This is a genomic window from Staphylococcus sp. GW821-FHT11H10 (assembly GCF_058807855.1).
The window spans coordinates 1-57,671 of the sequence record NZ_JBXARC010000012.1 but is presented as its reverse complement, the minus strand read 5'-3'; the positions used below and the strand labels follow the sequence as shown (position 1 = coordinate 57,671).

General features: G+C 33.3%; 52 protein-coding genes, 1 tRNA gene, 1 other RNA gene, 2 pseudogenes and 1 riboswitch (1 of these 57 running past the window's edge). Of the genes and pseudogenes, 35 read left to right on the top strand and 21 right to left on the bottom strand.

Annotated features, from left to right (window positions below; genetic code table 11):
- The 3 genes from ahpF to AC1RRU_RS08085 all read right to left on the bottom strand — a co-directional run.
- Positions 1-42: the beginning of an alkyl hydroperoxide reductase subunit F gene (ahpF, locus tag AC1RRU_RS08095; RefSeq protein ID WP_016931188.1), read on the bottom strand. It extends 1,482 nt beyond the left edge of the window; the window shows 42 of its 1,524 coding nt (coding positions 1-42); its start codon is at positions 40-42; its stop codon lies beyond the left edge, outside the window.
- A 14-nt stretch (positions 43-56) separates the two neighbouring features.
- Positions 57-626, bottom strand: coding sequence for an alkyl hydroperoxide reductase subunit C (gene ahpC / locus AC1RRU_RS08090; RefSeq protein ID WP_011276838.1), 570 nt, complete (start codon positions 624-626; stop codon positions 57-59).
- Between the two features lie 420 nt (positions 627-1,046).
- The gene (locus AC1RRU_RS08085; RefSeq protein WP_016931189.1) at positions 1,047-1,826 is read right to left on the bottom strand and encodes a 2-keto-4-pentenoate hydratase; all 780 of its coding nucleotides are present in this window, start codon (positions 1,824-1,826) and stop codon (positions 1,047-1,049) included.
- Between the two features lie 157 nt (positions 1,827-1,983).
- On the opposite strand from AC1RRU_RS08085, the gene nfsA reads away from it, so the two are divergent.
- Entirely contained in the window at positions 1,984-2,739 is a 756-nt protein-coding gene (nfsA, locus tag AC1RRU_RS08080; RefSeq protein ID WP_016931190.1) for an oxygen-insensitive NADPH nitroreductase, read from the top strand.
- Between the two features lie 83 nt (positions 2,740-2,822).
- On the opposite strand, the gene AC1RRU_RS08075 is transcribed toward nfsA, so the two are convergent.
- From AC1RRU_RS08075 to AC1RRU_RS08060, 4 genes and pseudogenes are all read right to left on the bottom strand, one after another.
- Positions 2,823-4,211 (bottom strand): L-cystine transporter, encoded by a 1,389-nt coding sequence (locus AC1RRU_RS08075; RefSeq protein ID WP_011276835.1) that lies wholly within the window; start codon positions 4,209-4,211, stop codon positions 2,823-2,825.
- A 439-nt stretch (positions 4,212-4,650) separates the two neighbouring features.
- A pseudogene (locus tag AC1RRU_RS08070) lies at positions 4,651-5,149 on the bottom strand (DNA-binding protein); the annotation flags it as partial.
- A 118-nt stretch (positions 5,150-5,267) separates the two neighbouring features.
- Entirely contained in the window at positions 5,268-5,936 is a 669-nt protein-coding gene (locus AC1RRU_RS08065) for a hypothetical protein (protein ID WP_011276833.1), read from the bottom strand.
- 147 nt (positions 5,937-6,083) lie between these two features.
- Positions 6,084-6,491 carry a general stress protein gene (locus AC1RRU_RS08060; RefSeq protein ID WP_011276832.1) on the bottom strand — a complete coding sequence of 136 codons (408 nt, stop codon included), beginning with the start codon at positions 6,489-6,491 and terminating at the stop codon, positions 6,084-6,086.
- A 218-nt stretch (positions 6,492-6,709) separates the two neighbouring features.
- A riboswitch (purine riboswitch) is annotated at positions 6,710-6,812 on the top strand.
- A gap of 257 nt (positions 6,813-7,069) precedes the next feature.
- Between AC1RRU_RS08060 and xpt the strand changes: the two genes are divergently transcribed.
- The 4 genes from xpt (at position 7,070) to guaA (ending at position 12,136) form a co-directional block, all read left to right on the top strand.
- Positions 7,070-7,651, top strand: a complete 582-nt coding sequence (gene xpt, locus AC1RRU_RS08055; protein WP_011276831.1) for a xanthine phosphoribosyltransferase — start codon at positions 7,070-7,072, stop codon at positions 7,649-7,651.
- Entirely contained in the window at positions 7,648-8,916 is a 1,269-nt protein-coding gene (pbuX, locus tag AC1RRU_RS08050) for a xanthine permease PbuX (RefSeq protein WP_016931192.1), read from the top strand. The genes xpt and pbuX overlap by 4 nt, the downstream gene beginning before the upstream one ends.
- A 38-nt stretch (positions 8,917-8,954) precedes the next feature.
- Positions 8,955-10,421, top strand: a complete 1,467-nt coding sequence (gene guaB, locus AC1RRU_RS08045) for an IMP dehydrogenase (RefSeq protein ID WP_011276829.1) — start codon at positions 8,955-8,957, stop codon at positions 10,419-10,421.
- 173 nt (positions 10,422-10,594) lie between these two features.
- Positions 10,595-12,136: a glutamine-hydrolyzing GMP synthase gene (gene guaA / locus AC1RRU_RS08040; protein ID WP_011276828.1), complete on the top strand. Its 1,542-nt coding sequence runs from the start codon at positions 10,595-10,597 to the stop codon at positions 12,134-12,136.
- 165 nt (positions 12,137-12,301) lie between these two features.
- Here the strand turns inward: guaA and AC1RRU_RS08035 are convergent.
- From AC1RRU_RS08035 to AC1RRU_RS08025, 3 genes and pseudogenes are all read right to left on the bottom strand, one after another.
- Positions 12,302-13,517, bottom strand: a pseudogene (locus tag AC1RRU_RS08035) (tyrosine-type recombinase/integrase).
- An 834-nt stretch (positions 13,518-14,351) separates the two neighbouring features.
- Positions 14,352-14,519 carry a hypothetical protein gene (locus AC1RRU_RS08030; protein WP_016931195.1) on the bottom strand — a complete coding sequence of 56 codons (168 nt, stop codon included), beginning with the start codon at positions 14,517-14,519 and terminating at the stop codon, positions 14,352-14,354.
- 195 nt (positions 14,520-14,714) lie between these two features.
- A complete protein-coding gene (locus AC1RRU_RS08025) occupies positions 14,715-15,935 on the bottom strand; it encodes an SAP domain-containing protein (protein WP_256323091.1) in 1,221 nt (406 codons plus the stop codon).
- Positions 15,936-15,957: 22 nt separating this feature from the next.
- Between AC1RRU_RS08025 and AC1RRU_RS08020 the strand changes: the two genes are divergently transcribed.
- From AC1RRU_RS08020 to AC1RRU_RS08005, 4 genes are read left to right on the top strand one after another with little or no spacing between them, the layout of a single operon-like run.
- Positions 15,958-16,110 (top strand): hypothetical protein, encoded by a 153-nt coding sequence (locus tag AC1RRU_RS08020; protein ID WP_016931197.1) that lies wholly within the window; start codon positions 15,958-15,960, stop codon positions 16,108-16,110.
- 54 nt (positions 16,111-16,164) lie between these two features.
- Entirely contained in the window at positions 16,165-16,614 is a 450-nt protein-coding gene (locus AC1RRU_RS08015; RefSeq protein WP_011276820.1) for a PH domain-containing protein, read from the top strand.
- On the top strand, positions 16,611-16,949 hold the full coding sequence (locus AC1RRU_RS08010; protein WP_011276819.1) for a helix-turn-helix transcriptional regulator: 339 nt from the start codon (positions 16,611-16,613) through the stop codon (positions 16,947-16,949). The genes AC1RRU_RS08015 and AC1RRU_RS08010 overlap by 4 nt, the downstream gene beginning before the upstream one ends.
- Position 16,950: 1 nt before the next feature.
- A complete protein-coding gene (locus AC1RRU_RS08005) occupies positions 16,951-17,523 on the top strand; it encodes a terminase small subunit (protein WP_011276818.1) in 573 nt (190 codons plus the stop codon).
- Positions 17,524-17,988: 465 nt separating this feature from the next.
- Here AC1RRU_RS08005 and AC1RRU_RS08000 read toward each other — a convergent pair whose 3' ends face one another.
- A complete protein-coding gene (locus AC1RRU_RS08000) occupies positions 17,989-19,296 on the bottom strand; it encodes a TrkH family potassium uptake protein (protein ID WP_016931198.1) in 1,308 nt (435 codons plus the stop codon).
- Positions 19,297-20,806: 1,510 nt separating this feature from the next.
- On the opposite strand from AC1RRU_RS08000, the gene AC1RRU_RS07995 reads away from it, so the two are divergent.
- Entirely contained in the window at positions 20,807-21,322 is a 516-nt protein-coding gene (locus AC1RRU_RS07995) for a GNAT family N-acetyltransferase (RefSeq protein WP_011276813.1), read from the top strand.
- On the opposite strand, the gene AC1RRU_RS07990 is transcribed toward AC1RRU_RS07995, so the two are convergent.
- From AC1RRU_RS07990 to AC1RRU_RS07980, 3 genes are all read right to left on the bottom strand, one after another.
- Positions 21,238-21,666, bottom strand: coding sequence for a GNAT family N-acetyltransferase (locus AC1RRU_RS07990; protein ID WP_016931199.1), 429 nt, complete (start codon positions 21,664-21,666; stop codon positions 21,238-21,240). The genes AC1RRU_RS07995 and AC1RRU_RS07990 overlap by 85 nt on opposite strands.
- A gap of 33 nt (positions 21,667-21,699) precedes the next feature.
- On the bottom strand, positions 21,700-22,059 hold the full coding sequence (locus AC1RRU_RS07985; RefSeq protein ID WP_029376669.1) for a DUF1304 domain-containing protein: 360 nt from the start codon (positions 22,057-22,059) through the stop codon (positions 21,700-21,702).
- A 372-nt stretch (positions 22,060-22,431) separates the two neighbouring features.
- Complete coding sequence (locus AC1RRU_RS07980; protein WP_089046351.1) at positions 22,432-22,494, bottom strand: alpha family phenol-soluble modulin; 63 nt, start codon at positions 22,492-22,494, stop codon at positions 22,432-22,434.
- Between the two features lie 519 nt (positions 22,495-23,013).
- On the opposite strand from AC1RRU_RS07980, the gene AC1RRU_RS07975 reads away from it, so the two are divergent.
- The 8 genes from AC1RRU_RS07975 to AC1RRU_RS07940 all read left to right on the top strand — a co-directional run bounded on the left by AC1RRU_RS07975 (position 23,014) and on the right by AC1RRU_RS07940 (position 31,120).
- A complete protein-coding gene (locus AC1RRU_RS07975) occupies positions 23,014-24,513 on the top strand; it encodes an NADH dehydrogenase subunit 5 (RefSeq protein WP_033080073.1) in 1,500 nt (499 codons plus the stop codon).
- A 15-nt stretch (positions 24,514-24,528) separates the two neighbouring features.
- Entirely contained in the window at positions 24,529-27,099 is a 2,571-nt protein-coding gene (locus AC1RRU_RS07970) for a DUF2309 domain-containing protein (RefSeq protein ID WP_016931201.1), read from the top strand.
- Between the two features lie 69 nt (positions 27,100-27,168).
- Complete coding sequence (locus AC1RRU_RS07965) at positions 27,169-27,531, top strand: Na-translocating system protein MpsC family protein (protein ID WP_011276808.1); 363 nt, start codon at positions 27,169-27,171, stop codon at positions 27,529-27,531.
- A gap of 199 nt (positions 27,532-27,730) precedes the next feature.
- Positions 27,731-28,423, top strand: coding sequence for a GNAT family N-acetyltransferase (locus AC1RRU_RS07960; RefSeq protein WP_011276807.1), 693 nt, complete (start codon positions 27,731-27,733; stop codon positions 28,421-28,423).
- A gap of 59 nt (positions 28,424-28,482) precedes the next feature.
- Complete coding sequence (locus tag AC1RRU_RS07955) at positions 28,483-29,169, top strand: phosphatase PAP2 family protein (protein WP_011276806.1); 687 nt, start codon at positions 28,483-28,485, stop codon at positions 29,167-29,169.
- Positions 29,170-29,201: 32 nt separating this feature from the next.
- Positions 29,202-30,059, top strand: a complete 858-nt coding sequence (locus AC1RRU_RS07950; RefSeq protein ID WP_016931202.1) for a patatin-like phospholipase family protein — start codon at positions 29,202-29,204, stop codon at positions 30,057-30,059.
- A gap of 66 nt (positions 30,060-30,125) precedes the next feature.
- Positions 30,126-30,857, top strand: a complete 732-nt coding sequence (locus AC1RRU_RS07945; protein ID WP_011276804.1) for an alpha/beta hydrolase — start codon at positions 30,126-30,128, stop codon at positions 30,855-30,857.
- A 14-nt stretch (positions 30,858-30,871) separates the two neighbouring features.
- Positions 30,872-31,120 carry a hypothetical protein gene (locus AC1RRU_RS07940; RefSeq protein WP_011276803.1) on the top strand — a complete coding sequence of 83 codons (249 nt, stop codon included), beginning with the start codon at positions 30,872-30,874 and terminating at the stop codon, positions 31,118-31,120.
- Positions 31,121-31,428: 308 nt separating this feature from the next.
- On the opposite strand, the gene AC1RRU_RS07935 is transcribed toward AC1RRU_RS07940, so the two are convergent.
- On the bottom strand, positions 31,429-31,716 hold the full coding sequence (locus AC1RRU_RS07935; protein ID WP_070855448.1) for a hypothetical protein: 288 nt from the start codon (positions 31,714-31,716) through the stop codon (positions 31,429-31,431).
- A 150-nt stretch (positions 31,717-31,866) separates the two neighbouring features.
- Between AC1RRU_RS07935 and AC1RRU_RS07930 the strand changes: the two genes are divergently transcribed.
- The gene (locus tag AC1RRU_RS07930; RefSeq protein ID WP_016931203.1) at positions 31,867-33,195 is read left to right on the top strand and encodes a sodium-dependent transporter; all 1,329 of its coding nucleotides are present in this window, start codon (positions 31,867-31,869) and stop codon (positions 33,193-33,195) included.
- 52 nt (positions 33,196-33,247) lie between these two features.
- On the opposite strand, the gene AC1RRU_RS07925 is transcribed toward AC1RRU_RS07930, so the two are convergent.
- Both AC1RRU_RS07925 and AC1RRU_RS07920 read right to left on the bottom strand, forming a co-directional pair.
- Positions 33,248-33,787: a hypothetical protein gene (locus tag AC1RRU_RS07925; RefSeq protein WP_016931204.1), complete on the bottom strand. Its 540-nt coding sequence runs from the start codon at positions 33,785-33,787 to the stop codon at positions 33,248-33,250.
- A 121-nt stretch (positions 33,788-33,908) separates the two neighbouring features.
- The gene (locus tag AC1RRU_RS07920; protein ID WP_016931205.1) at positions 33,909-34,439 is read right to left on the bottom strand and encodes a pentapeptide repeat-containing protein; all 531 of its coding nucleotides are present in this window, start codon (positions 34,437-34,439) and stop codon (positions 33,909-33,911) included.
- A gap of 273 nt (positions 34,440-34,712) precedes the next feature.
- Between AC1RRU_RS07920 and AC1RRU_RS07915 the strand changes: the two genes are divergently transcribed.
- From AC1RRU_RS07915 to AC1RRU_RS07905, 3 genes are all read left to right on the top strand, one after another.
- The gene (locus AC1RRU_RS07915; protein ID WP_016931206.1) at positions 34,713-35,609 is read left to right on the top strand and encodes a PLP-dependent cysteine synthase family protein; all 897 of its coding nucleotides are present in this window, start codon (positions 34,713-34,715) and stop codon (positions 35,607-35,609) included.
- A gap of 2 nt (positions 35,610-35,611) precedes the next feature.
- Positions 35,612-36,757: a bifunctional cystathionine gamma-lyase/homocysteine desulfhydrase gene (locus AC1RRU_RS07910; RefSeq protein WP_016931207.1), complete on the top strand. Its 1,146-nt coding sequence runs from the start codon at positions 35,612-35,614 to the stop codon at positions 36,755-36,757.
- A gap of 439 nt (positions 36,758-37,196) precedes the next feature.
- On the top strand, positions 37,197-38,186 hold the full coding sequence (locus AC1RRU_RS07905) for a LysM peptidoglycan-binding domain-containing protein (protein WP_011276796.1): 990 nt from the start codon (positions 37,197-37,199) through the stop codon (positions 38,184-38,186).
- Positions 38,187-38,248: 62 nt separating this feature from the next.
- Here AC1RRU_RS07905 and AC1RRU_RS07900 read toward each other — a convergent pair whose 3' ends face one another.
- Complete coding sequence (locus tag AC1RRU_RS07900) at positions 38,249-38,527, bottom strand: hypothetical protein (protein WP_011276795.1); 279 nt, start codon at positions 38,525-38,527, stop codon at positions 38,249-38,251.
- Positions 38,528-38,655: 128 nt separating this feature from the next.
- On the opposite strand from AC1RRU_RS07900, the gene AC1RRU_RS07895 reads away from it, so the two are divergent.
- Both AC1RRU_RS07895 and AC1RRU_RS07890 read left to right on the top strand, forming a co-directional pair.
- A complete protein-coding gene (locus AC1RRU_RS07895; protein WP_011276794.1) occupies positions 38,656-39,045 on the top strand; it encodes an NUDIX hydrolase in 390 nt (129 codons plus the stop codon).
- 7 nt (positions 39,046-39,052) lie between these two features.
- Positions 39,053-39,517 (top strand): GNAT family N-acetyltransferase, encoded by a 465-nt coding sequence (locus AC1RRU_RS07890; protein WP_011276793.1) that lies wholly within the window; start codon positions 39,053-39,055, stop codon positions 39,515-39,517.
- Positions 39,518-39,629: 112 nt separating this feature from the next.
- On the opposite strand, the gene AC1RRU_RS07885 is transcribed toward AC1RRU_RS07890, so the two are convergent.
- The 3 genes from AC1RRU_RS07885 to gltC all read right to left on the bottom strand — a co-directional run bounded on the left by AC1RRU_RS07885 (position 39,630) and on the right by gltC (position 42,549).
- Positions 39,630-40,424, bottom strand: coding sequence for a YibE/F family protein (locus tag AC1RRU_RS07885; protein WP_011276792.1), 795 nt, complete (start codon positions 40,422-40,424; stop codon positions 39,630-39,632).
- Positions 40,421-41,503, bottom strand: coding sequence for a YibE/F family protein (locus AC1RRU_RS07880; protein ID WP_172458794.1), 1,083 nt, complete (start codon positions 41,501-41,503; stop codon positions 40,421-40,423). Before AC1RRU_RS07880 ends, AC1RRU_RS07885 begins: the two co-directional genes overlap by 4 nt.
- Positions 41,504-41,661: 158 nt before the next feature.
- Positions 41,662-42,549, bottom strand: coding sequence for a glutamate biosynthesis transcriptional regulator GltC (gene gltC / locus AC1RRU_RS07875; protein ID WP_029376673.1), 888 nt, complete (start codon positions 42,547-42,549; stop codon positions 41,662-41,664).
- 163 nt (positions 42,550-42,712) lie between these two features.
- On the opposite strand from gltC, the gene gltB reads away from it, so the two are divergent.
- The 11 genes from gltB to recR all read left to right on the top strand — a co-directional run bounded on the left by gltB (position 42,713) and on the right by recR (position 57,121).
- Positions 42,713-47,233 (top strand): glutamate synthase large subunit, encoded by a 4,521-nt coding sequence (gene gltB, locus AC1RRU_RS07870; protein WP_070861864.1) that lies wholly within the window; start codon positions 42,713-42,715, stop codon positions 47,231-47,233.
- An 18-nt stretch (positions 47,234-47,251) separates the two neighbouring features.
- Positions 47,252-48,715: a glutamate synthase subunit beta gene (locus AC1RRU_RS07865; protein ID WP_037570145.1), complete on the top strand. Its 1,464-nt coding sequence runs from the start codon at positions 47,252-47,254 to the stop codon at positions 48,713-48,715.
- Between the two features lie 112 nt (positions 48,716-48,827).
- Positions 48,828-48,920, top strand: a tRNA-Ser gene (locus tag AC1RRU_RS07860).
- Between the two features lie 215 nt (positions 48,921-49,135).
- Positions 49,136-50,584, top strand: a complete 1,449-nt coding sequence (treP, locus tag AC1RRU_RS07855) for a PTS system trehalose-specific EIIBC component (protein WP_011276787.1) — start codon at positions 49,136-49,138, stop codon at positions 50,582-50,584.
- Positions 50,585-50,677: 93 nt separating this feature from the next.
- Positions 50,678-52,312 carry an alpha,alpha-phosphotrehalase gene (gene treC, locus AC1RRU_RS07850; protein ID WP_037552570.1) on the top strand — a complete coding sequence of 545 codons (1,635 nt, stop codon included), beginning with the start codon at positions 50,678-50,680 and terminating at the stop codon, positions 52,310-52,312.
- Between the two features lie 32 nt (positions 52,313-52,344).
- On the top strand, positions 52,345-53,070 hold the full coding sequence (gene treR, locus AC1RRU_RS07845; protein ID WP_037552567.1) for a trehalose operon repressor: 726 nt from the start codon (positions 52,345-52,347) through the stop codon (positions 53,068-53,070).
- Between the two features lie 90 nt (positions 53,071-53,160).
- Positions 53,161-53,430: signal recognition particle sRNA large type (gene ffs, locus AC1RRU_RS07840), an RNA gene on the top strand.
- A 306-nt stretch (positions 53,431-53,736) separates the two neighbouring features.
- Positions 53,737-54,264, top strand: coding sequence for a GNAT family N-acetyltransferase (locus AC1RRU_RS07835; RefSeq protein WP_037552564.1), 528 nt, complete (start codon positions 53,737-53,739; stop codon positions 54,262-54,264).
- A gap of 68 nt (positions 54,265-54,332) precedes the next feature.
- Positions 54,333-56,048 carry a DNA polymerase III subunit gamma/tau gene (gene dnaX / locus AC1RRU_RS07830; protein ID WP_053026389.1) on the top strand — a complete coding sequence of 572 codons (1,716 nt, stop codon included), beginning with the start codon at positions 54,333-54,335 and terminating at the stop codon, positions 56,046-56,048.
- Between the two features lie 152 nt (positions 56,049-56,200).
- Positions 56,201-56,518, top strand: coding sequence for a YbaB/EbfC family nucleoid-associated protein (locus AC1RRU_RS07825; protein WP_001213992.1), 318 nt, complete (start codon positions 56,201-56,203; stop codon positions 56,516-56,518).
- A gap of 6 nt (positions 56,519-56,524) precedes the next feature.
- A complete protein-coding gene (gene recR, locus AC1RRU_RS07820) occupies positions 56,525-57,121 on the top strand; it encodes a recombination mediator RecR (RefSeq protein WP_011276782.1) in 597 nt (198 codons plus the stop codon).
- The last annotated feature ends 550 nt before the right edge of the window (positions 57,122-57,671 follow it).

Sequence of the window (57,671 nt, the reverse complement as noted above, 5' to 3'; positions counted from 1 at the left end):
TAAAAGTTGTTGTAATTGTTGTTTTAAATCAGCATTAAGCATTCTTTAATGCCTCCTTAAATTTTACCTACTAAGTCTAATCCTGGTTGTAATGATTCAGAACCTTCTTCCCATTTAGCTGGGCATACTTCACCTGGATGTTGACGTACATATTGAGCGGCTTTGATTTTATTTACTAATGTGCTTGCGTCACGGCCAATACCATCTGCATTTATTTCAGCTGCTTGAACAACGCCGTCTGGATCAATGATGAAAGTACCACGTTGAGCTAGACCAGCTTCTTCATCTAATACATCAAAATTACGAGTGATTGTTTGAGAAGGGTCACCGATCATTTGATATTGGATTTTACTGATTGCATCTGAATGATCATGCCAAGCTTTGTGTACGAAATGAGTATCAGTTGATACTGAGAATACATTTACACCTAAGTCTTGTAACTTATCATATTGGTTTTGTAAATCTTCTAATTCAGTTGGGCATACGAATGAGAAGTCAGCTGGGTAGAAACATACTACGCTCCAAGAACCTTTTAAATCATCTTGGCTTACTTCTTTGAATTCGTCTTTTTTAGGATCATAAGCTTGCGCTATGAATGGTAGAATTTCTTTATTGATTAATGACATAACTTAAATTCCTCCTGATTATCATGAATATTAATTAGAACTACATAATAATTATTGCTTGTTTATAATAATTCTAATTTCTTAAGTATTATTATCACATGCTATTTCTTATTCGTCAACTTAATGCACTTATAACCATTAAAATGTTGATTTAACATTGTTCAAATAGGTTTTTTGAATCATATATTGAGAAAGTAAATATGTGTTAAAGTTTTAGTGTTTATTTTGAAAATGTTATTTTAAAAGTGCTTCTGAATATCAATTAACCTTTTCCATTCTCAACTAAACTTATTTTTTTGATAATAAATAATATGAATAATTAAAAAAACGGAATAGAAATCAACATTAATTATGAAGATTTCATATCCCGTTCAATAATGGCTAATGTATGGGTTGGTTCTTTATAACTTAAATAGTCAGTTAATCAATAACTTTAACTGTGACAGATCCTACTCTATCATAGTCAGCAGTATAAGTACCTTCTTCTAAATTTAAAGGAGAAATGAAGGTTCCAGAAGAAATAAATTGTCCTCTTTTTAATGATTTACCATGAGAATGTAATTTTTTGTTTAACCATTTTACTGATTCAATTGGATTGCCAAGCACTTCACTAGAGTGACCCGTTTCAATTTGGTTATCATCCTTGAATAACTTTAAATTAATATCAGCAAATGCCTCGTAATCAAGAGGTGTGATACGTTCACCAACCACAATAAGTCCAGTAGCTGTATTATCAGAAATTAAATCACCTAAAGTGAAATTTGGGAACCAATCTTTATAACGTGCATCTGGAATTTCGATGCCTGGTGCGATTTTTACGCTTTCTAATATCGTTTGTGTATCAGCATCTTCAGGTAAATCTGCAGTTAATTCGAAAATAATTTCAGGCTCCAATAATGGTGCAAATAACGTTGTAAGAGACACACCATGACCGTTTTCTACGACTTGATGAGATAAAATAGTACCGTATGCTGGTTCATTAGTATTAGCAATTGCTTGAGTTGCAGCACTCGTCATACTAACTTTATAACCTTTGACAGGTACATTCTTCTCGGCTTGAATTTGATGGATAAGATCATCTTGTGTTTTATAAGCTTCTGGTTCAGTTAGATTGTATGTTTTGCTTACAAATTCGATAGGTTCTTTTGAAATGTATGCTTGAAATAAAGCGTTTGATACTTCTTTGTTTGCTTGACTCATGATATCTCTCCTTAAATATCTGAAAATTGTTACTATTATGATAACTATAAAATTATTATCATGCAAATGTTTTACGGAAGATAGTTAAACCTTTATAAAAGCAAAATGAAATATAAATTGTTACGATGTAATAAATAGACTTGAAGGAGTAGATATCATGTCAGACTATGTTTACGATTTGATGAAAAAACACCACTCAGTGAGACAATTTAAAGATAAAGCACTAAGTGATGAAACAGTTCAAAAGTTAGTAGAAGCAGGGCAGAGCGCATCAACGTCTAGTTACTTACAAACATATTCAATTATAGGTGTAGATGATCCTGAAATTAAAAAACAATTGAAAGAAGTTTCAGGACAGCCATATGTTGTCGATAATGGATATTTATTTGTATTTGTTTTAGATTACTATCGTCATAATTTAATAAATGAAAATGTAGACTTTGATATGCAAACTTCTTTTGAATCGGCAGAAGGATTATTAGTAGGGGCTATAGATGTGGCATTAGTTTCTGAAAATGTTGCTTTAGCTGCTGAGGATATGGGTTATGGTATTGTTTACTTAGGTTCACTACGAAATGATGTTGCGCGTGTTAAAGAAATTTTAGATTTACCTGAATATGCTTTTCCATTATTTGGAATGGCTGTTGGCGAGCCAGCAGATGATGAAAATGGTGCACCTAAGCCACGTTTACCGTTTGAACATGTATTCCATAAAAACGCTTACAATAGCAATGCTAAAGAACAAAGAGAAGCTATTCAGAAATATGATGAGGAAATCAGTGAGTATTATAAAGAACGTACGAATGGAAAACGTCAAGAAACATGGTCACAACAAGTTGCTGGGTTCTTAAGTGGTAAAACACGTTTAGATATGTTGGAAGAGCTAAATAAATCTGGATTAATGAAAAAATAAGCTATTTATAAATAAAGCGTAGCTAATGATTACAATTGTTCGAAATAAACATTGTAATGTTTTAGCTACGCTTTTTTTAAATATTAATTTGTTGATAAATCTCCATATTCATTTGAATTGAATTTATCTTTATCCATATTACCTGTAAGTTTTGCAGTTCCAGTACCTGCTAATATTGAATCATTAACATTAAGGGCAGTACGTCCCATATCAATAATTGGTTCTATTGAAATAAGTACCCCTGCAAGTGCAACTGGTAGATTTAAAGTTGATAATACTAGGATAGATGCGAAAGTTGCACCACCGCCGACACCAGCTACACCAAATGAACTGATTATAACAACGCCAATTAATGTAAGAACAAATGGTAAATCAATATCTACATTTGCAACTGGTGCTACCATAATGGCTAACATAGCAGGATAAATACCCGCACAACCATTTTGACCTATTGATAAGCCGAATGATGCTGAGAAATTAGCGATACCATCTGGTACACCTAATCGTTGTGTTTGAGTTTGAATGTTTAAAGGTAATGCACCAGCACTTGAGCGAGAAGTAAATGCAAATATAAGCACTTCTAAAGTTTTCTTAACGTAACGCACTGGATTGATTCCCATTACTGCTAATAATATTAAATGGATAATGTACATTGTGATTAATGCTGCATAAGATGCAATCATAAATTTACCTAATGTCCATATCGCTTGAAAATCACTCGTAGCGATTGTAGATGCCATAATCGCGATGATACCATATGGTGTTAGTCTTAAAACGAATGTAACGATAGACATTACTAATGCGTATATAGCATCGATACCGCGTTTTAACAAACTACCACTTTCTGGTTGTTTGCGAGCAACACGTAAATATGCAAATCCTACAAAGATTGCAAAAATAACCACTGCAATTGTAGAAGTTGTTCTCTGACCAGTGAAATCTAAGAACGGATTGCTAGGTAATAATTCAAGAATTTGCTGTGGTAACGTATTAGCAGTCAGATCTTTGGCTTGGCTACTAATTTCGCTTCCTCTTGAGTTTTCTGCACTACCTAAATCAATGCTTGAGGCATCAAGTCCAAAGACAATGGCATAAAAAATTCCTACTATAGCGGCTATAGCTACAGTACCAATTAAAAACATAAAAATATAAGTACCAATTTTAGCGAATTTATCACCAATTTGTATTTTACTGAATGCTGACACAATTGAAATGAATATTAGTGGCATTACAATCATTTGTAACAAAGCCACATAGCCGTCTCCCACAATACTAAACCAGTCAGTAGTTGTTTCAAGTACTTTGGAGTTTGCTCCATAAATAAGATGTAACGCTATACCAAACACAATTCCCAATCCTAATGCGGTAAATACTCTTTTAGGGAATGAGACGTGCTTTTTAGCCATTATGAATAACCCAATTAAAAACAATATCATAACGACAATATTAATAACTGTAAAAAAAGTCCCCATAATTAGTCTCCTTTGAATATTCTAATTCCGACATACTTAATAAGGATAATACTATTTATTTTATATTTCAATAGGTTGAAATAAAAAGTATAAATTATAAGTTTTTGAAAACACACAATAGTTAATTGAATTAAAATAATTTAAAGATTTAAATCGTTAATCATATTAATATAGAAATGAAAAAAGGTGAGACAATGAATTCAAAATGAATTCTGTCTCACCTTTGTATAAAGAGTTAGTATTGCGACAAATAGGTCCTGTTATCAATCATTAAATAATTGAAGTCTTTATAAATTAAATAATCTCGCAAAGAAACCTTTCTTCTCATCATTAGGTCTATTAAGAGAAGATTGCGTTTTAATATCTTCTTTTAAAGTATCAATAGATTGTTGATTATTATCATTAATTTCTTTAACTAAATTATTTTTAGTGTATTCAGATTGCTCTTTTTGAGCTGTTTGGATGGCTTCTTGTGAATTTTGAATAGCTAATAATGATTGATTGTGAGTATCTAATTTTTCAGTGATTTGATTTTGAAGTTCTTTTAATTCCGTTTGTTGTTGGTGAACTTGGCTGATCATTTGACCGAGCATTTGACGTTCTTCACGCATTTTTTGAATTTCTGTGCGCAATTCTTCTACCAATTGTGTAGCACCTTGATCAGCAGGTAGTTGTTCATTATCTTCTTTGACAATCACTTGTAAGAAGTCTTTTTCTTTTTCAAGCTCTTCAAAAGCTAAATCATAGCTATTCGTTTGTTTTACTTTTTCAGCGATATCTTGGAAAAGTTCGATATCTTCTTCTTTAAAGTCAGTAGCTTCACGGCCACGATATTCTGTCTTACTAAGTTGATAGCCACGTTCTTCTAAGTGTTGGACTATCTTACGGACTTGTTTTTCACTTAGTTCGACACGCTGAGCGAATTCTTTGGTTAACATAGCTGAAAGTCCTTTCGTTCTTTGATTTATGTACACTGACGTTTGTCTTCTGTCAGTGAAACGTCAGTCTAACCTCAAATATTAGTTTAACCCTTTATATCGCTCATTTCAAGTGTTCCTAATGGGGTAGGCGTAAATTCATTTTGACTAATAAAGGATAAATAATATCTCGAGAAATGCCGTTAGCAAACACATATTTTAAAATGTAATTTGATTTAACACTTGCTGGGTAGATATCTTTTGTTAATTCTATATTTGATTTAATGAATAAGTCTACTTTAAAAGGCGAGTCGATTTTTGAATAGTTAGGATGTATATAATCAATTTCACTTTGTCGTTCAAAGCCGTTTGATAATAGTAATTGTTGACGTTGAGTTAAAACTTGTTGATTGATGTCTTTTAATGGATGATCCGTCTTAGGAACTTCCACCATTACAAAATTAATATCACGAGAATGAACTTTATTAGAAAGTTGATTTAATTGATGTTCTATTTCTTGAAGGGTATTAATTAGGACATCTTCATAATCTGGTGTATCATTGGCGATTAAATGTATTAAAAATGCCGAATTTGTTGTTGCTTCATAATGTGCCGTTGCTAAACTAATAATCTCATCATCTTGTATGCCCACAAGAAATGCGTAATCATTTTCGGTCTTATTATTTTTTAAGGATCTTTCAATAATATAGCTATCTTCATAGAAATTCACATCTGATTGTTGATTATAAAAAGTGATTGCCTTGTCATAATATTCATCTTTTATGGATTGAATTACGTGAAAATTCATTATGTCACCCCCACGATAGTTTGTTTAAGTATAGCATATTTAAACATTTTGACGTCATTGTTAAAAAGATATTGAGATTGAAAAAACCGTAAAATGAACTTAAAACTACGTTCATTTCACGGTCTCAAAGTTTAAAAAGAATATTGACTATGATTTAGGACCTTTAGATTCATTTGCATAATGTGTAATATCAATTTCTTCATAAGCTGAGTTGTTTTCCTCAACTTCGTCGTGTGAAGAGTTATCTTTGTTGGCAATTACTAAAAATTTACCATCTAAAATATCTTTTTTGTATTTTTCTGTTTGCTCTTCAGATAATTCATAACGAGCTAAAACGGCTTCTTCGCCATCCTCACCAGTTAATAATTTAGACATACGGTCACTAAAAGAACCACTTGTAGCAATTAAAGTAACTTGAGAATCATGTAAATTATCTAAATGTAATTTACTTTTACTTACAACGACTAATTCATTTTCTGAGTATCCTTCAGCTTTTTTCTTATCAATAACGTTATAAATCTCATCTTGCTTGTCTAATACGGTAAAGTCTGCCATATTAATCGCCCTCCATCTTTTCGTCCTACTTTTAGTAAAAATATACCCTTAAGAATATTTATAAAACTCAACTATAGTTATTATATAATTAATTAAGAACTGTTTACAAATAGTGATGAACAATATTTAGTTAAACGCTTACACTTGAAAAATATTATTATGAAAGGGCTTGTAACAATTTCTATCATATTGAAAATAAAGCAAAAGTTTGCTATTATCGTTAAATAATTTATATCACTCATATAATCTAAAGAATATGGCTTTAGAAGTTTCTACCATGTTGCCACAAACGACATGACTATGAGTTCAGACTCAATACATAAAAGAGCAAGTTTTATTTAAATAGCTATCTAGAATACTATATAAAAGTTGTTTAGCTTTGGAGGTTGTATATTTACCCACTTCATCCTATGAGGTAAAACAAATTTAAAATTATAAAGTGTTTGAAGAAGAATACATTTAAATATACGGCTTCTTGAAATTTCAAAATACTATGTATTGCCTGTACGCTCATGGATCCTGAAACTTTTTCGCAAAGTTTGAGGCTTTTTTTGTATACAAATTTAGGAGGTTTTGACGTGGAATCGCTTAGACAGAAAGTCAAAGAAGATGGCGTAGTAATTGACGAAAAAATATTGAAAGTGGATGGTTTTTTAAATCATCAAATCGATGCAAAATTGATGCATGAAGTAGGTAAAACATTTTATGAGCAATTTAAAGATAAAGGTGTCACAAAGATCTTGACAATCGAGGCTTCAGGCATTGCTCCAGCTATTATGGCATCTTTACATTTTGATGTTCCTTGTTTATTTGCTAAAAAGGCTAAACCAAGTACGTTGAAAGATGGCTTTTATAGTACCGATATTCATTCTTTTACAAAGAATAAAACAAGTACGGTTATTGTTTCGGAAGAATTTCTAAATGAGAATGATACGGTTTTAATTATTGATGATTTCTTAGCCAATGGTGATGCTTCACTTGGGTTATATGATATTGCGCAACAAGCTAAAGCTAAAACGGTTGGTATTGGTATTGTTGTTGAAAAGAGTTTCCAAGATGGTAGACAAAGATTAGAAGAGGCAGGTTTAAACGTTTCTTCATTATGTAAAGTGGCTTCATTAAAAGGAAACCAAGTTACACTACTAGGTGAAAATGAATGAAGACGTTCATTTTAAGTTTACAACACTTATTAGCAATGTATGCCGGAGCGATATTAGTACCAATTATTGTTGGTACCAGTCTTAAATTTACTCCGGAACAAATTGCGTATTTAGTCACAGTGGATGTTTTTATGTGTGGTGTAGCAACATTTTTACAAGCTAACAAAGTGACGGGTACAGGATTACCCATTGTGCTAGGATGTACATTTACTGCGGTAGCACCTATGATTTTAATCGGTCAAACGAAGGGCTTGGATGTGCTATATGGTTCATTATTTGTATCAGGTATTTTGGTTGTCATTATTGCACCATTCTTCTCTTATTTAGTTAAATTCTTTCCACCTGTCGTAACTGGAAGTGTGGTTACAATTATAGGAATTAACTTAATGCCAGTAGCAATGAATTATTTAGCTGGTGGAGAAGGTGCTAAAGACTATGGAAATCCTAAAAATTTAATTTTAGGAGGCGCTACTTTAGTCATTATTCTTATTTTACAAAGATTTACGAAGGGATTCTTAAAATCCATTGCGATTTTAATCGGACTAGTTGCAGGTACAATATTGGCAAATGTGCTTGGCTTAGTAGATGTTAAGCAAGTGGGAGAAGCCCATTGGTTAGGAATACCTCAACCATTTCGTTTTTCTGGTTTCGGTTTTGATTTAGGTGCGATACTTGTATTTACAATTGTAGCCATCGTAAGTTTAATAGAATCGACAGGTGTATATCATGCACTAAGTGAAATTACTGGTAAAAAGTTGGAAAGAAAAGATTTTCGTAAAGGTTACACTGCGGAAGGTCTTGCTATTGTATTAGGATCAATTTTTAACTCATTTCCTTATACGGCATACTCTCAAAATGTTGGACTAGTATCTTTATCAGGTGCTAAGAAAAACAATGTCATTTACGGCATGGTTATTCTACTTTTAATATGTGGTTGTATTCCTAAATTAGGTGCATTAGCTAATATCATCCCATTACCTGTATTAGGCGGTGCAATGATTGCAATGTTTGGTATGGTTATGGCTTATGGTGTTAGCATTTTAGGACATATTGATTTTAAAAATCAAAATAATTTACTAATTATTGCAGTATCCGTAGGTTTAGGTACAGGTATTAGTGCAGTACCTCAAGCATTTAAAGCGTTAGGTGAGCAATTTGCTTGGCTAACTCAAAATGGCATTGTACTAGGTGCTATTTCAGCAATTATTCTTAATTTCTTTTTTAATGGTCTAAAGTATAAACAAAGCGAAGAAAATGTGAAATAATAGAAATAACTATATAAAAAATGGAGGCTGTATTATCAATGTGGGAAAATAAGTTTGCTAAAGAATCTTTAACGTTTGACGATGTTTTATTAATTCCAGCTGCATCAGATGTGTTACCTAATGATGCGGATCTTAGTGTTGAATTATCAGAACGAATTAAATTAAATATTCCAGTTATATCAGCTGGTATGGATACAGTAACCGAGTCTAAAATGGCAATCGCAATGGCACGTCAAGGTGGTCTAGGTGTCATTCATAAGAATATGGGCATCGAAGAGCAAGCTGAAGAAGTTCAAAAAGTTAAACGCTCAGAAAACGGTGTAATTACAAATCCATTCTACTTAACCCCAGACGAAAGTGTGTATGAAGCAGAAGCTTTAATGGGTAAATATCGTATTTCAGGTGTACCAATTGTTAGTGATAAAGAATCAAGAGAGCTAGTGGGTATTCTAACTAATCGTGATTTACGTTTTATTGAAGACTTTTCAATCAAAATTTCTGACGTTATGACTAAAGAAAACTTAATTACAGCTCCTGTAGGCACTACATTAGATGAAGCCGAAACAATTCTTCAAGAACACAAAATTGAAAAACTACCTTTAGTTGAAAATGGTCGTTTAGAAGGTTTAATTACAATTAAAGATATTGAAAAAGTGCTTGAATTCCCTCATGCAGCGAAAGATGCGCATGGACGTTTACTAGCTGCTGCAGCTATCGGTACATCTAAAGATACAGAAATTCGTGCTCAAAAATTAGTCGAAGCTGGCGTAGATGCATTAATTATCGATACAGCACATGGTCACTCTAGTGGTGTTATTCAAGAAGTTAAAAAAATGAAAGAAAAATATCCTGAGATTACAATCGTAGCTGGTAACGTAGCAACTGCTGAAGCTACACGTGCATTGTTTGAAGCTGGTGCTGACGTCGTTAAAGTTGGTATTGGACCAGGATCAATTTGTACAACACGTGTCGTAGCTGGTGTAGGTGTGCCTCAAATTACTGCGATTTATGATTGTGCTACTGAAGCTCGTAAATTTGGTAAAGCAATCATAGCGGATGGTGGTATTAAATTCTCTGGTGATATTATTAAAGCATTAGCTGCCGGTGGACATGCAGTAATGTTAGGAAGCTTATTAGCTGGTACTGAAGAAAGCCCAGGCGCAACTGAAGTATTCCAAGGCAGACAATATAAAGTTTATCGTGGTATGGGTTCTTTAGGCGCTATGGAAAAAGGGTCAAACGACCGTTACTTCCAAGAAGACAAAACGCCTAGAAAATTTGTCCCTGAAGGTATTGAAGGACGTACTGCATATAAAGGTCCTTTACAAGATACAATTTATCAACTTATGGGTGGCGTAAGAGCTGGTATGGGTTATACAGGTTCACCTGATTTAAAAACACTACGTGATGAAGCACAATTCACACGTATGGGCCCTGCTGGTTTAGCAGAAAGCCATCCACATAACGTACAAATTACAAAAGAATCACCAAACTATTCATTTTAATTTAAATCAAGTGTGATGAAGTCAATTTGTTAGAAAGAATGGGGAGCATTTTTCATTTTAAATGTGATTGTCATAGAGGTTGTTCACTTTTAAGAAGAATCTAAAAGCAATGCATTATGGGAAGTGTCTCTCTATTATTTACATAAAATTCAATTAAAAGGAGATTCACAATTATGGAAATGGCTCAAGAGCAAGAGTTGATTCTTGTCTTAGACTTTGGTAGTCAGTACAATCAATTGATTACGCGTCGTATTCGTGAAATGGGCGTATACAGTGAATTACATGATCACGAAATTTCGGTTGATGAAATTAAACGTATGAATCCTAAAGGTATTATTCTTTCAGGTGGTCCGAATTCAGTATATGAGGAAGGTTCATTCACTATCGACCCTGAAATTTATAATTTAGGCATTCCTGTACTAGGTATTTGTTATGGTATGCAGTTGACGACTAAACTTTTAGGCGGAAAAGTTGAGCGCGCTAATGAACGTGAGTATGGTAAAGCAATTATTAATGCAAAATCAGATGAGTTATTCTTTGGATTACCAGCTGAACAAACTGTATGGATGAGTCATTCTGATAAAGTAATTGAAATTCCAGACGGATTTGAAGTGATTGCAGATAGTCCAAGTACAAATTATGCGGCAATTGAAGATAAGAAACGTCGTATTTACGGTGTCCAATTCCATCCTGAAGTACGTCATACAGAATATGGTAATGATTTATTAAGAAACTTCGTACGCCGTGTGTGTGAATGCACAGGCGAATGGACAATGGAAAACTTTATCGATATAGAAGTTGAAAAAATCCGTAAACGCGTTGGAGATCGCAAAGTATTATGTGCGATGAGCGGGGGCGTAGACTCATCAGTTGTAGCTGTCTTATTACATAAAGCGATTGGCGATCAATTGACATGTATCTTTGTTGACCATGGTTTGCTTCGTAAAGGCGAAGGTGACATGGTTATGGAACAATTCGGTGAAGGTTTCGACATGAATATTATCCGTGTGAATGCACAGGAACGTTTCATGGATAAATTAAAAGGTGTATCTGATCCAGAACAAAAACGTAAAATTATTGGTAATGAATTTGTATATGTGTTTGATGATGAAGCGGCAAAATTAACTGACGTTGATTTCTTAGCACAAGGTACACTTTATACTGACGTCATCGAATCAGGTACTAAAACTGCACAAACTATCAAATCTCACCATAACGTAGGTGGATTACCTGAAGATATGGAATTTGAACTTATTGAGCCGATTAACACGTTATTTAAAGATGAAGTGCGTGCATTAGGTATAGAATTAGGCATTCCTGAACATTTAGTATGGAGACAGCCTTTCCCAGGTCCAGGTTTAGGAATCCGTGTATTAGGTGAAATTACTGAAGATAAATTAGAAATCGTACGAGAATCAGATGCGATTTTACGTGAAGTTGTGCGTGAGGAAGGTCTTGAAAGAGACATTTGGCAATACTTCACAGTACTTCCTGGCATTCAATCTGTAGGTGTTATGGGAGACTATCGTACGTATGATCATACTGTAGGTATTCGTGCAGTTACATCTATTGACGGTATGACAAGTGACTTCGCCCGCATTGATTGGGAAGTCCTACAAAAAATCTCAAGCCGTATCGTAAATGAAGTAGATCACGTTAACCGCGTAGTCTATGACATCACTTCTAAGCCACCAAGCACTATAGAGTGGGAATAGAATATATAAATTATAAAACCCTTTAACCACAATGGTTAGAGGGTTGTTTTTGTAATTCGTAAATTCAAAAAAGGGCATATAAAGGGCATAATGTGGAAGTTTTTGAATTTGTGTATAAAAGAAGAGATAATCATCAGTGGTTTTAGGATTTTTTATACATAGTTTTTAACTCCTTATCTTCTCCAATTTATTCATCATATCTTTATCCATTTGCTCAGTAACATGACTATATATCTGTAATGTGGTTTTATGGTCTGTATGACCTACACGTTCCATAATCGCACGCAGTGAAACACCTAATTGCGATAGTAATGAGATATGGCTATGACGCATGGTGTGACTTGTCACATGCTTTTCTATTCCTATATTTTGAGCAGCTATTTGTATGTTCCTATTAATTGATGTAAGAGGTAAAGGGTTGCCTCTATGACTTGTGAATATAAAGCCCCTATCCACATACATAATTTCCCATTGAACAGCTTTCTTATTTTCTAACATAACCCTACGTAAAATGTCACAACTTCTAGTAGTTAAAGATATAGTACGATAAGATGACGCTGTTTTTGTGGTATCTTTGAAACCTACTTTGTTACCATCTTTGCGCCAGTGTATAGTGCCGTCAATAACAAGCTTCTTATTTTCAAAATCAATATTATCGGGTTGAATTGCTAGGAGTTCGCCAATACGCATACCATTTAATACTTGAAATTCAACTATGTAAGCAGTAAACAAGTATGACCTTTTCATATAGCTAGCACGCTTTTTTATTCGCTATACGATTTAATTCTTCAACGATAGCCAGAACTTCAGCCATTTCTAAATAATTTTCACGTTTAGCTTTAACTTCTTCTCTTGTAGTCGCTTTTTTAGGCATAACAACATCATCTATGTATGATATATCAGTGATGTTATATTTCTTTTGAGCATAACGGAGTATATTTTTGATGATACTTAAATCATCTTTAACTAATTTATGACTTAGTCCATCTTTTAACGAGGAGTTAATTAAATCTTGTATAACATCAGCATTCATATTTTCAACAAGAATATCCTTGTCTATGTTTCTTTTGATGTGAGCCACTTTATAGCTTTTAGTGGTAATGGTGGACTGTTTAGATCCAGATGTTAGCTTATAACGCTCAAACCACTCATCACATGCAGCATGAAAAGTTAGCGTTTTTAGGTTAGTAGGTGTCTTATCATTTAACTTAGCCTCTATACGCTCGTTTAAGCGTTTCTGAGCCTCTTTCTGTGATTGCTTACCATTCTTATTAAGCACAACGCTAGTACGTCGCCATTTATTTGTGAGTGGGTCTTTATACTTCTCATAATAGCGATATTTAGTTTCACCATGTTTATTAGTAAATTTCTCATGCCACATGTAATCACCTCCAAAAATTTTAAAAAAGTACGTGAAGATACCCTAGTATTAAGTATTTGTTCTATAACATTGAGTTCTAATCGATTAGGAAGATGTTTATTTAAGTACTATACTCCATCTAATTCGTCAGAGATATTTCTAAGTATTTTTCCTACTTGATAAGTATTTATATCTTTCGGTAAAGAATGTTTAAAATAGTTATTGTTATTAGTTTCAACTTCATAAGTAATTTTCTTTAGTTTTATTTTGCAATTTAAAATTCTCAAATATATTCTCCTTAATAAAATTTTTGTCTTCTATTTAAAGTTATATAGCATTATTAAGATGATTATTATACATATACCATACAATATACTCCAGATAGAATAAGTTTTTGTAGTGATGCTACCATCTGTTTTTATAAACATATAAACGTTATATAAGAACAATATTAAGCATATGCACCATAAAATCATAAGACAGTTTATAACGATAATCACTTTTTATGCCTCCCGTATATTTAGAGCCATTAAGATGATGCTAATTAAAATGGTCCAATTCATAAACGCTTAATGGTTCAAGTATAGTTATTCAAATATTGTAATGCTGTATTACACTCCTAAATAGTTTGAAGATATATAATTTATAAGATATCCCATCAAACATAGCACCCCGATGGCTAATATAAGCGCCGAGATAGTCCTACAATTATTCTTATAATACAAACCCTCGTTTTGTGCTAAAAAGAAACTTAGTACATATAATATGATGCTGATCAAAAATAAAACTATGATAAATATTAGCATAGCAACCTCCTTTTAAATGATTACAGTTGATAAGAAATTACTTTTAGAACTATGTATCTAATTGTTTAGCAATTTCTTCTAATGTGTATCTAATTTCTTTTAAAGTACGATTTTCTGAAAATGTATAAGTAAAAGTTTTCCCATTATTTGTTTTTGCAGTAACAGTATATAAATCACTACCATATTCATAGCTTATTTTATAGTTTAAAATTTCCATAATAAAATCCCCTTTTTTATTTAAAGATTTTTATACAGATATATAACCCCCAAAATTTATTACCTTTTATATTCATTTTTCTATGGTGTATTAGACATTGTTCGATAGAACCACCACCTTAATTATTTTTGTTGTGCCATATGTGTAAGAGCCTTCTAAAAATTATATTTTGTTATTCTTAGTTCCTTATCCTTTTTAATTTTTTTTTAAAATATAGTTTATAGTTGGAAGATTATTTAAAGTAATATTTTTATTATTATAAATTTGAGCAAATAGTAATTCACAGATATCATCACAAAAGTTTTTATCTGTATCTTCGAAAGAATTAACATCTTCATAGAATAAGTTTTTAAATAAACTTCTGCTAACATTGTCAATAAATAGCATGTTTTCATAGTATTCAAGATGATAATTAAAATATATAAATAATCTATCTATAATGTTCTCTTTACCAGAGTATAAGAACGCTGCTGAATGAATACCTTGTGCTACTGATAAATAAGTAGAATAATTAGTATACTTTCTTATAACGTTTTTATTTTTATTAGTCTTTTTATAGTAAAACACTAAATTATTTATGATGTTTGCTGTTCTGTGATCCGAATTTTTTGATTTTTGATTTTGTTTTAATAAATACAAATAAATATACTCTATTTTATCATCTACATTTAATACTTCTTTTGCAATTTTATGTGCTGAACCTAATGAAATAATTGGGCTGTTATAAAAGTGTAAAATATATTCCGTTTCGCCAATTATTTCATCCCCCTTTGAAGTTGGAACATATACTTGTGGCAATTCAATTGCATTTTCATCTATATTAGTTTTGACTCTTTCTATCAATTCTGGCTTATTTCCACCTAATTTGAGTTTATATTCTTTTAATATATCTTTTAACTCAGGAACTTTAAGATAAGGTAAAGAAACATCAAAATTCGATTTTATATCTAGAAAACCTAAGTTGATCAATTTATTTAGAATTTTATCTACATTAATTTGATTTTCTAACAAATAAAAATGATTTTTAACTTCTTTGCCAACTTTTCTGTTTTTATTTAAATGTAATATTAAAATATCGTTAGCATTTAAATCAGAATTATGAATGTTGTTGTTATTATCATCTTTAACTTCTGAAACTAAGACTTTATTATGTTTTTGAATATTTTCATTCAAATTTATTTTGTTTTTATTTGATGTATTAGTTTTACTGTTTGTTATTGGATTTGTCTGTTTTACTTTTTTACTATTATTGATTTCAGTATCATGTGGGACATTATCCTTCTTAATATGACTATTCGATTGAACGTTATTTAATCGAGTTGTTTCAGAATTAGATATATTTTTGTGATTATTATTGGATTTATTACTTTTATAATCTAAGTTCTTATGATTAAACAATTTAGATAAGGTTAGCAATTATCTTTTAACAGAAACAACATTGTCGGCAGAAGAAACTCAAAAAGTATTAGATTTAGTAGAAGAACAATTTTCTCAAAACATTCAACAGCAACGAAAAGATGAACTAACTCAACAGTCACAAAGAGAGAGAAAACTTATGAAAATGTTTGAAGAAAATCGCATAGTTAAATAATAAATATCTTGCCTATCCTTAGTGGTAGGCTCATTTTATTTGTGAGGTGCATACATGAACCTTAAAAGAGTGAAATATCCACTAATCTATCATGAAAATAAAATATCTGAGTACACATTGCTAACGGAATATAATCCTAAGTTTATCAATACTAAAATTAAGGCTATCACTATGCAAATAGAGATGATGTATCACTTAAACATCTCCCGCATGACTACTAGTGAAGTTCATGGCGTTGTATCAATATCCTATCCACTAGAAAAGTTAGCGATTGATATTATTGATGAAAAAGAAAAATTGAATTGTTTCAAAACAAAATCGAATAGAAACATGCAGCAATTAAAACAAGTTATTAAGCGATATACACCAGGTGAACAAAAAGAAATCATGTATTATATGCAGTCCAATGGTTCGACAATAGATTATGACCTCATAGAACGCCTGCAACGTGATTTATACAAGCTAAGACATGCAAATAAACAGAAAGTAAGTGTAAGGGCATGAGTTACGACAGAGAGGCTATTAAGCAGTTTATATGTGACTACTCAAAAGAGAACCATGATACTACATATAATGATAAAAATACCAATATAGATGATTTCTTTTCACTGAGTGATGAAGTCGAACCCTTTGAACTAAGTGAGAATACTAGTAATCAAGTGTTCTTCAATGAACTAGATCAGTTAATTTATACAGTAGGGACTAGAAGGGAATACTACATATTTTTCTTACTATGTGAAGGGAAATCTATAAATGAAATTGCAAAGATATTTGAGTTAAGTAGAGAAAGAATACGTCAACTATTGAATAGTTTATTAGACAAATTAGAGGAGGGATAACATGAGTGATTTAAACCCTAGACAAGAAAAGTTTATATCTGAATACCTAAAGACGTTGAATGTAACACAAAGTGCAATTAAGGCTGGTTATAGTCCTCATACTGCAAGTGTACAAGGTAGTAGATTGCTAAAGAATGAAAAAGTGGCTAAGTACATTGAAGAGCAACGTAAGAAAGTGATTGATGAGGGCGTACTATCAGCTAACGAACTACTTCATATCCTAAGCAATGCAGCAGTAGGTGATGAAAGTGAAGTGAGAGAGGTCGTTGTTAAGCGTGGTGAGTTTCAACGCAATCCCGATACTGACAGAATGAACCTAGTTTATAACGAACATGTAGAAATGGTAGAAGTACCTATTAAGCCTAGTGACCGTTTACGTGCTAGGGATATGTTAGGTAAGTATCATAAGCTATTTATTGACAAGAAAGAGTTATCTACGGACACACCAATTTTCATTAATATAGGTGAGTGGCCGGAAGATGAGGAAGAAGAAAAACGGAAAGCATTAGATGAACTACATGAGCAACACCCTAACAGAACAATGATTATTGATGATGTACCATTAGAGGACTGAGAACCATGTGTGATACTGCTGATAAATTAAATATGATTAGCATTGAAGATATGTATAACAGAGCGATGGCGATAAAGAAATGTTCCGTCATCTATTACGATGATCTTATGAATGATAAAGAGTGTGCAGTGTGGCATACGTTGAGTAAAACACAAAAAGGTTTAGGAGTAATACTACCGTTTAACTTAATGATTGCAAGAAACGGTGTAGATAGGCGCATAGTACCATCTATAAAATTAAATGATGATAGGATATTTATTTATCCGAATAGATAGCGTTGGGCTTATTTACGATAGGGTTGATGTGAACAAAGTTGTACCTACGTTTATTGATGATATAGGGAGATTTGAGGAATAATAGAAGAAAATGGAGTTACACTCCATGCTTTTAATATTACTAAGAAATCATTCTGCTTTTTGATATAAATAAAGGCCTTCTCTATTTTTCATAGAGGAGGCTTTGTTATTAAATATGAATATGTCCTTTTGAGTAATGATATTTTCTAGGGCTTCTTGTAGGAATAAAAGCTCTTGCCATAGTCAATAAGCCCACTTTACCAAATAGCATAACAATCACGATAATTAGTTCTGTTAAGCCGTTATATTCAGATGTTAGATCCATAGTCAAACCAACAGTCCCAAAAGCGGATATAACTTCAAACAATATTTTAACTAATGGTATGCTTGGATTAATAATTGTTAATAAAAAAGTAATAGCGAATATGAAAATAATAGAAATGGTAATTGTCACGATAGATAGTTTAATATATTTGTCAGATATTTCTCTATTAAATAAAGAGACAGTATTTTCTTTACATATAGCATTTAAAACAAAAATAAAAACTATTGCAAATGTCGTTACTTTAATACCTCCAGCAGCACTAAGAGGCGCTCCTCCAATAAACATAAGTGCCATTAATAATAAAGCGGTAGGAGTTTTAATATTTCCCATATCAATACTATTGAAACCGGCTGTTCTTGTCGTTACCGATTGAAATAAGGCATTACCTATTTTTTCAATCAATCCCATATTATTTAAAGTATTGGATTGTTCTAATAAAAAGAATAATATAGCGCCAAAAATAATTAAAATAAAAGTAGTTGAAAGTACCACTTTTGAATGAAATGAAAGCTTATTAAGTTTTTTGCAGTTAATCAAATCAACAAGTACGAAATGTCCTAATCCACCTAGAACTATTAAAAAGGGGACAGTAATAATAACTACTGGATCGTTAGAAAAGTCTATTAGATTATTTTTAAATAAGGCAAAACCAGCATTATTAAAAGCTGATACAGCAGTAAATAAACTTATGAATAATCCCTGTCCAATTCCAAATTTAGGTATAAATGATAGACTTAAACAAAATGCACCTATCAACTCTGTAATAAAACTATAAATCGCTAAATGCTTAATTAATTTGACAACTCCTCCAGCTTCATCTATATTCCATGTGACCATAATTAAAAATCTGTTTTGCAGTGAAACCTTTTTATTTAAAAACACAAATATGAGCATTGTTACGGTAACAATACCAAGCCCACCGATTTGTATTAATAATAATATAACTACTTCTCCAAGTAGGTTAAATTGGGCTCCTATATCAACTGGAGATAAACCCGTAACAGTGAAAGCGCTAGAAGCAATAAAAAGAGCGTCTATAAAGGTTATAGGTTTTTTACCAGTATAGGGTAAATAAAGTAAGATAGCCCCTACAAGCGTCGTTGAAAAAAAGAGCATTAAATAAAAGTACAATGATTTATTAGCTTTACTCATGATTTATACTCCAATATTTATATTCTATTTTGATAAGTAGATAATATCATAAATAGAATATAAAATATAACAACCATAGAATAACAATTAATTAGAAAAAGAATGAAGTTTAACATAGAATGATAATGTAAATGATTAGCACACGGACAAGTTAGATATTTCATTTTAAACGTCACTAATATAGTGAGTGGTGGTTTTTTGTATCATAAGACACTGAGAAGCGTCCTGTGTTGCAGTGAGAAATACATTGTAAATTCATCTTTACACACTAATAAAAACTTTTAACAATTATTTAATAGACATTATCTATAAAAAAAGAGATAATAATTTCCAGAGGCTAATATAAAGCCTCAGCTGTCCTATAGAGTTTATTAAATGAAGCCCTTAGCTATACGTGGATATGTAATTGTTAAAAGAGGCTAACCTTAATGGTTGGTCTCTTTTATATATATACAAAAAACTTCATTAATCAATTGACTAATGAGGAGAGTTTATTTTATGAGCTTAATCTATTACACCCATGCTTAAATTAATATAAACATATTTTATTTTATTATTCTGTAATTATTCATGACGAAACACATTTTTTAAAGACGCTGAGAGACGTATTCTAATGCAGCGAGAAATAGGAATACGTACAAATATATATTGATCGTTACAAATACAAGAGTAGAATTTTATATGAGAAATCATTGTGTGTCATCAAATATTAATAGTAGAAAAACAATAATGAATATGTAATAATTAACGAGTGAGATTACCTTTGTTATAGTATTACCCTTACCTTATATCCTTTTCGTCTATTAGTACGTTTCATACTCACTTAGGTAATCTCTAACTTTGTTAAGTATACGGCATAAGACTCGAGGGGCTTAATGCCCTTTTTATAATGAAAATTGACTTTGATGGAGAGTTTATATTGATTGAAATATAAACAATAGTTTTTTTAAAATATGATAATGTGGTAAATTAAATATATGTTGAATTCCCTTCAACATATAGAAATGTTTTAACACAAGCATTTCTCAAACTTTTCCTTTTATTGAGGCAAATCCTAGCGATTGCCTCAATTTTTATGTTATGATTTACTTACTCTCGAAAAGAGAGAGTGTGTTTTAGATTAGTATCTTTAGATAATATTGTAAGTCAACGATATCATTTTGAAAACATTCTCCCCTAAAAAGATGTTTTCGAACCCCTTTCGCCACATCTTAATTGATGTGTTTTTTTTAGTTTTAATGAATTGCAAATAGCATAATCTTTAAAATTAAATGCATTTTAAAACAGAGGGCAAAAAAGGGCATATTTTTGAAACTAAGGGCAAACGTATGAACATAAATTTGGTTATTGAGCAGTTATAACTACTGATATAAACCTATTTTGAAAGAATACGATATTATATAAAATAAAGTTTACGATTGAGTGGGAATAGAAGTTAAAATGTAATTTTAGGCTAGAAATACCTTTGTGATAGGGTTTCTAGCCTTTTTTAATATGAGAGGTTTTGAAAATGAGATTAAATAAAATCGAGCTTCAAGAAAAGGATTATCCTAAGGCATTGGCTATTTGGGAGCGTTCAGTTATTGCTACACATGACTTTTTAAAAGAGAAAGATAGAATAGCACTAAAAAAGGAAATCCCAACATACTTCTCGCATGTTGAGGCATATTTGTGGTTTGATGGTGATGATGTCATTGGATTTTCAGGGACTAATGAAGCTAATTTGGAAATGCTATTTTTAGATCCTAAATACTTTAAACAGGGTTATGGCACGGAAATACTGCAAACTTTAATTCAAGAGCATAAGGTTCAATATGTGGATGTAAACAAAGATAACCCCAATGCCGTGTCATTTTATCTCAAAAATGGATTCAAACAATATGATGAATCTGCAAAAGATGGACAGGGTAGGGATTATCCAATCGTACATCTTAAATTGTTTTACTTCTTCCATGCCATTAATAATTCAGTATGGTTTGTTTTATCAATATTGGCGTCAATTTTTATGAAACCTAAATCCGTATAAAAATGAACGGCGCGATGGTTTTCTTCAAATACTTTTAAAGATAAATAATCATATTCAGATTGTAAATGCTTAATGAGTGCATGCCCAATCCCTTGGTCTCGAAATTCCTCTTTTACAAACAAACCGGCTATGTAAGTGTCATTAAGCCCGCAAAATGCGACAATGTCCTTACCATTTTTATAAACGTAAACATCAGCATCCTTAAGAGCGTCAAGTACAGTAGTATAGTTGTCTATCCAATAAAAACTATCAATAAAGGTATGTGTATCTAAATTTGCATTAAGCCAAATATTTCCTAAAATTTTTATAGTTTTATGATTTTTCTTTTTTAAATGTTCTATCATAGCAAACACCAACTTTATATATATAGTAGATAATTAAAGTAATAAAGAGATTAAAGCTAGAATTGGAAGGGTTCCTTGTTTAAGGAAAATACTAATATGACTCGTTAACCCACCGTAAACAGCTACTATAATGGTATAAATTAGAATTGGAATGCATAGTTGTTTAGGAGCACTACTGAAAAAAAGACCATAAATTAGAAGTAAACCAATCAAGCCATTATACACTCCTTGGTTCTTAAGAAGGGTATTTATGTTTTTATTATTCAGTTGACTAACAGGAATACCGAAGACTTTGCTCGTTCTATCGGAAGTCGTTGCTATGGTCTCTAAATACATAATAAATAGAAATTCAATCGCTACAAGTGAAATGAGTATTATGGATAGTATATGAATTTAAATCAGTCCTTTCTGTAAATGATAAATTGTATTTTTATATGCATCTCTATTACTTGTTTGATTATTACCCTAATTTTAGTAGCATTTGTGTGAAATAGGAGTTTTAATAAGAAAAATTCACTAAACATTAACCGATTTAGTGATTTGAAGGAAATTTTCGACACATTTTTAAGCGTTTTCACAAAATTGTTACATGCATGAACGCTAAAATATGTTACTTTATAGTTAAACAAATAAATTCATTTTATCCACTGACGTTCAATTCTTATATATAGGGATTGAGCGTTTTGTTTGTATGCACAAAAAAAGAGTGAAATCATCCGATTTCACTCTTTTTTATATGGAATGTTTATGTGCGTAATGCGAGACTTATTTTTTAGTTAAGTCGATGATGAATTTAACAAGTTCAATAATACCAGAAATGATTCCCATTTTGAGTACCTCCTTATTAAATGTTAAATAAAGTATATCGTGATTTTGAGAGGATTTGTTTGGTAATTCCTAACTCAATGAAAGCGTTTCGTAGTCGTTAGATTTCAGACAACTTAATACGATAAATCATGCCTATCTGAAAGATTGAAGTGTAACGTGTTATTAAATGTATGAAAGAACTTCCAATTACTATAATAGATTGACTTTTTAGCAATATTTTCTTATATTGTATGTATTACGCTGATTTTTACATAGGTGTTTATCAAGCATTTGTGCAAGGAATTTTTCGAAATCCATTGTTCACTTGAAGGGTAAGGCATATGTTCAACGATACATATTAGGTAGCTTGAAAAAGCATTTATACATATTAAGTAAATGAGTTCTCATAGAAACCTACAATAGTTAGTAAATATCTGATACCTAAGGATAAAACTAGACTATTGTAGGTTTTTTCTTATATTGTTAATAGTATAAGGGAACTTTTTATATGAAATAGATTGAAGACATGGAGGAGCGGCAATGTTAAGTTCTGGTTTTTTACTAACATTATTTTTCGTAACGCTTGTCATTGCAGTGTTAAGTGGCTTAATTTTTTTAATGCCATCGGTTCCTGTAAAATACATACGTTTACATTTAACTTTACTTCTATTACCTGTCATTGTAGGAGTAATTGGATTAATCACTATTAATGGCAGAGAAGTTATAGGTATCTTTGCTCTAGATAAACTAGCTTGGTTAGTAGGTGCCTTTGTATTAGCTTTAGGTTTTATTATTCAGAAATTTTCTGCACGTTACTTATTAGGCGATCGTAATTATCGTAAATACTTCCCGTTATACACATTTACAACAGTATTTGCGTCTATTGGTTGGTTAAGTAATGATTTACGCTTGATGGTTATTTGTTGGGGACTAACATTATTTTGTCTAACACAACTTATACGATTAAACCGTTCTTGGAAAGTGCCGGCTGAAGCAGCAAAAGTATCTGCGCGTTCATTTATCATTGGATGGGTTGCTTTATTATTAGCTGTAGTTGTATTTTTTATCGGTACTGGCGATTGGGTTATCGATCCATCACAAGATTACGATGTTTCAATGAGTTATGGACTGAAATTAATTGTAGATTTATTACTTGTTATTGCTGTTATTATTCCAGCAGCACAATATCCATTTCAAAGTTGGTTAATTGAGTCTGTTGTTGCACCAACACCCGTATCTGCAATTATGCATGCTGGTATTGTAAATGCTGGTGGTATTATTTTAACGCGTTTTTCACCAGTATTTGATAATAATATTGCATTAACGTTATTACTCATTATTTCAAGTATTTCAGTACTTATTGGATCAGGGATTAGTTTGGTGCATGTTGATTATAAAAGACAACTTGTAGGTTCAACAATGAGTCAAATGGGTTTCATGCTTGTGCAATGTGCTTTGGGTGTTTATTCTGCTGCGATTATTCACTTGATTTTACATGGCGTATTTAAAGCAACGCTATTTTTACAATCAGGGTCAATTGTTAAACGCTTCAATATTCCAACACCACCAAATGTTAAGCGTTCTTATGCTTGGACAGTATTAGGAAGAACATTAGCCGTTGTTATTGCTATTATCTTCTTTTTAACAAGTTCGCATACGCCTTACACATTAATTAGCGCCTTTATCCTAGCATGGTCATTATCTGTATCGTGGAATCAAATGGTTGCATTAAATAGAGGTATGATGGGAAGAGTAATTGGCATTGTGATGCTTATCATTGTGGCGCTCGTTTACGTTGTGACACATGAAGTATTTGTTAATATTCTAAATAGTGTATATATGGTAACACCACATCCACCATTAATTAGCGTTATCATTTGTGTGGCCATCCTAGTATTAGGTAGTATCTTTAGCATTTGGGTAGCACGTCGTCGTTCATCAATAGCCTTCGCTAAAGTATATTTATGGCTTGTAAAAATTGGAGAAGCAAAATTTAAATCGGTTGAAAGTCATCCGAACTACTTAAAGAATTATTTATAAGAGGTGAAATCTAACATGACAATAACTAAACATAACATAGAAGAAACAGTTAAATCGGCACGTCGTGTGATTACACCACTATCTCCTATATCTATCTTTGCAGCACGTAATCCATGGGAAGAAATGGAACATGAAACGTTTGATCAAGTAGCTCAATGGTTTAAACATGTTCGTGATATAGATTTATACCCAAGTCATGCGTCAGTGATGACTGCTTTAGAAAATGGCGAGATAGACCAGAAACTTGTAGAAACAGAAGTACAACAAGCTATTAAAGACTACAACACTTCAGTGCCAAAATCACATATTGATATTTATTGTAAAAATGCGATGCGCATCAAAGATTTGCCTACAAACCTAATAACTAAAGAAGCATACTTAAAGATTGAAGTATCTAAGCTCAAACGTGTATTTGAAAATGAGCCTTTTAAATATGCACGATCAAAAAGTGCGAATGCATTTAATGCTAAAGGTGAATCTTTAATGGATGAACTGAATACACATATCATTAAGTGGTCTAAATTATATTTAGATAATTTCCAATCAAGTTGGACTATGCCTAAAAGAGAAGAAGGATTCTATATTTCTTGGCTACATTTAGCACAGCATGATCCAATGCTTACTAAAACGCAACGTAAAATGATTAAGACACTGCCTCAAGATTATAGAGAGGCTTTAATCATGGCATTAAATCATTTAGATATAGCTGAAGATGAACGTGAATCATATTTAACAGGTCATTTCCTATCATTACCAGGTTGGGCAGGCATGATGTACTACCGTGCTGAGCAACATGAACATGAAGCGGATTTGTTAACGCAGTATCTTGCTATAAGATTAACGATGGAGTGTATTTTACTAGATACTGAAAAAATGAGCCGTCCGGCAGTCTTAAATGTTGAAAGACGAATCAAAGAGCTTGTAAGTAAATGGTTATATTATGGAGAGATGTCAATTGATGATTGGGCCTCAATGTCTATTGAAGACCAATTGGAACATTTAAGATTTGCTCATGATTTTAACCCACTCTATTTCAAAAAATTATGGCTTGAAGCGTGGGAAGAAACACATGAACGTGAGTTAGTCGAAGCGATTTATGATAAATCTGTTAAACCAGTAGAGCAAGAAACTCAAGTCCAATTAGCTTTTTGCATTGATGTGCGTTCAGAGCCTTTTCGTCGTCACTTAGAGAGTGAAGGACCGTTTGAGACGATAGGTATTGCAGGTTTCTTTGGCCTTCCAATTAGAAAAGAAGTGTTAGATGAACAATTTACGCATAATTCATTACCTGTTATGGTACCACCAGCTTATGCTATTAAAGAGTATGCCGATCGCCATGATTTAAATACGTATAACCAACAACAACATTCGGTTACATCCATGTTTTATACATTCAAATTGATGAAACATAATGTCTTACCGAGTTTACTCTTACCAGAATTAAGTGGACCATTTTTAAGCTTAAACACGATAGCGAGTACATTAATGCCGAAGAAGACAGGCCATTTTGTGCGCAATTTTACGAAGAATTGGTTGAAGAAACCCGAAGCTAAATTAACAATTGATCGTGAGCATGAAATTTATAATGATTTACCAATAGGGTTTACAGAAGAAGAACAGGTTGCTTTCACAAGACAGGCACTACAATTGATGGATTTAACGACAAACTTTGCACCTTTAATTGTACTAGGCGGTCATGGAAGTGTGTCTAATAACAATCCTTATCATGCTTCGTTAGAATGTGGCGCTTGTGGAGGCGCGTCAAGTGGATTCAATGCTAAGCTATTGGCAATGATGTGTAATTTACCACATGTACGTGAAGCTTTAAAAAATGAGGGTATAGTGATTCCTGACTCAACCGTCTTTGTTGCTGCAGAGCATAAGACGTCTATCGATGAATTAGAATTTATTTATATGCCAGAATTAACTAAGGAAGCTCAAAATGCATTGGATATGTTAAATGAAGCTATGCCACGTATAAGTTATAAAGCGAATTCGGAACGTCTCGCTAATCTTCCTGGCTTAGATCAAGATGATTTGAAAGATCCGGTTGCAGAAGCGCATCGCTTTGCGAATGACTGGAGTGAAATCCGTCCAGAATGGGGCTTAGCTCGTAATGCAGAATTTATTATTGGTCAGCGTAATATTACTGCAGGTACCAATTTAGAAGGACGAGCTTTCTTACATAATTATGATTGGAAGAAAGACACTGATGGGCAATTATTAAATACAATTATTTCGGGTCCAGCTTTAGTAGCACAGTGGATTAATCTACAATATTACGCGTCGACTGTTGCACCACATTTTTATGGAAGCGGAAATAAGACTACCCAATCAGTAACATCTGGTGTTGGCGTCATGCAAGGTAATTCAAGTGACTTATTGGCTGGGTTACCTTGGCAATCGGTTATGGCTGCAGATAATAAAATTTATCATTCTCCAATTCGATTGTTAGTTGTTATCCAAGCGCCAGATCAATATATTAAAGACTTACTTGAGAATAATATTAAATTCAAACAGAAAGTTGATAATCAATGGGTACGTTTGGCTAGTATTGATGAAAATGGTAGTTGGAAAGACTGGTAGAGAGTTCGGTTTTTTCGGAAAAAGTGATAAAATAAAGTTAATCAATTAATAGGAGACAAATGATTAATCATGGCTAAATCTAAAGGTGCTTATGAGGCAGAGATTAGTAAGGCAATTACACAATGGGAAAAGGATTTTCTCGGACGTGGCTCACTTTCAGTAAAAACTGATATACTACGCGATATGATTATCGTCAACTTACAAGGCGTATTAACTCCTGCAGAATATCGAGTATGCAAGACACAAGAAGGCCTACTTAACATTAAACGAACGCGGTCGGAACTTGTGGAGTCAGGACAAGATGATTTGATGCAATTAATCTTAGATATTACTGGCGTCAGTGTGAGTAGTTTCCATAGTGATTTAAGTACGATTACAGGCGAACGAGTGATTGTATTTAAACTAGATACTAATTTGGAAAAGCAACTTTAAACTCAATGTCGTTAATGTTAATACAATTTTAAAGAGGCACCCTAAAAGTTAGATTATTATGCTGACTTTGTAGGGTGCTTTTAAGTATAAACGTTTTAATTAATGAATTATCCATTTATATTTAAATATTTCTAATTAAGAGATTATTTTATTGGATTAGTGTACAATTTACACAAAGAGAATCTAGGAGTTGAAAGTGATGCGCGTAAATGAGTTTAAGCAACCAATTGGAGAAGCATTAGATGACTTTGTGACGCCGTCTTTTCCTGATGCACAAACGCTAGAGGGCAGTTATGGAAGGTTAACAAAGCTAAGTATTGAACACATAAATGATTTATATGACGTTCTATGTGATGTTGAATCGAGACGCATTTGGACGTATCTTTATGAGGGCCCTTTTGATTCTAAGACCGAATTTGAACAATACATTAAACAACTTATTGATAGTAAAGATAAATATTTCTTTACGATTTTAGATAATGTGCAACAAAAACCTTTAGGTATTCTAGCATTAATGCGTATAAATCCAGAACAAGGGTCTATAGAAGTAGGCAATATTATCTACTCTAAAACGTTAAAGAAAACACGTGTGGCTACAGAAACTCAATATTTGTTAGCGAAATATGTGTTCGAAACGTTAGGCTACAGACGATATGAATGGAAATGTGATAACTTAAATGCACCTTCCAAACATGCTGCGCAACGATTTGGATTTACATATGAAGGATTATTTAGACAATCTAATATTTGTAAAGGTCGTAATCGTGATACTGCTTGGTTCTCATTGTTGGATAGTGAGTGGCCAGATGTAAAAGCAAGATTTGAACACTGGCTTGAACTATCTAATTTTGATCAGGAGGGACAACAAATTAAACATTTAAATGACTTTTAATAAGTAAAATACATGTTTAATTATTTTTGAAAATAATGAAATTAGGGACTGGTAAGCGTATGAATAAACAAATAAGTGAAATTTCACCTAAGATGACGTTGCCTATGTTCATGATTGGGTTAATTATTTTTGTCGTTGTTGCAATAAATGTAATTCACGATACATTATTGGTTCAAAATGTCGATATAGGTTCTTTACATTGGCTGACAGATTATTTTGGTGAGCCGGAACGTAAATACGGCGATGGTATTTGGCATAATTTCATGACTTTTTGTGCTGAGATAGGAGAAGTAAAGTCAGTTATCTATATCACACTATTTTTAGCAATTGTTTTATTGTTTAAACATTATAAATTATCGATTTGGATGGTTTTAACTATAACGAGTGGTACGTTATTAAATTATTTAATTAAACAACTCATCGAGAGACAACGTCCATTTAATCATTTGATGCGAGACCACGGATATTCATTTCCAAGTGGGCATTCTAATGCAAGTACGTTACTTGCTTTAATATTGTTAATTATTTTAATTCCTTTAATAAAACTCAAAGCAATAAGGATAATAGCCAATACTATCACTATTATCATTTGGATAGGTGTGCTGTGTTGCCGACTATATTTTCATGCGCATTATATTACAGATGTAGTTGGAGGCGTTACACTAGGTATCATTTGGGTAGCATTGTTTTTAATGATATTACCATTGTTTTATCTTAATTTACGTAATAAGCCTAATAATAAATAGTTCAATATCTTTTTTACAAAGGGGAGATGGCAATGTCAAAAGATAAGGAACGTACTTTAGTTCTTGGCGGAGGCGGAATTACAGGAATTGCTTGGGAATCTGGCGTATTAGCTGGATTGATTGAAAGTGGTGTAGGTTTAGAGTTAGCAGATAGAATCATAGGTACATCTGCAGGTTCGTTTGTAGGTGCAGTACTAGCTAACGGTTATGATATGCGTACATATTACTATGAGCTAAATGAACGAAGAGATGATAGTGATCATGCGACGCTTTCTTCAGATATTTATCGGTTATGGCAGAATGCATTTATCGTAGGACGTGATGATGCGACTAAAGTAGGTCAAATGATGGGTGATATTGTATATACGCGACCTTCACGTGTTGATTTAACTAAACGTAAACAAGCCATTCGTCAACGTTTAGGCGATGTAGGGTGGCATGATAATTTAGAAATTACTGCTATGAATGCTAAGACAGGAGAAGTCTCTACATTTCATTCACATAGCAACGTAACACTTGAGGAAGCCGTGACAGCGAGCGGTGCAGTACCTGGCATTTGGCCACATATACGTTTGAACAATTGTGATTGGATTGATGGAGGTATGGTTTCTCCGACAAATGCTATGTTAGCTAAAGGTGCAGACAGTATTATTATTTTAGCGCCGATAGCAGATGGTTTAGGTATGATGCCAGGTGCATTTGATGATGCGAAATTATTAAGCGAGCATAGTCATGTTTTAGTAATTAGTCCAGATAGTAAGAGTAGAGCTGAAATTGGAGATAACATTTATAATCCCAATAACATACTAAAAATTGGCAATGCTGGTTATGAGCAAGGAAAGTTACTTGCACAACGTATTCATCTGGAATTTTGCGAGTGGGTTGAATGATTTGAAGATTTTAAGACTACGCGCAGTATTATAATATACTAATTTTAGAATAAGGAGAGAGTAAGAATGAAAGTAAAATCACCACGCCCAATTAATTTAAAGGGGACACGTAAAGAAGCGGTCTTATTGCTTCATTCATTTACTGGAACGATTCGTGATGTGAAACCCTTAGCACAAAAACTTAATCAAGAGGGTTATACATGTTACGCACCTAATTATAAAGGACATGGATTACCACTAGATCAGTTTACGCAGTATACTGTTCACGATTGGTGGAATGATGTCTTAAATGGTTATCAATACTTGAAAGATGAAGGGTATGAAACCATTTATGCAACAGGGGTATCATTGGGCGGATTATTCACATTGAAATTGGCTGAAACGGTAGACGTAGCGAAAATTGCGGTTATGTCAGCACCAAGTGAAAAAGAAGAAGCTGGTATAGTATGGCGTATGGAACGATATGGTCAGCGTATGAATGAGTTAATGAATTTAGATAGTGATGCTTCACAGGAACAGTTTAATTACATAGAGGACTATCGTCCAAGTGTTCGTGTATTCAAAGATTTCATTTCCAATATTACTGCTCATTTAGGTGATATCAAGACACCAGCGAGAATTCTTTATGGAGAAAAAGATGAACAATCTTATCAAGATAGTGCACATTATATTTATGAGCACATTAATAGTGAAGATAAAGATTTAACAAGTCATCCTTTAAGCAAGCATCTCATGACGCATGGCGAAGGCAGTGATAAAGTAGAAACACAAATTGCAGAATTTTTCATGACTAATTGAGTGGAGCGAATGTGATGAAACGTACATTTTTACTAACTTATATAACGACATCTGGAAAACATTATAATGAGTTTAAAACTTTTAAAAATGGTCCTGATAAAGATGCATGTATTCAACGTCTTATTGATGAATTTGATGAACTTGCTTATTTATTTTTAAAAGATGGCCAACAATCTCATTATATCAATGTTGATCACATTGAAAGTTTGAGTATTCAAGAAGTTACTGAGGGACAAGACGTCGTATACGATTTTAATGATTAAATTAGCTATTAGTATGATCAATATATAGGGAGTGGGACAGAAATAATATTTTCTCAAAATTTATTTCGTTGTCCTACCCCGGCAAGGATGACTAGGTTTGAAAAAAGCTTGATTCAAGCGCATTTTCAAATCAGTCAGCTACTGACAAAATGATAAAATAGGCTGAGACATTTTATTTTGTCCCAGCCTCTATTTTAATGTTTAAAAAGCACAATGACTTTACCACAAAAAAATTAAATATTGTAATTTGATTGATAAGTTAGTTTAACTAAGTATTAGACAATGAATGTTGTCATACGCAATAAGCATCATTTCATTTCGTTTAGAAATTCAAAGATTTTTTCTCGTTGATTAACAACTATTTTATGAACATTTTTGTTCTTATCAATTATTTTGACACCATTTGGGATAATGAATAAAGTATTAACTTTCGAAACTTCTTGAATATGTTGATAAGGTACGAAGACTGAATCAGCTTGAATGTTAAATGAGTGAGGAGTAAATCTAAATCCATCATCCTCAAATACAATATGGCCCCCTACAGCTTCTACGCCTTTCCAATAATTAGCTTTAATTCTTTCATGAAGTAAACTCATTATATTCCCCCTTAGGCAATCACTATTAGTTAAATTTTACTATAAAGATAAAAAAATAAAAAATCTATGTATATTGCACTTATAAGCAAGACGTGTTAAAGTATTACTTAAGTGCATAAACGCTTTAACGCGTTAAAGGGAGTGGATGAATTGAGCAAAGAGTCACAATGGAAGACATCAACCGGATTTATCTTAGCCAGTGCGGGATCGGCAATAGGACTAGGAGCAATGTGGAAGTTTCCGTACATGGCAGGCATTTATGGTGGCGGAGCTTTTTTACTTTTATTCTTAATATTTACTATTTTTGTAGGGTTACCGCTATTAATTATGGAATTTACAGTAGGTAAGATGGGACGTACTTATACTACTCACATATATAGCAAGTTAACTGGTAAGAAATGGCTAAACATTATTGGATGGAATGGTAATTTAGCAGTATTTATATTATTTGGATTTTATAGTGTTATAGGTGGATGGATCATTATCTACATTGGTAATGTCATCTTACAAATGTTATCTATTGAGAAAACGACACTGACAAATATTAATTTTGAAGCAATCATTAGTAATCCATGGCTAACTGTTTTAGGCCAGGGGATTTTTATCTTTTTAACAATGATAATCGTCATGTTGGGCGTTGAAAAAGGGTTAGAAAAAGCATCTAAAGTAATGATGCCGCTATTATTTATCTTTTTAATTATCGTGGTAGTCAAATCTTTAACTTTAGACGGCGCGATAGACGGCGTGCGTTATATTCTACAGCCACGTCTAGAAGATATTTCAATGGAAGGTATTCTATTTGCGTTAGGTCAGTCATTCTTTACGTTATCATTGGGAACAACTGGGATGATTACTTATGCAAGTTATGCGCCAAAAGAAATGACAATAAAGTCATCAGCAATTTCAATAGTAATTATGAATATTTTAGTATCTGTATTAGCTGGTTTAGCCATATTTCCAGCTTTAAAAACGTTTGGATATGAACCTCAGGAGGGGCCAGGACTATTGTTCAAAGTTTTACCATTAGTATTTAGTCAAATGGGCTTTGGCGTTATGTTTTATTTCATATTCTTAATCTTATTCTTATTTGCTGCATTAACTTCTTCTATTTCGCTATTAGAATTAAACGTATCTAATTTCACTAAAAATGATAATTCTAAGCGTAAATCTGTAGCATTTATCGCAAGTATATTGGTATTAATTATTAGTATTCCAGCTACGCTATCATTTAGCAGTTTAAGTGATATTAAATTTGGTGCGGGAACTATTTTTGATAATATGGATTTCATAGTTTCAAACATTTTAATGCCTTTAGGCGCACTTGGGACAACATTAGTAGTAGGGCAATTATTAGATAAAGAAGCTTTAAAAGAAAGTTTCGGTCGCGACAAGTTCAAATTCTTTGCGCCATGGTATTTTTTAATTAAATTCGTTATGCCAGCCGTTATTATACTCGTGTTTATCGTTCAATTATTCTAAAGATCATACAATATAAAAAGGTTAGTCACACATATGTGGCTAACCTTTTTTACTAATTGAAACGAGCATTTATATAATCTCGTTCAATTTCTAATAGCTCTAAATAATCTTCAGACATGATTTCTTTACCAATTTCTATATTTTTAGAAACAATAAAGTCAGCAAGTTTATGGTTTTCCTCATCAGAGTCAAAGAATGAAAGTGCTCTTTTTATTGTATCTTTTTCAGAAAAAAGAATTAACGTACGACCGTACACTAAATCTTCCTTACTTCTTTGATAAGAAGCCTCTAAAAAAGCAAATATTTTTGAACCATCATTATATTCAAAAGCTGAGTCTATATCACCTTGAACTTTATCAGCAATATTAGACAATCTTGACTGTTCAGCTGGATCTTCTGGTCTATATTGATCTCGTATATACTCTTTCCACTTAATTAATTCTGAAGCAATATGTTCTTTTAATTCTGAATCATTATTATTTGTTTTAAATGCGTCAACTTGTTGTCGTAACTCGCTTAAATCCATTAAATCTTCACGGTTAAGTTGACTCGATTCAAACGCTTCATAGTGATCATTTTCATGTGTAGACATCAATCTTCCCCCCCTTTAGATACTTTGATTCTTTATTCCTTTTAACACTACATCTAAAACATATCAGTTTTGATATTAAAAAGGGATATGTTAGAAATGATACAAATGTGGAACAGTAGGATTACATGTTTTCAAAACGAACGTCTTGTTTGCGTAATTCTTTCATCACTTTCTCAGAAATTGCTGAATTGTTGATTGAAACATTTTTAAATACACAATCTTTAATTTTAACATTGTCTAGGTTACATAAATCTAATGCCACATTTTCAAACACGACTTTCTTTAAGACAACATCGTTGAAAGTGACGTTGCGTAAGCTACAGTCTTTGAAGGAAGTCTGTTCTATAGTTAGTGCGTTGAATTGACTATCATCGAATGTAGTTACACTGTAGTTTACTTTACTCATTAACGTTTTAAAGAAATTAATGTTTACAAAAATACTACTGCTAAAGTCACAATTAATTAATTTAGTGTTAGACACGGTATGAACATTTTTAAATATGCCCTCAGAAAAGTCACAGTTTTTAAAATAACTCTTATTAATTTCTAAATCGTCGTACATAGCGTTTCTAAAGGTACTATTGGTATATTTTATGCTTTTATAGTGTTCATTAGTAAACACAGATAGAGATAAATCGGCTTTTGATGTCATTACGATTCTCCTTTAAGTATTATTAATACGTATAATCAATTATTGTGTTTGCATCGATATTATCGTAACACGAGTATTAAGTTGAACGATAGTTATTGAGTTCTTATATATTACATGGAAAAGTTTAAAATTTGCAGTTTTGCATAAATCTAAAGATTATCGTATAATTCATAGTGATTGAGTAAGAATTATAAACTAAATTTGGGGTTAATGAATACTATAAACAGAAGGTAGGTTGAGTCAAAGCGAATAAGAGCGCTTTAGATAATTAATATGATTGCATTTGACTTAATAGGACAAACACCACTCGTATTACTGGAGAGTTTTAGCGATGAGAACGTTCAGATTTATGCTAAATTAGAGCAATTCAATCCAGGTGGTAGTGTAAAAGATAGACTAGGTAAATACCTTGTTGAAACAGCCATAAAAGAAGGTCGAGTTTCTTCGGGGGACACGATTGTTGAAGCTACAGCGGGAAATACTGGAATAGGACTTGTAATTGCTGCTAATCGGTATCATTTAAAATGTGTTATTTTTGCGCCAGAGGGCTTTTCTGAAGAAAAAATATCAATTATGCGTGCATTAGGCGCAGATATTAAACGTACGCCTAAAGATGAAGGCGTGATTGGTGCGCAAACTAAAGCAAGAAGCTACGCCCAAGAATACGGGGCAGTATATATGAACCAATTTGAAACTGAACATAATCCAGCGGCATATACGCATACGTTAGGTAAACAACTGACTGATACTTTGCCAAACATAGACTACTTTGTTGCAGGCGTGGGTTCAGGAGGTACGTTTACAGGCGTTGCACAACATCTTAAACAGTATAATGTAAAGAATGTGATCGTTGAACCAGAAGGCTCAATATTAAATGGTGGCGAAGCACATTCGCATGATATTGAAGGTATTGGTTCAGAAAAATGGCCCATCTTTTTGGAACGAAGTTTAGTAGATCAAATCATTACAGTAAGTGATAAAGATGGCTTTGCCAATGTTAAACGTTTAGCACAACAAGAAGGATTATTAGTAGGTAGCTCATCAGGCGCTGCTTTACAAGGTGCTTTAGACATTAAAAATCAAATCGATAAGGGCGTTATTGTAACCATTTTTCCAGATGGAAGCGATCGTTATATGTCGAAAAAAATATTTGAATACAAAGGAGAATAATGATGAAGAAAAAAACACAAATGATTCATGGTGGACATACAACAGATGACTTTACAGGTGCAGTTACGACACCTATTTACCAAACAAGTACGTATTTACAAGACGAGATTGGTGACTTAAGACAAGGATACGAGTACTCTCGTACAGCTAACCCAACACGTACAGCGATTGAAAGTGTTATTGCTAATTTAGAAAATGGTAAACATGGTTTTGCTTTTGGCTCAGGTATGGCGGCTATCAGTGCGGTCATCATGTTGTTAGATAAAGGTGATCATCTTATTTTAAATTCTGATGTGTATGGTGGAACTTATCGTGCCCTAACGAAAGTATTTACACGTTATGGCATCGATGTTGATTTCGTAGATACAACTCATATTGAAAATGTCAAAGACTATATTAAACCAGAAACTAAAATGTTATATGTCGAAACACCATCAAATCCATTATTGCGTGTAACAGATATTAAACGTACAGTAGAAATTGCAAAAGAAAATAACTTAATTTCAGTAGTAGATAATACATTTATGACACCTTACTATCAAAATCCATTAGATTTCGGTATTGATATTGTATTACATTCAGCTACTAAATATATTGGCGGTCATAGTGATGTAGTAGCTGGTTTGGTTGCAACTGCCGATGACGAGTTAGGAGAACGCTTAGCCTTTATTTCAAATTCAACAGGTGGTGTTCTTGGACCACAAGATAGTTATTTATTAGTTCGTGGTATTAAAACATTAGGATTACGTATGGAACAAATTAATCGTAATGTTGAAGCAATTGTTGAAATGTTACAAAACCATCCGTCAGTTCAACAAGTATTCCATCCAAGTATTAAAGACCATTTAAACCATGATATTCATGTCGCTCAAGCAAGTGGTCATACAGGCGTGGTTGCTTTTGAAGTGAAGGATACTGAAGCAGCAAAACAACTTATTCGTGAAACAAACTACTTCACATTAGCTGAAAGTTTAGGTGCAGTTGAAAGTTTAATTTCAGTACCTGCTTTAATGACACATGCATCTATCCCTGCTGATGTCCGTGCTAAAGAAGGTATCACTGATGGACTCGTACGTTTATCAATCGGTATTGAAGATACAGATGATTTAGTTGAAGATTTAAAACAAGCCATTGATACTTTGAACTAAATCAAATGAGTTAAGACAAAAATAATATTTTAATTCTACATTATAGTTAGAATTAACTGACTGAGGATAGAAGATATCTTTTCTCAACTCTAGTCAGCCATATGGGGGTGGGACAATCAATTTTGTTCCACCCTCTTAATTTTTAATAAAAGTTAAATCTCAATAGTTGAGAATGTGTTATACACTTATGAAAAGTAAATTATATTTCTATGCATATTATTTAAAATTTAAAAGTAGTGTACAAAAAATTCATAGATATGTAATCAAATTGAAATGGAATATCATGCTAAATTGTATTAATTTAGTATAAGTACACTACTTGAACGGATAAAAGAAAGAAGTATGTAATAAAGATTTAATACAGATAAGTGTCTAGTACAACTAGAAGTAAGTGGTGAGTAACCCAATGAACAAGCATAAGATTAAGGAGGCGCTTTGTATGAATAAAAAAATTCTAGCAACAGCAGTATTAGGGACAGGAGCACTTAGTACATTATTTGCTCATCAAGCTGAAGCATCAACAACGCACACAGTTCGAAGTGGTGAATCTTTATGGTCTATTTCACACCATTATGGTATCACTGTATCTAAATTAAAATCATTAAATGGCTTATCATCAAATCTTATTTTTCCAAACCAAGTATTAAAAGTTTCAGGATCTTCTAATTATTCAAGTCGTTCAAATTACGGTAATTCAAGTAGTACATATACTGTTAGAGCAGGGGATAGTTTATCATCTATCGCTAGTCGATATGGTACAACATATCGTCATATTATGAATTTAAATGGCTTAAATAGCTTTTTAATTTTCCCTGGTCAACAATTAAAAGTATCTGGGTCTGTAAGTTCAAATTCACACTCAAGTTATAATTCAAATAGTGGTGGTTCATCAAGTACTTATACAGTACGTTATGGGGATTCACTGTCATCTATTGCTAGCCGATATGGTACAACATATCAACATATTATGAGATTAAATGGATTAAATAATTTCTTTATTTATCCTGGTCAAAAATTAAGAGTTAGTGGTTCAGCTTCTTCAAACACTTACTCAACGCGTTCAGCACAATCAACGTATTATTCATCACCAGTATTTAATCATAGAAATTTATATGATTGGGGACAATGTACATGGCATGTGTTTAATCGTCGTGCTGCTATTGGAAAAGGTATTAGTACTTATTGGTGGAATGCCAATAACTGGGATAATGCTGCAGCTAGAGATGGGTATCGTATTGATGGTAACCCAACAGTAGGTTCAATTGCACAATCAGATGCCGGTTATTATGGTCATGTAGCATTTGTAGAACGTGTTAATAGCAATGGTAGTATTTTAGTTTCAGAAATGAACTTTAGTGCGAGTCCAGGTATTTTAACATATCGTACAATCCCTGCTTATCAAGTACGCAATTATAAATTTATTCATTAATTTATCAAAAAAAGCTAATCAAAAGGAAGTATACTTTACTTCTTTTGATTAGCTTTTTTATATTATTGGAAATTATAGTCTTCTTTAACTTTTCTAAAGCTTGAAGCTAAACGTGTAACATTAATAATGAATGATACGAATGATGTTAGCTTACGGAATTTGTAAGGAGATTTCATTGATACTACGAAATCTAAAAGTGTGCCTACAGTGCTTAGGCCTAAAGATAAATAAACTAGATTTTTATTTTTCGCGTCGAATTTAATACCGTTATAACCATCTACGATAAAGCCTGCTGTACTAACTAAATTTGAAACGCGCGTTAATTTTGATTTTTTTGCCATGAATAATACCCTCCGAAATATCTAAATGTCATCAAATAATCATTTAGTATATTATTATATGTTAACATCATACTAAAATAACATATATTTTTGAAGTACAAAACATTTCGTTAAAAAGGTGTGATCATATGATAAAGTGTGTTTGTTTAGTGGAGGAAACAGAGAACCAAATCTTATTAGTACAAGTAAGAAATAGAGAGAAGTATTATTTCCCGGGTGGTAAAATTGATGAAGGTGAAACGCAATTAGAAGCGATACAAAGGGAAGTAAAAGAGGAACTACAATTAGAGTTTCCACAAGAGGATTTCACATATATTGGAACGGTCATAGGCGATGCATACCCGCAAACGAACATGCTAACAGAACTAAATGGATTTAAACTTCAACAAGAAATTGACTGGAATAACGTTGAAATTGATAATGAAATTACTGATATACGTTGGTTCGATAAATCTGATACAACGTTAATAGCACCCGCTGTTATAAAGTGGATTGAAACATTTTCAGAGAGAAAGTAGGGGCATAATGGAAATTCGACCATATTCAAATCAAGATAAACCATTATTAGATGTATTTGAAATATTACCAGAAGATAGAAAATTCACTCGGACACCTATCCAAAATATTGATTTAGCTAAAGGAGACGACGAGCGTCACCCGACTCTTGTTATGAGAGATAATCAATGTGTGGGCTTCTTTACTTTACATGAAGGTCAGGGTGTTAAACCATATAGTGACAATAATAAAGCTATATTTTTCCGTTCATTTAGTGTGGATGCACGATATCGTGGTCAAGGTCTTGGAAAAGCAGTGATTCAACAACTACCAAGCTATATAAATTCAACATTTCCTTACATTAATGAAATAATATTAACTGTGAATACTGACAACGACAAAGCCATCGGATTATATAAGCGAGCCCAATATTCTATTACTGGAGATGCAATTTTAGAAGGGCGACCAGTTTACGTTATGAATTTTAAAATATAGATGCTTATAAATAAACAAGCCAGTGAATGAATTTATCAAGACTCATTTACTGGCTATTTTTGAGAGAACTGTGTCCCGGTTATTATATTTTTATAAGTTAGTTTTTTAAATTTTAATCCGTAGATTGCGAAGAAATTTCAGAATGCTTTTGATTAAATTTAGGGTGTTTAATTAATAAAGCTGTAATCCATGCCGTAATCGGGATACTAATCGCTACGGCAATTCCACCTAGTAAGATTGAAATAAATTCTTGGGCAAATATTTTTGAGTTGATGATATGTCCGAAAGAATAATGTAATTGGAAAAACCAAAAGAATAATGTCAATTGACCACCAAAATAAGCTAAATATATCGTATTGGCAGAAGTTGCTAGAATTTCTCTACCTACACGCATGCCTGATTGGAACAATGCCTTACGTGAAAGGGTGGGGTTAGTTTCATTAAGTTCATACATTGGAGAACTTATAGTTATGGTTAAGTCGATGACTGCTGCAATTACTGCTAAAATGACTGTAAATACTGAGAATTGAACCATATCAATACCGATATTCATTGAAAAAATATATGTTTCGTCTTGTTGTTCCGTAGTAAAGCCTTGTAAGTGACCGATACTTATTGATAGATAAATACCAACTATTAAGAGAATGGTAGTAATTATTGTAGCAATAAAAGCTGCTTTGGTCTTAATGTTATAACTATTTAAAATAAATAAGTTACATGCGGCAATGACAATGCAAAAAACTAGTGAAACTAGGTAAATAGGTGTTCCAAATAAGATGAACACAATACTAATTAGCAAGATAATAAAATTTAAAAATAATGTTAAGTATGAGATTAAGCCTTTTTTACCGCCAAAAATGAGCATTAAAATTAATAAAATTAGTGCTAGTAGGACGACTGCATTCATCTTGTCACACCCTTCCATTTCATCCACATAACCATCAAACTAATTGTAATTGGAATCGTTAGAACGATACCAATACCACCAGTTAAAGCACGAGCAATTTCTAAAGACCAGTTCATCGAAATCGTATACGTAAATGTGTTAGCATTTTTTAAATAAATCAAGAACATCGGTAGACTTCCTGATAAGTAAGAGAAAAGTAAAATGTTCGTCATTGTACCCATAATATCCTGTCCTATATTACGACCTGCTAAAGCCCAACGTGATAAAGAAATGTTAGGCGTACGTTGTAATATTTCATACATACCGCTTGATATTGTAATAGCAACATCCATCACTGCACCTAATGATCCTATAAGTACAGAAGCTAAAAATATATCTTTAGGTGGCAGCGTTAAAAAACTCATTGTTTCATATTTAATACCAGCACCATTGGTGAACTGAATAATAATTTGAGTGATACCAATACATAAAAATGTGCCTAATAACGTACCGACTGTTGTAATCCAAGTGCGCATGTGCCAACCAGTGACGAGCAATAACGTGACAATGGTGGAGAAAATGATTGCCACACTCATCAAAATGAATAGATTAGTAGATGGATGTTTATCATGAATTGCAATAGCTATCAAGATAGCACCAGTGTTAAAGATTAGTGACAGAATAGATTGTAAGCCTACATTACGTCCTACTAGTAAGAGAGACATAATGAATATACCTGCGATTGCTACAGTTAAGCTATCGCGTTTTTTCTCTAAGATAGTTGCATCTTTAGGACTATTTTGAATATGCATTAGCACCTTGTTATTTTTGCTAAAGTGCTCTGAATCTGCTTGAGATTTAACATATGTATTGTCTATCGTAGTTGATTCACCTTTAAATTTTCCATTTAATATCTTTATTGTTAAATGCTGTTTGTATTTAAAATCTGTATTATGTTGCTCATCAACAACCTTTTGAGCGTTACTTGTTTCTACATGAGTAACTTTACCGATAGGTGTATTGTAGAAACTAGCATTGAAAAACGTAAAGATAAAAGCACCGATAATAAGTACACCAATTAGAACTATGATGCGATTCATCAAGCGATGACTAGAATTGTTGCGTTTTTGTGCATTCATTAGTTTAACCCTCATTTATAAATCAAATTCTATCCTTAATTAAGTCAGAGTGATTATACGCCCCTCAGCGTCATTATTCAAATAGTATCCATTTAATTATCGAATACCTCTTTATAACATTAGTGGTATGTAGATACTTTGCTTAAAAGTTGATGTATTAAATTCGATAAATTAAGTATATCAACCTTTTTATTATCCTTTTTAAAGACGACGCAAAATGATCGTTTTAATTCTGTATGGCCTAACGAAATATCACATAATTCATCTTGATCATTATCTAAAGATAAATAATCTGGCAAGATAACATAACCACGTTGATGTTTAAGTAAATAATTCGCTAAAGATTTAGAACCAACTATATTAACTGGCAGCTTTAAAGTGTGCTGTAAACGACTTTCAATTGTCGATGCCAAAGGTTTTAAAGTGAATAGTTGTGTTTTGGCAAATTGTGTTAGCGGAGGATTAATCGATAAAGCAATGACGTCATCTTTAGGTACATAAATATGATATGTTTCCTCAAATAATGGTTTTAATGATAGATTAGTATTCTTCTGAAGTTCGGCGTTAATTTCAACTAGGCCAATGTCTATTTTGCCATTATAAAGTGCCTCGGAAATATCAGATGATGACATAATATGAGGAACGATGATGCTATCATATTGTCGTTCAAATGCTTGGATGATCGCAGTAATCATTTGAGAGATATAGCTTTCCTCAAAACCAATATTCAGAACGTGTGCATTTTTATGATTTGTTTGTTGAAATAACGCTATCGTTTCATCTAATTGCTCTAAAATTTGAGTAGCTTGATTGAGTAAAGCTTTACCATGTGAGGTTAAATGAATATTTCTCCCTTGTCTATTGAATAACGTTACTTGCAATTCTTGTTCTAATAATGTAATTTGCCGACTTATTGCAGATTGGGCTATGTTCAACTCAAGTGCTGCTTCAGAGATGTGTTCTCTACGTGCTACTTCTACAAAATATTTTAATTGTTTAATTTCCATATACATGCCCCTTCCAACTTTTCAAATTTACCTATTATTATTAACTGTTCTAATTATTAGAATAAAGTCATCTAATTAATATATTGTTCAGATAAATATTTTACATTATATTAATTATTATTAACAGTAAATTTTCTGAAAATTCTCAAAAGGAGTGGGCATCATGTTTGATGAAAGATTAAAAAGAGGATTATACGATTACCGTGAGGAACATGATGCATGCGGTATTGGGTTTTACGCAAACATGAATAATTTAAGGTCACACGATATCATCGAAAAATCACTTGAAATGTTACGCCGTCTTGATCATCGTGGTGGAGTTGGCGCAGATGGTATAACAGGTGATGGTGCAGGTATTATGACCGAAATACCATTTCAATTTTTTAAAGCACATGTCAATTTAGACTTACCTAACGAGGGAGACTATGCGGTAGGTCTTTTTTTCTCTAATGAAAAGATTCAAGGTACGAAACATGAAACGCAATTCAATGACTACTTTCAAAGTGAAGGTTTAAAGGTAATTGGCTATCGTGATGTGCCTGTCGATGTTAATGCAGTGGCACCTCATGTTGCGTCTACGATGCCACACATTCAACAAGTGTTTATTGATATTAGATTAATTGAAACACCCGCTAAACCATTGTATATAGCGAGAAAGCAAATAGAGCAATATGCAGAACGACAAGATTTAGGGCTTTATTTCACAAGTTTATCGCATAAGACAATTGTTTATAAAGGTTGGTTACGTTCAGATCAAATTAAGAAACTATATCTAGATTTAAATCACGAAGACTATCAATCTAAACTAGGACTTGTTCATTCAAGATTTAGTACGAATACGTTCCCGAGTTGGAAGCGTGCGCATCCAAACCGATTATTAATGCACAATGGTGAAATTAATACGATTAAAGGTAATGTGAATTGGATGAGAGCGCGTCAAAGACAATTAATTCAAACATTATTTGGCGAAGAACATACTAAAATTCAAAACATTGTTGATGAAGATGGAAGTGATTCAGCGATTGTAGATAACGCGTTGGAATTTTTATCGTTGGCAATGGAACCTGAAGAAGCAGCGATGTTGCTTATTCCTGAACCATGGTTATACAACAAAGAAAATGACGACAATGTTCGTGCGTTCTATGAGTTTTATAGCTATTTAATGGAACCATGGGATGGACCAACAATGATTTCATTCTGTAACGGAGATAAAATTGGTGCCTTAACTGACCGAAATGGATTACGACCAGGTCGTTACACAATTACAAAAGATAATTTTATTGTTTTTTCATCTGAAGTAGGTGTAGTAGATGTACCTGAAGTCAATGTTGCTTATAAAGGGCAGCTCAATCCTGGGAAGTTGCTACTCGTAGATTTTGACTCTCATAAAGTGGTTGAAAATAATGAATTAAAAGCTCGAATTGCCAATCAATATCCTTACAAAGAATGGTTGGATAACCACAAAGTGGACCTAAACTTAGAAGGACAAACCTATCACCAACCTTTATTAAATAGTGAGACATTATTTGAATTACAGCGTCAATTTGGATATACGAAAGAAGATATCTATAAATATATGGCTGAATTAGTAAAAGGTAAGAAAGATCCAATTGGTGCTATGGGCTATGATGCGCCACTCGCAGTATTAAATGAAAGACCAGAATCTTTATTTAATTACTTTAAACAATTATTTGCACAGGTAACTAACCCACCTATTGATGCTTATCGCGAAAAGATAGTAACAAGTGAATTATCTTACTTAGGTGGAGAGGGGAATTTGTTCCATCCTGATGAAACAGTATTAGATCGTATTCAATTAGCAAAGCCTGTCTTGACTTTAACTCAATTAGATAAGATAAAACAGAGTAAGTTTAACGTGAAACACTTATCTACACTATATCAAGATAACCTTAAAGAGGCATTGGAAAGACTGGGTGAAGCGGCGATACAAGCTACTCGAGATGGTCATACTATATTAGTTCTTGATGATAGTGAACTTATTGATAATGATGATGAAAGTAAAGTGAAAGAACAACGCTACGCTATGCCAATGCTATTAGCTATCAGTCATATTCATCAGTTATTAATCAGAGAAGGTCTACGTATGGATACTAGCTTAGTGGCACTATCTGGAGAAACGCGTGAAGTTCATCATGTAGCATGCTTATTAGGCTATGGTGCAAATGCTGTTATTCCATATTTAGCTCAACATACCATTGCACATTTAACTGAAACACATCGTTTAGAAGGCACCGTTTCCGATAACGTTGAAACTTATACACGTGTGCTATCAGAGGGTGTTATTAAAGTAATGGCGAAGATGGGTATCTCTACTGTTCAAAGTTATCAAGGTGCTCAAATCTTTGAAGCGGTTGGTCTATCTCAAGAAGTCATTGATGACTATTTCACTGGAACACAGTCTAAGTTATCAGGGCTAAGCATTCAACAAATTGATACTGAAAATAAAATGCGTCAACAAAGACATAATGAGTACCTAGATTCAGGAAGTGTCTTCCAATGGCGACAACAAGGTCAACATCATGTGTTTAATCCTACAACAATTCATTTGTTACAACATGCATGTCGTGAGAATGATTATACACAGTTTAAAACTTTTTCGAATGCTATTCATGAGCAAAGAAATGATCATCTACGCGATTTATTAGAATTCAAAGCACAGCAGTCGATTCATATTAGTGAGGTTGAGTCAGTAGAAAGCATTGTTAAACGGTTTAATACGGGTGCAATGAGTTATGGTTCTATTTCTGAAGAAGCACATCAAACATTAGCACAAGCTATGAATAAAATTGGTGGTAAAAGTAATAGTGGCGAAGGTGGAGAAAATCCTAAACGTTATGAAATACAAGAAGACGGTACTGTGTTATCAAGTGCTATCAAGCAAGTGGCTTCAGGCCGTTTTGGTGTGACTAGTAATTATTTACAACATGCAAAAGAATTACAAATTAAAGTTGCTCAAGGTGCTAAGCCGGGAGAAGGAGGACAGTTACCGGGCACAAAAGTATATCCTTGGATTGCTGAAACACGAGGTTCAACGCCAGGTGTCGGATTGATTTCACCTCCACCTCATCATGATATTTATTCAATTGAAGACTTAGGACAACTTATTCATGACTTAAAGAATGCAAACAGAAGTGCTGATGTAGCAGTTAAATTAGTTTCGAAAACAGGTATTGGAACCATTGCATCTGGTGTTGCTAAAGCATTTGCAGATAAAATCGTCGTGAGTGGATATGACGGTGGTACAGGCGCATCGCCTAAGACGAGTATTCAACACGCCGGGTTACCTTGGGAACTTGGTTTAGCTGAAACGCATCAAACATTGAAATTAAATCATTTACGTAGTCGTGTTCGTTTAGAAACAGATGGAAAGTTGATGACAGGTAGAGATGTTGCGCTAGCATGTGCACTAGGTGCCGAAGAATTTGGATTCGCGACTGCACCATTAGTTGTTTTAGGGTGCATCATGATGCGCGTTTGTCATAACGATACATGTCCAGTAGGTATCGCGACTCAGAACAAAGATTTAAGAGCGTTATTTAGAGGTAAGGCTGACCACGTTGTTAACTTTATGCATTTCATAGCTGAAGAGTTAAGAGAGGTCTTAGCATCCTTAGGAATAAGAACAGTTGAAGAATTGGTTGGACGTACCGACTTGTTACAACGCTCAAGTCGAATTGATGAACAATCAAAAGCAGCAACACTAGACATTGAGAAGTTATTGGATTCAGATGATGGCCCTAACTCAAAAGAAATTAATCAAAATCATCATTTAGATATAGGTTTCGATTTAAATTATCTATATAAAGATGCTAAACAAAGTATTGAGGATGGAAAATTATTTAAAGGGAATTATGTGATTAATAATGAACAACGAGATGTAGGTGTTATCACAGGAAGTTACATTACTCAGTGTCACGGTATTAAAGGGTTACCAGAGGGGACAATTGTAGCTAAAACACATGGTCATGCTGGACAAAGTTTAGCGGCATTCGCACCATCAGGATTGTTAGTCCAACATACAGGTGATGCAAATGATTACGTTGGTAAAGGGTTATCAGGTGGTACTGTTGTGATTAAGGCACCAAATAAACAACGCGAACGTGAAATTATTGCTGGGAATGTATGTTTCTATGGTGCTTCAAAAGGTAAAGCCTTTATTAATGGTAGTGCTGGCGAACGTTTTTGTATTAGAAACAGTGGTGTTGATGTAGTAGTAGAAGGTATCGGTGATCATGGTTTGGAATATATGACTGGAGGACATGTAGTCAATTTAGGAGATGTAGGTAAGAACTTCGGTCAAGGTATGAGCGGAGGCGTTTGTTACGTATTTCCAAGTAATCTCGAATTATTCAAACGTAAAAACCAATTACCAACCCTAGCTTTTGAGAGAGTGACACACAAAGAGGAGAAAGCGTTACTTAAAACAATGTTAGAGGAACATTATCGTTATACACAAAGTACAAAAGCAGCGTCAATTTTAAATGATTTTGAACATGTGGCAGACAAAGTTATTAAAGTGATTCCAAAAGATTATGAACTAATGATGCAAAAAATTGAATTACAAAGTCGTCATTTGCCACAACTTGATGATGCTAAACTGGCAGCATTCTATGATGAACGCACGACAATTGAACAAGAATTACAGCCAGCAGTTATTTATTAAAGAAAGGAGAGGTCTGTTATGGGTGAGTTTAAAGGATTTATGAAATATGAAAAGCAATCATTATCTGAACTGTCTTTAGTTGAACGTCTGAAAAATCACGATGCGTTTCAACAACGCTTTTCACGTGATGAAGCATCTGTTCAAGGCGCACGATGTATGGATTGTGGGACACCATTCTGTCAAACAGGTCTTCCTTTCGGTAGAGAAACCATTGGTTGCCCTATTGGTAATTACGTTCCTGAGTGGAATGATTTGGTTTATCGCCAGGATTTCAAAGCTGCATATCAACGTTTAAGTGAAACAAATAATTTTCCTGAATTTACAGGACGTGTTTGTCCTGCACCTTGCGAACAATCTTGTGTCATGAAGATTAATCGTGAATCAGTCGCAATTAAAGGGATAGAACGCACGATTATTGATGAAGCATATGATAATGGTTGGGTTAAACCTAAATATCCTAAGCAACGGTTAGAACAATCTGTAGCGATTGTTGGGAGTGGTCCTGCAGGCCTCTCTGCAGCTGAAGAGCTCAATTACATGGGTTATCAAGTGACGGTGTTTGAAAGAGCCGCAGAAGCGGGTGGTTTATTAATGTATGGAATTCCCAATATGAAATTAGATAAGGATGTTGTACGTCGCCGTATTACACTGATGACAGAAGCAGGTATTACATTTAAAACGAATACCAACATTGGTTTGGATATCTCACGCGAAGAATTAGAACAGACATATGACGCTATTATCTTATGTACAGGAGCTCAAAAAGCACGTGACCTGCCATTAGAAGGACGTATGGGTCAAGGTATTCACTTTGCTATGGATTATTTAACCGAGCAGACTCAATTACTAAATGGTGAAATTGACGAACCAACTATTACGGCTAAAGGAAAAAATGTAATCATCATAGGTGCTGGTGATACTGGCGCGGATTGTGTTGCTACTGCCTTACGTGAAAATTGTAAGTCAATTGTCCAATTTAACAAATATACAAAAGCACCTGAAGAAATTGCGTTTGAAAGTAATACGTCGTGGCCACTTGCATTACCTGTTTTCAAAATGGATTATGCTCATAAAGAATATGAAGCACGTTTTGGTAGAGAGCCTCGCGCTTATGGTGTTCAAACTATGCGATATGATGTTGATCATATTGGTAATGTTCGTGGTGTATATACACAAATCTTAGAGGAAACACCAGAAGGAATGGTTGTCGTAGATGGTACTGAAAGACATTGGCCAGCAGATCTTGTTCTTTTATCGATAGGCTTCGAAGGTACCGAACCTACAGTACCAAGATCTTTTGATATTGCTACCCAACAAAATAAAATCATCGCCAACGATAAAGATTATCGCACTAATAAAGAAAAAATATTTGCCGCTGGGGATGCGAGAAGAGGTCAAAGTCTTGTAGTTTGGGCGATTAAAGAAGGACGTGCTGTTGCTCAATCTGTCGATAAATTCTTGAAACAAAAGGTATTCGTGTAAGTTACTTTAAAAATAAGATAGTAATGAAAATAAAATGGATAATTTTACATTTTAAACTTAAAAGTAATTGACTTCCGATGAACCGTGGTATATGATATTTATTGTGTTCATTGGAGGAATACCCAAGTCCGGCTGAAGGGATCGGTCTTGAAAACCGACAGGGCCTTAACGGGCCGCGGGGGTTCGAATCCCTCTTCCTCCGCCATTATAATTAAAATCCAAGACTAATAAATATAAAAAAGACAAGTACTCAATTTATAACATATTGAGTACTTGTCTTTTTTAGGCTCTATAATAAATTGGACTGATGACTAAAAATCATCAGTCCAATTTTTATGTTTGAATACAAAAATGAAAGCCTTTACAAAACTTGTCTAGACAAGTTATACTTGAGCTATTATAAACAAGGGAGTGAAGGGTTTGGCTGTAAAAAGAAAGGACGTGCAGGACATCGTCAGAGCAATTGGTGGGAAAGAAAATATTGATACTGCAACACATTGTGTTACTCGATTGCGTTTAGTGTTAAAAGATGACAATAAAGTTGATAAAGATGCACTAGATGACAATACGCTTGTCAAAGGCCAATTTAAAGCGGATAACCAATACCAAATTGTTATTGGGCCTGGTACTGTAGACGAAGTATATAAGCAATTTATTCAAGAAACGGGTGTAGAAGAATCGTCAAAAGATGATGCAAAAGCTGCTGCATCGAAGAAAGGTAATCCGTTACAACGACTTATAAAATTATTGGGAGATATTTTTATACCAATTTTACCGGCATTAGTTACAGCGGGTCTTTTAATGGGGATTAATAATTTACTTACCATGAAAGATTTATTTGGTCCTAAACCACTTGTGGAACAGTTTCCACAGTTGGGTGATATATCAAATATTATTAACGTAATTGCAAGTACAGCATTTATCTTCTTACCAGCTTTAATTGGTTGGAGTAGTATGAAAGTGTTTGGTGGTAGTCCTATTTTAGGACTGGTACTAGGACTTATTTTGATGCATCCACAATTAGTTTCACAATACGATATTGCTAAAGGACATATTCCGACATGGAATCTTTTTGATTTAGAAATTAAGCAATTAAATTATCAAGGTCAAGTGTTGCCTGTTTTAATTGCGGCCTATGTCTTATCACTCATTGAGAAAGCATTAAATAAAGTTGTTCATGATTCTATTAAAATGTTGGTTGTTGGTCCAGTAGCGCTACTCGTAACAGGTTTTTTAGCGTTTATTATTATTGGTCCGATTGCACTTGCAGTAGGTACAGGTATAACTGGAGCAGTACAATTTGTCTTTGAACACGCTGGTTGGTTAGGCGGTGCACTTTATGGTTTCTTCTATGCACCACTTGTTATTACGGGATTACACCATATGTTCTTAGCAGTAGATTTCCAATTAATGGGTAGTAAATTAGGTGGTACATATTTATGGCCTATCGTTGCGATTTCTAATATTTGCCAAGGTTCTGCTGCTTTTGGAGCATGGTTTATTTATAAACGACGTAAAATGGTAAAAGAAGAAGGTTTAGCATTAACTTCAAGTGTATCAGCATTTTTAGGTGTTACAGAGCCTGCAATGTTTGGTGTAAACTTACCGTTAAAAGTACCTTTCTTCGCTGCTATTTGTACATCAAGCGTTTTAGGTGCCATTATTGGCGCTAATAAGGTGTTAGGTAGTGTTGGTGTAGGTGGTGTTCCAGCATTCATATCAATCCACAGTGAATTTTGGTTCATTTATATACCAGTCACACTACTTGCTATGGTGATACCAGCTATTTTGACAATCATCTTTGCAAGATTTACAACAATTAAAGCTAAAAAAATGGTGGCAACGCCAGACGAAACTGTAGCGAAATAATTAATACAAATGAAGACGTTCAAATTTCACATGTTAAGTGTTTGAGCGTCTTTAATGCATATAAAACTATAATTAAATGGAAGGTGACTATCTATGGCACATAAAGATTGGAAGAAATCGGTAGTTTATCAAATTTATCCTAAATCATTTAACGACACTACAGGTAATGGTGAGGGTGATATAAATGGCATTATTGAGAAGTTGGATTATATTCAATATTTAGGCGTCGATTATATTTGGCTAACTCCTGTTTATGAATCCCCAATGAATGATAATGGGTACGATATTAGTAATTATTTAAAAATAAATGAACGCTTTGGTACATTGGAAGATTTTGAAACTTTAATAAGCGAAGCGCATAAGCGTGATTTGAAAGTCATGTTAGATATAGTTATTAATCATACGTCTACAGAACACCGATGGTTTAAAGAAGCGATCAGTTCTAAAGATAACCCTTATCGTGATTATTATTACTTCAAGCCTTCTCAAGATGGCCCTCCAACTAATTGGGAATCTAAGTTTGGTGGGAATGCTTGGCAATATGATGAGAAGACGGATGAATATTATTTACATTTATTTGATGTTACACAAGCAGATTTAAATTGGGATAATGAAAAGGTTAGACAATCTTTATATGAGGTTGTTAATCATTGGATTCAATTTGGTGTAGATGGTTTCCGCTTTGATGTAATTAATCTTATTTCAAAAGGTGAATTTAAAGATTCACCACAAATTGGTAAAGAATTTTATACTGACGGTCCACGTGTACATGAATATCTCCATGAACTTAATCGTCATACATTTGGTGATAAAGATATGATGACGGTAGGAGAAATGTCCTCTACAACAATTGATAACTGTATCAATTATACAAGACCAGATCGACAAGAGTTAAGTAGTGTCTTTAATTTCCATCATTTAAAAGTAGATTATGTCGATGGAGAAAAATGGTCGAACGCTAAATTAGACTTTTTAAAATTAAAAGAAATTTTGATGGATTGGCAAATTGGAATATTTGAAGGTGGAGGATGGAATGCGATTTTCTGGTGTAATCATGATCAGCCACGCGTTGTTTCTCGTTTTGGCGATGATTCTACAGAAGAGAATCGTCAAGCAAGTGCTAAAATGTTGGCAATCGCATTACACATGTTGCAAGGAACACCTTATATCTATCAAGGTGAAGAAATTGGCATGACAGATCCACACTTTGATTCTATTCAGCAATATCGCGATGTCGAGTCGCGTAATGCTTACGATAATCTAGTGCAACAAGGTATTGATGAAAGTGAAGTTCTAACAATTTTAGGTCAAAAATCACGTGACAATTCTAGAACACCTATTCAATGGACATCGGAGAAACAAGCAGGTTTCACTTCAGGTACGCCATGGATTGATATTCCTAACAATACAGAACACATTAATGTAGAAGCGGCAATCGAAGATACTACCTCTGTACTACACACGTATCGCGAACTTATCAAATTACGTCATGAACACGATATCATCACGTATGGTGATATCGAGCCGATGTATATGGAACATCCACAGTTATTCATTTATCGTCGAAATTATGACAACCAAACGTGGCTAGTCGTTGCTAACTTTTCAAAAGAAACAATAAAATTACCTGAAGACCTTAATAGTGAGGGGACGACGATAATTCAAAGCGGTACAATAGAAAATGGTGAAATATCTCCATTTGGTGCAGTAGTGATTAATGTTCAATAAAAAGTAAATAGGTTGATGTAATGGAGAAACAAATGGCAACACAAAAATTCATAACAATATATGAACAACTTAAACAACGAATACATGAGGGCGAATACACATACGGACAACAACTACCTTCAGAACATGAATTATTAACGCTGTATGGAGCGTCACGTGAGACTGTTAGAAAAGCATTGGATTTATTAGCAAATGATGGCATGATTCAAAAAATTAGGGGTAAGGGGTCCATTGTAATAGATCAAGGTATCACGGAGTTTCCGTTCTCAGAATTGATTAGCTTCAAAGAAGTGCAAGAGGAACTTGGTCTCAAGCATGAAACGGAAGTGCTCATTAACGAATTGGTTAAAGCAAACTCAGTTCCTCATGTTAAAAAGCAATTGAATATTAGTAATGATGATGTACTAATCCATGTAGTACGCACGAGAAATGTCAATCAAAAGGTCAAAATTTTGGATGAAGATTACTTTTTAACTTCAATAGTATCCGATATTTCGAATTCAGTGGCAAAAGATTCTATATATCATTACTTAGAAACGCAATTAGGATTAGATATCAGTTATTCAAGTAAGTCGATTACCTTTGAGCCTTTTACTGAAAGAGAATATGATGTTTTTGGGAAAATACAACCGCCATATACCGCAACAGTGAGAAGTGTCGTTTATTTAAATAATACGATGCCATTCCAATACAATGTGTCGAAGCATTTAGCGACAGAGTTTAAATTCCAAGAATTTTCAAGACGACACAAATTATAAGATGAAATTGTACTGGTTTCGATTCATTGAATTACTAATTGAAACTTTACGCTTGCAATCTGAAGAAAGTTTATAGTAATATAAAACTTACCGTGCTAGGTGGGGAGGTAGCGGTTCCCTGTACTCGAAATCCGCTTTATGCGAGACTTAATTCCTTTGTTGAGGGTGTGTTTTTGTGAAGTCTGCCCGAAGCACGTAGTGTTTGAAGATTTCGGTCCTATGCAATATGAACCCATGAATCATGTCAGGTCCTGACGGAAGCAGCATTAAGTGGATCCTCATATGTGCCGTAGGGTAGCCGAGATTTAGCTGTCGACTTCGGTAACGTTTGTGATACACACTCGATTCGAAGGTGCACGGTTTTTTAATATTTTAAACTAACCGAGACAAATAAAATTTTAAATATAAATTTAAGTGAGGAGTAGGACAGGAATTTTTATGAATTCATTGTCCTGCCCTGGCAAGATTGACTAAAATTAAAAATGCTTGTTATAAGTGTAGTTTTAATTTAGTCAACTACTGCCAATATATAATTGTAGCCTGAGACATTGATTTTGTCCCAGGCTCGTTTTTTGTATAGAATATGTATGAATGAGTATAAAATGGGAAAGTGGTTTGTTCGAATATAAAATGGGGACCGCTCGGACTAATCAAAGGGGTGTCATTATGCGACTGTTCTTAAGTACATTAACTGAAATGGATTATATTGAAACATTAAATAAGATTGAATCAAGTTACGATAACAAAGGTCAAGGTGTTGGTCAAAAGCAAAGAGAACTCATTTCAAGACTACGCAGAGCATTAAACTATAATTATGAACTTGAAGTGATTGCAAAAAATGAAGCTGGCGATATTATAGGGCACATCATGCTCAGTGAAATTAACCTAAAGGCGGATGATCAACGGTACAAAGCTTTGGAATTAGCTTCTCTTATAGTAGATAAACCATATCGTAATGAGGGATTAGGTAAAGCTTTAGTTCAAGCTGTTGAAGAACGTGCTAAATCTCAACATTATACGACTATTGTTGTGGGATGTTGCCCGGCATATTTCGAAGAAGTAGGTTATGAACCGGCGGACAAACATAATATTTTTTCAAAAGAAACCAATCCATCCGCTTTGCGTGTAAAATTCTTATGGGATCAACTGGATGAATACCCCCATGGAATTGTGCAAGATGCTGATATGACTTAATAAATTCATTGAAACTTAGATGATAATGCGTGGTATAATGTAGAGTAATTGTTAACGGAGGTGCGGATGTGAATTATCAAGCTTTGTATCGAATGTTTAGACCCCAAAGTTTCCAAGATGTTGTGGGTCAAGAACATGTAACTAAGACGTTACGTAACGCCATTTCCAAAGGTAAACAGTCTCATGCCTATATCTTTAGTGGACCTCGTGGGACTGGTAAAACTAGTATTGCTAAAGTATTTGCTAAAGCGATAAACTGTTTAAATCCTCAAGACGGTGAACCATGTAATGAATGTGCGATATGTAAAGGCATTACACAAGGTACGAATGGTGATGTTATCGAAATTGATGCTGCGAGTAATAATGGTGTAGATGAGATTCGAAATATTAGAGATAAAGTGAAGTATGCACCTAGTGAGTCGAAATATAAAGTGTATATTATTGACGAGGTACATATGCTAACAACTGGGGCTTTTAATGCGTTATTAAAGACGCTTGAAGAACCACCAGCACATGCCATATTTATCCTTGCTACAACTGAACCACACAAAATCCCGCCTACAATTATTTCGCGTGCACAACGTTTTGACTTTAAAGCGATTGGTACTGAACAAATTACTGATCGTTTACGCTTTGTCGCTGAAGAACAACAGTTAGATTATGATAATGAAGCACTTGAGTTTATTGCGAAAGCATCTGAAGGTGGAATGCGAGATGCATTAAGTATCATGGACCAAGCTATCGCATTTGGTGATGAGCACCTTACGCTACAAGACGCATTAGACGTAACAGGTAGTGTAGATGAAGCGGCTTTAAATGAATTATTTAAAGATGTCGTTGATGGTAATGTTAAAAATGCATTTACACGCTATCATCAATTTATTTCTGAAGGAAAAGAAGTTAACCGTCTTATAAATGACATGATTTATTTTGTTCGCGATACAATTATGAATAAAACTGTAAATAATCACGCTGAATTTGATGCGTTAATGAATTTTGATTTAGACATACTCTATCATATGATTGATATTATTAATGATACATTAGTTTCAATACGATTTAGTGTGAATCAAAATGTTCACTTTGAAGTGCTATTAGTGAAAATTGCTGAAATGGTGAAATCACAACCTGATACCGTTACTAATGTAGCAACGACTCAAGTTGCATCACAACCTAACAACGAAGTGTTATTGCAACGTATGGAACAATTAGAAAATGAACTGAAAACACTTAAAGCACAAGGTATTGCTCAAGCAAGTTCTAAACAACAATCATCACAAGCAAACACACGTGGTAAACGTCAGAATAAAGGCACATTTTCAATGACAAATATTGCTAAGGTATTAGATGAAGCAAATAAAGAAGATATTCAATTATTGAAGAAACATTGGCTAGAAGTAGTAGATTATGCGAAAAAGAATGATAAAAAATCATTAGTAAGTTTATTACAAAACTCAATTCCTGTAGCTGCTAGTGAAAAACGAGTATTAATTCAATTTGATGAAGAAATTCACTGTGAAATTGTGAATAGAGATGATGAGAAAAGAACTAGCATTGAAAATGTAGTAAGAAATATCATCAATAAGAATGTTGAAGTAGTTGGGGTCCCTTCAGATCAATGGATGAGAGTGCGAACAGAATATATTAATAGTAGAAAACAGTATGATAAAGAAGAACATCAAACGCCATCTGATGATAGAGAAGAGCAACAAGACACTGATGTAGCACAGAAAGCGCGTGATTTATTTGGAGAAGAAACAGTTCATTTAATAGACGAAGAATAGAACTTATATTATGAATAGAATGAACTTACTTTAGTTAGTGAATTGTCGAAATGAGTCATGAAACAGAGATACATGACAATAAATATAAACGTATGTATAATAAAATATAAATTAAAAGATAATGTCGATACATTCAAGGAGGAAATGATATTATGCGCGGTGGCGGAAATATGCAACAAATGATGAAACAAATGCAAAAAATGCAAAAGAAAATGGCTCAAGAACAAGAAAAATTAAAAGAAGAACGCATTGTAGGTACAGCTGGTGGTGGCATGGTAGCAGTTACAGTTACTGGTCATAAAGAAGTTGTAGATGTTGAAATTAAAGAAGAAGCAGTAGATCCAGATGATATTGAAATGCTACAGGATTTAGTTTTAGCAGCAACAAATGAAGCGATGAACAAAGCGGACGAATTAACTCAAGAACGTTTAGGTAAGCATACACAAGGCTTAAACATTCCGGGAATGTAATTAAAGATGCATTATCCAGAACCGATATCTAAATTAATAGATAGTTTCATGAAACTGCCAGGCATTGGTCCCAAGACGGCTCAACGTCTGGCATTTCATACTTTAGATATGAAAGAAGACGATGTAGTCCAATTTGCTAAAGCCTTGGTAGATGTTAAACGTGAGCTTACCTATTGTAGTGTATGTGGACATATAACTGAAAACGACCCTTGCTACATTTGCGAAGATAAGCAACGTGACCGTTCAGTTATATGTGTGGTCGAAGATGATAAAGATGTTATTGCAATGGAGAAGATGAGAGAATACAAAGGTCTCTATCATGTATTGCATGGATCTATCTCCCCGATGGATGGCATTGGGCCTGAAGATATTAATATCCCAACTTTAATAGATAGATTAAAAGATGAAGAGGTTAAAGAATTAATATTGGCAATGAATCCTAATTTAGAAGGTGAATCAACAGCAATGTATATATCTAGATTAGTGAAACCTATTGGAATTAAAGTAACTAGATTAGCTCAAGGACTTTCAGTAGGTGGAGATTTAGAATATGCAGATGAAGTTACTTTATCTAAAGCAATAGCTGGAAGAACAGAAATGTAAAATAGGATCGCTATTTACAAATTGTCAGTAAATATAGCTATTAAAGTTATATTTCGATTTGTAATAGCGATTTTTTAATTTATCTTAAAAAAATCGTAAATTTTTTAAAGTTTGTTATTTGAGTGAATAAAATGTTGGATATAGGGTATTACATTCCAATTTCTTATCAAAGACGAACAAAAATTTATTTAAATCTATATTTAGTTCGTTTATTAAGGTTTTATATAGATTTTTAATTATTGTTAGTGTAATTTTTACCGTTGTTAAAACGACTGAAAACCTGTATAGTATATATTTGTTGAGCGAAACAAATCAACGAACATTAAAATACTTCAAAAATTAATAAAAAAGTTGTTGACTTTAAAGTTTATAACGAGTATAATTAATTATTGTGGTAATAAAAATGAACATTGAAAACTGAATGACAATATGTCAACGTTAATTCCAAAAACAGTAACTTAAATGTTACAAACACTATTTAGTATTATGAGCTAATCAAACATCATAAATTTTTATGGAGAGTTTGATCCTGGCTCAGGATGAACGCTGG

Excerpts from the sequence above, each read along its gene's own strand:
- treR (WP_037552567.1), top strand. The coding sequence starts at position 52,345 with ATGGCAACACAAAAATTCATAACAATATATGAACAACTTAAACAACGA.
- AC1RRU_RS07965 (WP_011276808.1), top strand. The coding sequence starts at position 27,169 with ATGGCTAAATCTAAAGGTGCTTATGAGGCAGAGATTAGTAAGGCAATT.
- ahpC (WP_011276838.1), bottom strand. The coding sequence starts at position 626 with ATGTCATTAATCAATAAAGAAATTCTACCATTCATAGCGCAAGCTTAT.
- AC1RRU_RS07975 (WP_033080073.1), top strand. The coding sequence starts at position 23,014 with ATGTTAAGTTCTGGTTTTTTACTAACATTATTTTTCGTAACGCTTGTC.
- AC1RRU_RS07835 (WP_037552564.1), top strand. The coding sequence starts at position 53,737 with ATGCGACTGTTCTTAAGTACATTAACTGAAATGGATTATATTGAAACA.
- AC1RRU_RS08000 (WP_016931198.1), bottom strand. The coding sequence starts at position 19,296 with ATGAGTAAAGCTAATAAATCATTGTACTTTTATTTAATGCTCTTTTTT.
- AC1RRU_RS08085 (WP_016931189.1), bottom strand. The coding sequence starts at position 1,826 with ATGAGTCAAGCAAACAAAGAAGTATCAAACGCTTTATTTCAAGCATAC.
- pbuX (WP_016931192.1), top strand. The coding sequence starts at position 7,648 with ATGAAGACGTTCATTTTAAGTTTACAACACTTATTAGCAATGTATGCC.
- guaA (WP_011276828.1), top strand. The coding sequence starts at position 10,595 with ATGGAAATGGCTCAAGAGCAAGAGTTGATTCTTGTCTTAGACTTTGGT.
- AC1RRU_RS07960 (WP_011276807.1), top strand. The coding sequence starts at position 27,731 with ATGCGCGTAAATGAGTTTAAGCAACCAATTGGAGAAGCATTAGATGAC.
- AC1RRU_RS08060 (WP_011276832.1), bottom strand. The coding sequence starts at position 6,491 with ATGGCAGACTTTACCGTATTAGACAAGCAAGATGAGATTTATAACGTT.
- AC1RRU_RS07995 (WP_011276813.1), top strand. The coding sequence starts at position 20,807 with ATGAGATTAAATAAAATCGAGCTTCAAGAAAAGGATTATCCTAAGGCA.
- guaB (WP_011276829.1), top strand. The coding sequence starts at position 8,955 with ATGTGGGAAAATAAGTTTGCTAAAGAATCTTTAACGTTTGACGATGTT.
- AC1RRU_RS07940 (WP_011276803.1), top strand. The coding sequence starts at position 30,872 with ATGAAACGTACATTTTTACTAACTTATATAACGACATCTGGAAAACAT.
- AC1RRU_RS07915 (WP_016931206.1), top strand. The coding sequence starts at position 34,713 with ATGATTGCATTTGACTTAATAGGACAAACACCACTCGTATTACTGGAG.
- gltC (WP_029376673.1), bottom strand. The coding sequence starts at position 42,549 with ATGGAAATTAAACAATTAAAATATTTTGTAGAAGTAGCACGTAGAGAA.
- AC1RRU_RS08015 (WP_011276820.1), top strand. The coding sequence starts at position 16,165 with ATGAACCTTAAAAGAGTGAAATATCCACTAATCTATCATGAAAATAAA.
- AC1RRU_RS07935 (WP_070855448.1), bottom strand. The coding sequence starts at position 31,716 with ATGAGTTTACTTCATGAAAGAATTAAAGCTAATTATTGGAAAGGCGTA.
- AC1RRU_RS08065 (WP_011276833.1), bottom strand. The coding sequence starts at position 5,936 with ATGAATTTTCACGTAATTCAATCCATAAAAGATGAATATTATGACAAG.
- AC1RRU_RS07890 (WP_011276793.1), top strand. The coding sequence starts at position 39,053 with ATGGAAATTCGACCATATTCAAATCAAGATAAACCATTATTAGATGTA.
- AC1RRU_RS08075 (WP_011276835.1), bottom strand. The coding sequence starts at position 4,211 with ATGGGGACTTTTTTTACAGTTATTAATATTGTCGTTATGATATTGTTT.
- AC1RRU_RS07905 (WP_011276796.1), top strand. The coding sequence starts at position 37,197 with ATGAATAAAAAAATTCTAGCAACAGCAGTATTAGGGACAGGAGCACTT.
- gltB (WP_070861864.1), top strand. The coding sequence starts at position 42,713 with ATGTTTGATGAAAGATTAAAAAGAGGATTATACGATTACCGTGAGGAA.
- AC1RRU_RS07825 (WP_001213992.1), top strand. The coding sequence starts at position 56,201 with ATGCGCGGTGGCGGAAATATGCAACAAATGATGAAACAAATGCAAAAA.
- AC1RRU_RS08030 (WP_016931195.1), bottom strand. The coding sequence starts at position 14,519 with ATGGAAATTTTAAACTATAAAATAAGCTATGAATATGGTAGTGATTTA.
- AC1RRU_RS07970 (WP_016931201.1), top strand. The coding sequence starts at position 24,529 with ATGACAATAACTAAACATAACATAGAAGAAACAGTTAAATCGGCACGT.
- AC1RRU_RS07955 (WP_011276806.1), top strand. The coding sequence starts at position 28,483 with ATGAATAAACAAATAAGTGAAATTTCACCTAAGATGACGTTGCCTATG.
- nfsA (WP_016931190.1), top strand. The coding sequence starts at position 1,984 with ATGTCAGACTATGTTTACGATTTGATGAAAAAACACCACTCAGTGAGA.
- AC1RRU_RS07865 (WP_037570145.1), top strand. The coding sequence starts at position 47,252 with ATGGGTGAGTTTAAAGGATTTATGAAATATGAAAAGCAATCATTATCT.
- AC1RRU_RS07900 (WP_011276795.1), bottom strand. The coding sequence starts at position 38,527 with ATGGCAAAAAAATCAAAATTAACGCGCGTTTCAAATTTAGTTAGTACA.
- AC1RRU_RS08010 (WP_011276819.1), top strand. The coding sequence starts at position 16,611 with ATGAGTTACGACAGAGAGGCTATTAAGCAGTTTATATGTGACTACTCA.
- AC1RRU_RS07910 (WP_016931207.1), top strand. The coding sequence starts at position 35,612 with ATGAAGAAAAAAACACAAATGATTCATGGTGGACATACAACAGATGAC.
- AC1RRU_RS07945 (WP_011276804.1), top strand. The coding sequence starts at position 30,126 with ATGAAAGTAAAATCACCACGCCCAATTAATTTAAAGGGGACACGTAAA.
- AC1RRU_RS07920 (WP_016931205.1), bottom strand. The coding sequence starts at position 34,439 with ATGACATCAAAAGCCGATTTATCTCTATCTGTGTTTACTAATGAACAC.
- treC (WP_037552570.1), top strand. The coding sequence starts at position 50,678 with ATGGCACATAAAGATTGGAAGAAATCGGTAGTTTATCAAATTTATCCT.
- AC1RRU_RS07885 (WP_011276792.1), bottom strand. The coding sequence starts at position 40,424 with ATGAATGCAGTCGTCCTACTAGCACTAATTTTATTAATTTTAATGCTC.
- AC1RRU_RS08005 (WP_011276818.1), top strand. The coding sequence starts at position 16,951 with ATGAGTGATTTAAACCCTAGACAAGAAAAGTTTATATCTGAATACCTA.
- AC1RRU_RS07925 (WP_016931204.1), bottom strand. The coding sequence starts at position 33,787 with ATGTCTACACATGAAAATGATCACTATGAAGCGTTTGAATCGAGTCAA.
- AC1RRU_RS07880 (WP_172458794.1), bottom strand. The coding sequence starts at position 41,503 with ATGAATCGCATCATAGTTCTAATTGGTGTACTTATTATCGGTGCTTTT.
- AC1RRU_RS07990 (WP_016931199.1), bottom strand. The coding sequence starts at position 21,666 with ATGATAGAACATTTAAAAAAGAAAAATCATAAAACTATAAAAATTTTA.
- AC1RRU_RS07895 (WP_011276794.1), top strand. The coding sequence starts at position 38,656 with ATGATAAAGTGTGTTTGTTTAGTGGAGGAAACAGAGAACCAAATCTTA.
- AC1RRU_RS07950 (WP_016931202.1), top strand. The coding sequence starts at position 29,202 with ATGTCAAAAGATAAGGAACGTACTTTAGTTCTTGGCGGAGGCGGAATT.
- recR (WP_011276782.1), top strand. The coding sequence starts at position 56,525 with ATGCATTATCCAGAACCGATATCTAAATTAATAGATAGTTTCATGAAA.